Source organism: Okeania sp. (assembly GCF_035285525.1).
Classification (GTDB): domain Bacteria; phylum Cyanobacteriota; class Cyanobacteriia; order Cyanobacteriales; family Microcoleaceae; genus Trichodesmium.
The window spans coordinates 1-51524 of sequence record NZ_JAYKGW010000052.1; the positions used below are offsets into that span (position 1 = coordinate 1).

Sequence of the window (51524 nt, forward strand, 5' to 3'; positions counted from 1 at the left end):
AGAAATTTTAGAAGAGAAAAAACGATTAGATATTAAGCTGAGTTATGAAGTGCTGAAGTCTGCAGAAAAACAAAAAGAAACTCAAGGTAATCAGTTGAAATTTGATTTAGATATTTAGGGATTTTAAAATTAATCAAAAACAGGATTAAGAAGAGCAAAAATTAATCTTCAAGATAATCATTTTGACAATACAAAAGTAGGGGCAGGTTAATAACTTCCCCTATACAAATTTAATGCTTTGATAGGCGCACAATATTTCAACTATGCCATAACTATCCGTGGAGTTCGGGGCATTTTATCTATTTATTATAAAGCACAATAAAATAATTCAGTATATTTAAAAAAAAATAATACTTAATCTACAAAGTCTTTATCTTCCCGATCGTGGTAAATTTCTGAATATGAAGTTGCGATCGCTAACTCCAGAACCAAATTTTTATACTAAAAAATCAGGCGATCGCTCTATTAAACTTTAACAACAGAAGTTAATTTAGATTAAAAATTAATAACTACTAATGTGCAATTTTTTGACATTATTGAAGTTCCAGAAGATTCAATTTTAGAAACTGAACAACTTGGAACTAAAGATAAATTTTGGTATTGCCAGGATAAACTTAATTATTTATATAAAAAAGCTAGACTTAATACTGGGGAAGCTTGGTCAGAAAAAATAGCATCAGAATTATGTGAGTTACTAAACCTACCTCATGCACATTATGAACTAGCAATTTGGAAAGGATATTTAGGCACAATTTCTCCTTCTTTTGTACCAGAAAATAACACTCTTATTCTTGGTAAGCAAATTTTAGTAAAAATAGATGAAAGTTATCTTGAATCTAGAGATAAGAAATATAGAGTTTCTGAACATACTCTTGATATTGTAGTTGAGGCGATCGCCAATAATTCTATTAAATTACCTTTAAACTGGAAACCTCCTGAAGGTATTGAAACAAAAATAGAAACTTTTGTTGGTTACTTATTATTAGATGCTTGGATAAGTAACCAAGATAGGCATGACGAAAATTGGGGATTTATTATGAATAATTCAATATATTTAGCACCAACATTCGACCACGCATCTAGTCTCGGTAGAGAATTTCAAGACTACCAAAAACAGAATAAAATAAATAATAAAGTTGTTAAAAATTATGTAGATAAATCAACGTCAGCAATGTATGACAAAATGGTAGATAAAAAATCTATGTTAACACTAGATTTATTTGAAAAAGCAGCACAAAAATATCCCAAAGCTGCTCTGATTTGGCTCCAAAATTTAGCCAATATATCAGCAGAGGATACTTTATCTTTATTTAAACGTATACCTAAAAATTATATCTCGGAAATTTCTATTGAATTTGCTCAAGAAATTTTGACAATTAACCAAAATAGACTTCTAAAAATAAGAGAAAATTTGCAATTAAAAAATTATTCTTAGCTTGGCAAGATTCCAATAGTCATGCTTGGTTTCCTGTAGGTTCTTTAACTTATAAAAATAATTGGTATGAATTTATTTATCTTAGAGGTGCAGAAGAAGCAAAAAAATTCGGCTTTTCTGGTGTTTGGTCTTTAAATGACTTTGATAAAATTTATCGCTCCCAGGAATTATTGCCTATATTTTCTCATAGAATTATGAAAAGAAGCAGACCAGATTATCCAGATTTTATTAGTTGGCAAAATCTCTCAGAAACAGAAGATAATCCTATGGTTTTGTTGTCTCGTAGCAGCGGTAAAAAAGTAACAGATAATTATGAAATTTTTCCTTATCCAGAACAAGATGAAAATGGTGTTTATCATCTATATTTTTTTATTCATGGTTTCCGATATATGGCGTCTGAAACTATTGAAAAAATCAAAAAATTAGAGGTAGGAGAAACTTTGTATTTAATGCACGATGCACAAAACGACTTTGACTCAAATGCTTTAATGCTACGCACTAAAGATTTTTACCTTTTAGGTTTTTGTCCGCGATATTTATTAAGTGATATTTTTCCCTTAGTAAAAGAGTATCGTAATTCAGTTCAAATAACATTAGATAAAGTCAATTTACCACCAGCACCATTACAAATGAGATTGCTTTGTCATTTAACAATAAAACATGATAATTTTCAACCTTTTTCTAGCGAAATGTATGAATCTTTAGCTGTACCAATTTTTAGTTAAATAGGATTTACGCAGAAACCGGGTTTCTTGGTGGCTTTGCTTACAGTGCTTTTCCCGAAGTAGGGACGTTGCATGCAACGTCCCTACTAGATATGGTGGTTATGCGTAAGTCCTGTTTGATATTCGATAAAATAAATAAAAAGAATTTAACCTGAAATAGGAGTAATAAGAATATGTCTGTATATATAAATCACCTTGAAGCTAAAGGAATTTATGGAATTTTTGATATAAATTTAGATTTTCATCAAGGAGTTAATATTTTATTTGCTAAAAATGGCAAAGGAAAAACTACTTTGCTACATATTATTGCTAATTTACTTAATGAAGACTATGAAAAATTTGCCTTTATTGATTTTGATTATATTAATATGACGATGAGTAATGAAAGTCAAATTGAGTTAAAAAATAATATAAATGATGAGGAAATTATATTATTTTTAGATGGAGTAGAAGCAACAAAAATTCCTGTAAAGGAAATTATCAAAAATCGCTATATTAGAAATCAATTATTCCGTCCAATTATCGAGCGGGTGTCACAAGAAGTTCCAGAACCAGTTCAAAAAATAATTGGATATAATTTTATTTCAGAGTTAAAAAAGGCAAATTTAACCATAAACATTGAAACCTCAGAATCATCAGATCAAAAATTGAAAGCTGCTTATTTTCCAGCTTTTAGAAGTATGATAGAAGCTTGGGCATCAACAGAGGAAAAAAGTGGCAAACTAAGAGACGCTTCTGATGAAGAAAAGCAGCGACAAAAAACAAATTTTGCACGTCAAATTTTTGGGAATTTTGTTCCGTTAATTAACTATCCATCTCTTCTAGAAATAGAACAAGTATTAAACCAAAAAATTTCTCAGGCTTTTTATGAAGTTAAACAAGCAGAGCAAAAATATTTAGGTGGTATCCTATCTCAGATATTTAATACTCTTTCCAAAAATTCAAATACAATTCTAGAAGAAAATTCAAATACAATTCTAGAAGAAATCAAACAACTGAGTAACGATCTAAAGCTTCAAATGCCTGAAGACCTCCGCACTGCTGTTGAATCATTTCAAGCTAATGAAAAATCGAAAGATGCTGCTGTCAGGATTTTAATTACCTACAGAGAAGCACTGCAAAAAATATCTAATGAACAGAAAACTTATTTTCAGAATATTGAGAAATATCTAGCTGCTGTTAATTCATTTTTAGATAGTAAAGAGATAGAAATTATCTTCAAAAATTTACCAACTTTAGGCATAAATTTCCAGAATGGTATGCCTCCTATCCCTGGAATAAGTAAAGCATTATCATCAGGAGAACGTCAAATTTTAACCATGATATATGCTGCCTCTCAAATGAGCGAACAAGAAATAGTTTTAATTGATGAACCTGAAATTTCTCTTCATGTTGATTGGCAACGTAAATTATTAGAAAAAATCTCTCAACAGTTGGGTGAAAAACAAATTATTGCTTGTACTCATTCTCCAGTAGTAGGAGCTGACTATGAGGACGAAATAATAATACTTGAACCTCAAAAAATCAAAATTATTAAATAGTTTATACAGCGAAAGTATATGAGTAAAATTAGAATAAAAAGGAAGATAAATAATAGTAATAATGCCAAAATGCACTCCCAAATTTACTCCAAAAGAGTACCGAATTTACTTGATGAATAGTAATCAAAAACATATTTTAGTTGAAGGTAAAAATGATAAATATTTTATCGAAAGAATGTTGTCTTATCTAGCAAATGAAATAGATAAACCAGAACTCAATGAACAAGTTGTTGTAGATTCAGCAGAATTTTTAATTAAAGCTGATTCAGGAACAGGTAATAATAAGGAAAAAGTTGAGGAAATTGCAAATAGCGTAGTTGATAAACCTTACAGTCAAAGATTTATTGCTTTCATAGACCGGGAATTATATTTATTTAATTGGGATTATGAACAAACTCAAATATTGCAAGACAATTTTCCCGCACATAATATAGAAAAACGAATTATCAGAACACGAGGGCATTCATTAGAAAACTATTTATTTGAACTAGACATAGTTAGTAATTTTTTTAATATAAATACAATAATACCTAATCCCCAAATAGCGACAAATTTATTTAGACAAATTTTTAAATCAGTAATATATTCAGCTTGTACTATTGGTTTAGCTGCTACTAAAACTAAGCTGTTACAAAAAATAGAATCAGGTATTCTCTGGAGAAATTTTATTGAGTTAACCTCTGGAGAAATAAATTTTTTGTTAGAAGATTGGTTAGATTTTTTGACAGATAAACGTAGTGTACCGGATAGCAAAATTTTAGAAATCAAGCAAAATTATGAAATTTATATTCAACTTATTAATCAAACATCTTTTGAAATTGTGAGATGGCTATCTCATGGTCATATTGGTTATGATTTTTTGAGAGAAGCATATATTAAATGTGTTATGGAAGTTAGCAAAGAAGACATTAGTAATGTTGATTGGATAGCAAAAGATAAGAGGGTGAATCTGTTGACTAACTATTGGATTGAAGAAATATTAAGTAATAACAGGATGTATTTTAAAGAAATATTTGAAATGTTAGATTTATCATAGCAATTTCTACAGTTATAGCAAATTACAAGTATATGAAGCACAAATTTAATAATTAAATCTTCATAAGTAGCGATTTTTCGGGAACCGTGCATCTTGCTCGCTTAAGTGTACCTCATAAAGGTGGAATCTCTTGTATAATCTCCCTATATCTTCCTTGGAAAAAGATACTTTTTGTTGAGTCCCCCCTTTCCATCTACCGTAAACAAAATTTAGTATAACTATTTTCAACTTTTTATTATTAATAACATGAAACTACCAACAGTTCAACAATTATTTATTCATCCAGTCAAGGGATTAACGCCTCAAACTTGTCAGAATATTTTCCTAAATGCAGGTCATGGTATTAAAGGCGATCGCGCATTTGCTTTAATGTTTATTGACTCTAAAAATGAAACTCAACCTAAAGAAATACCTTGGATGAGTAAAAAACATTTTGCTGTCCAGAATGATTGGCCTGCTTTAGCTGCTTTAGATTGTGATTTTGACCCAGAAACAGAGATTTTAACTGTGCGAAAGCAAGGAGTCGAGTTGCTTAAAGAAAATACAAATCTATCTGAAAGTCGCGATCGCCTTAGTGCTTTTTTTACAGATTATTTGACTACCCTAGAACCCAATAAAGGAGCGCGACATCCTCAAAAAGCACCTTTGCAGTTAGTGGGGGATGGGAAAAATAGTCGTTATCCAGACAGGGAACCCGTACATATTTCTCTCATTAGTCAGGCAACCATGAATGATTTGGAAGCCAAGACTGGACGAGTATTAGATGTGCGGAGATTTCGTCCTAATGTAGTTCTGGCAGCAATGGAACCTTGGTCAGAATTTGATTTAGTGGGGAAAACGTTGCGTTTGGGTGATGCTCAGATTACTGTTACTGCTAAGATTGGACGGTGTATGAATATTGAAGTTGACCCCAAAACAGGCGATCGCGATGTTCCCTTATTATCCGTGCTGAAAGAAAAATATGGTCACGTTGACACGGGAGTATTGGCAACTGTTGATCATGATGGAGCAGTAGCAGTTGGAGATATTTTGGAGATTTTGTCTTAAACAGGACTTACCCAGATGAACCCAGAAACCCGGTTTCTTGTAGACTTCTATTGCTCAAAACAACCATTTATCCTAGAAACCGGGTTTCTTTGCGTAAGTCTTCTCCCCCCTTTCAAAGGGGGGCAGGGGGGATTCTTTCTCTTCCTAAATCTTAACCAACATTCACCTTCACAACCTTATTTTTCTCAGCTTCAGCTTTCGGTAAATGCAAATGTAAAATACCATCCTTATAGTCAGCTTTCACCCGATCATTTTGAACTCTAACAGGTAAAGAAATTATTCGTTGGAAAGTACCATAACGAAATTCCGAACGAGTCAAACCTTGTTTTTCTGTCTTATTTTCTTGACGACGTTCTCCTTTGATTGCCACCGCTTCCGCAGTAACTTGTACATCTAAATCTTTAGGTTCCAAACCAGGAATTTCTAATTTTAAATCAATTGCTTCATGGTTTTCCTGCATTTCCGCTGCTGGTTTAAAAGCAACTTCTGGCTCTTCACCAGCAAAAGTATCAAATAAACGATTCATTTCCTTTTGCAAAGAATCAATTTCACGCCAGGGAGAAAAACGAACAATAGCCATATTTATTACCTCCTAAAATTATGTTTTATCTGTGATTTAATTTGTTATTTATGTTTCTACCTTAGAGTAGATTTAGTATTAAGTAAGTGTGGTGAATGGGAAATATGAAATCGCAATTACCGTACTAGAGTTTTTTGATAGCCAAGTATCCAAAATTTCCCAATTCTTTTCCACCGAAACTTTACTTAAATCTAAGTTGAAATCAATTAATTTTCTTCAACTTGTCTTGATTGTAATCAAGGTCAAAAAAATATTTAATTCGGTTTGTTCATCCGATGCGATCGCAATTTCCGTACAAATATTAATTTTTATAAAAAGAGCTAAAGAGGGTTCTCAAAGGTGATTTTCATTAGCTAAAATCGTTTAAGGCAACTCCAGGAAAAGATTCTAATTTGGAGAAGTCTATATTCAGTAACTATATAATCTAGGAGTGTGAAAAAAAATGGCCAGATTTACTTTAACCAATAAAGCAGACCTATTTCCTGATATAGATGATAATGGCGTATTTCAAGACAATACAGGAAATGACAATATTAAAGCCAAAGATGGTAACGATGATGTAGATGGCGGCAGAGGAAATGATACAATTGACGGAGGTAATGGCAATGATTTCCTTTGGAGCTTTTTTGGCAATAACAGTATCTCAGGTGGCAAGGGTCGTGACACTATTACAACTGGTAAGGGTGATGATAATCTTGATGGTGGTAATGGAACGGACTACCTAGAAGCGGGTGGTGGTAATGACACTCTTAATGGGGGTAATGGACATGATAATCTCAATGGCGGTAATGGCAATGATAGTCTGAATGGCGACGATGGGGATGATTACCTAGATGGAGGTAATGGTAATGATAACCTGAATGGCGGTAGTGGGTTTGATTTCCTAGACGGAGGTAATGGTAATGATAATCTGAATGGCGGTAGTGGTTCTGATTTCCTAGATGGTGGTAGTGGTGAGGATACCATGACTGGAGAGAAGGGAAACGATACCTATTATGTTGACAGTGAAAATGACAAGGTAATAGAAAAGAATAATCAAGGGAAGAATGATTTAGTTATATCTTATTTAGATTCCTACACACTACCCAATAATGTAGAAAATTTACTACTGGAGCAAGACTTTTTCACAGGTAACTATCGTATGGAAGGAACTGGCAATGGACTGAATAATATTATTCAGGGTAATGTTGCAGCGAATGTCATTACTGGTGGTGATGGAGACGACACAATTGAAGGTGGAGCAGGTAACGATATTCTGACTGGTGGTAATGGCAAAGATAGTTTTCTTTTCCGTAGTCAAGATAGTTTTTACTACTACGATCCTTATTATTATGATCCTTTTTTAGACCCCTATTATGATCCTTCTTTAGACCCCTATTATGATCCTTATTACCCTTATGGTTATGCCATGTTTGATCGTCGAGATTTTGGAGTTGATAGAATTACTGATTTTGATCCGAATGAAGACAAAATACTCTTGGATAAACAAATATTTGTCGATGAAAAGATAGCTAGTAATTTTGAAGTTGTCAATAATGCTAAGGCAGCTCGTAACAGTGATGCTGCCATAGTCTATAATCAGAATAATGGTGTTGTCTACTATAACGAAAATGCGGAAAGTCCAGGTTTTGGTAATGGTGGTGCATTTATTGTCTTACAAGATGCTCCTAAAATTAGCGCGGATAACTTTGAATTAATTGACTCATTCGAGATTCCCGACTTTCGTTTCGGCGGTGTCATTCCTTTCTAATGATATTCCCCATCTTCGTCCTTTGACATAACAAAAATCTACGCAAACAATACCAACTTAATTTAACCAGTAGAGACGTTCAACCTAACGTCTCTATTTATTTGATTTTTTGTAAATCATACAACTTCAAGCATGAGTGGTGCGTTAATGAAATGTAACGCACTACACGCAAAGAAACCCGGTTTCTCTGAGAAACCGGGTTTCTGGGTTGCTGAAACGCACCCTGCTGCATTGTTTCACCTTAAATAGTGCAATAGCTGTAGGTTGGGTTGAGGTACAAAACAAGGGCAGAAATCTTTTCTCCCCGACTCCCCGACTCCCCGACTCCCCCACTACCCCACTCCCTACTCCCCTACTCCCCTACTCCCTACTCCCTACTCCCTAATTATTCAATTAAACCGAGAATTTTGACAAAACACATAAGTATCAAACATCGCTCCTACCAAACTACAAGTAATAGCAATTACCAAACATCCTTGCCAGGGATGGCCACTACCAAAAGTTGCTAAGAATTGCCAAATTTGGGTAACACCAAATTGACCAATTCCCTGTACAATTGGAAGATGACTAATTAAAGCAAAGCTCATCCAACTAACCCCAATTACAATCATTGGAGTAATAAAGCTAAAAATACTTGTCAGTAATAAAGAACGTAGCAAATCAATTAAAATATTCATAATAATAAGTCCAGCTATATTGCCACCTCAGCAGCAAGTTAACTAAATAAGCTAACTTATTACTAAGATAGATAGCGATCGCTCAAAATCAGTCAACCTGTCAGAAAACTTCAATTTTGGTTTAAAAATCTTGTTGAAGATTGGTAAATTTTTCTCATTCTGTGACTTATTACACATCTTCATAAAAGAGGGAATAGATAACAGGAAACAGGAAATAGTGAGGAGTAATTGACAATTTATGGATAATAATTGATTATCTTTTTAATTTTTGAAGATATTTATGATTCTCATTTATTAACTTCTATTGAGTAACATTACTTTTTAATTAACTTTTGGTATGTGGGGACAACGGATATTAGCTGCGACCTATTTAGCTGGCCAAGTAGTGGTTCATTTGCTACAAGGTAAAATTAATCGTCGGAATACTATTGAGCAAATGGCAATAGTTGGTCCCGAATCTTTATTAATTGTCTTATTGACATCTACCTTTGTGGGAATGGTATTTACGATTCAGGTGGCCAGAGAACTTGTGGCTTTTGGGACAGCTAATATGGTTGGGGGGATGTTAGCTCTAACTTTAACCAGAGAACTAGGTCCAGTTTTAACAGCAGTTGTGGTTGCAGGGCGAGTAGGTTCAGCATTTGCAGCAGAAATAGGGACGATGAAAGTGACGGAGCAAATAGATGCTCTGTATATCCTAAAAACTGACCCAGTAGATTATTTGGTTATTCCCAGAGTTATTGCTTGTGGTGTAATGATGCCAATCTTAACTTTGTTATGTTTAATTACTGCTATACTTGGTGGACTAATTATTGCGGTTAATTTATATGATATTCCCCAAGGTGTATATTTAGATTCTGTCCAAAGTTTTCTAACTCTTTGGGATATGTGTAGTGGGTTAACAAAATCAATTGTATTTGGGGTTTTAATCGCTGTCATTGGTACAAGTTGGGGTTTAACTACTACTGGTGGAGCTAAGGGTGTAGGAAAATCTACTACTACGGCTGTTGTAACGTCTTTAATATCTATTTTTATTTTTAATTTCTTTCTATCTTGGGCAATGTTCCAAGGTATGGGTGGAGCGATGAAGCAGAATTTTTAAATTAAGGAATTTTTTAGACTATGGTTGGGTTGAGGTACGAAACCCAACCTACTGGTGCTATTATGGTTGGGTTTCGTCCGCTAAGGCAAACAACCTAACCTACTGGTTGACTATTCCCTACTCCCTCTTTGACTATATAAAACTATGACTACTATTTCTACTTCAGAAGCAAAAGAAACTATTGAGCTTGCTCCTAATTATAAAATACCTTTAGTGCTAATAATTGGTGCATTACCTTTAGCATTTCTAGAAAAGTGGGTAAGTTTAGCGATCGCTATTTTCGGAGTTTTTCTATTAGTTCAAACCCTAACTATTCGTCTAAAATTTACTGAGACTTCTTTAGAAGTATATCGTTCAGAAAGACTCATCCGAAATTTTCCTTACCAAGATTGGCTGAACTGGGAAATATATTGGTTTCCTGTACCTATTTTGTTCTATTTTAGAGAAGTTCAAAGCATTCACTTTCTCCCAATTATTTTCGATCCTAAAATGTTAAAAACTTGCCTAGAAAAATACATTCCTTTAAATAATAATTCAATTGAAAAGTAGAGGGAAAAAGTAACCTAAAATTGGTGATAATAAATATTTTACTATAGGGGTTTGGTCTCCAAACCAAATCAATAAATTTTCAACAGGAAATGCTCAATGCTAATAGCTGTTTGCGCAGCATTAAAATTATTAAAATTAGATAGAGCGATCAGGAACTATGCAAAGAAACCGGGTTTCTAGCTTTTCGGAGATGCTTACATATTTTTTCCTCTAAATTCTAAATTAATAGAGTAACCCCAAATTAGTTATAATAGATATTGTATCGTAGGGGTTTGGTCTCCAAACCCTAACAAAAATGGGATTTGGAAACCAAACCCCTAAAGTTTTTTTTCATAAATCTTTTATATTTCTTCCTATCATGCACTCAGACGAAATACAACGACAAGAACAAAAAGAACAACCTAATAACATCAATGAAATAACTACTTCACCTTCGGACTTAGAGAAAAAAATAGAAACTGAAACTCCTAAAAACCAACAAGTTGCTGAATCATTTACACCTGATATAAATCAATCAGTTGAAAATATTTCTACAGATACTACTAATCTGATGGAAGAACAAACAATTCCAACAGTTAATAAAATCGAAAAAAAAATAACATTAGAAGTTCCTAACTTCCAAGAACAAAAACAAAACTTAGAATCAGAAATAGCTACCCTACAAGAAACTAAGACTAAATTACAACAAGAAATAATCTCCCAAACTCAAGCCATAAGCAATTTAGTACCAGAAGCTTTAAGTCATTTAGAACAACGGAAACAAACATTACAAATAGAAGTAGAAAAACTAGAGAAACGTAAAGAACGTATTCAAAAAGAAATGCGGACTACTTTTGCTGGTGCTTCTCAAGATTTAGCAATTAGGATTCAAGGATTTAAAGATTATTTAGTAGGAAGTTTGCAGGATTTAGCTGTTGCTGCTGAACAATTAGAATTAGTTCCACAACCAGAAGAATATTCTACTTCTGTAACAGAAGATACTCCCAAATCTCCAAAAAAATTAGACAATCCCAAATTTGCCGAAATGGGTTTTGAGGAACAAACCAGAGAAATTAGGGAGATTCTGGATGAATATCGGAATATGCCTGATTATTATGGTCCACCTTGGAGATTAAGACGTACATTTGAGCCAGTTCATTCACAACGGGTATCTAATTGGTTTTTTTCTCAGGGTGGCCGTGGTGCCCTCCGAACTCTGGGTAGTCGTCTGCAAAATATTTTGGTTGCTTCTGCGATTATTTCTGTACTTAGAGATTTATATGATACCAGGGTACGCGCTCTGGTACTAGCTAATTCTCCTGAACATATGGGAGAATGGCGTCGTGGTTTACAAGATTGTCTGGGGATAGATCGCCGTGACTTTAGTCCAGAAAGGGGTGTGGCTTTATTTGACGATGCGGAGATTTTGGCCCAAAAAGCAGATCGATTAGTAAAGCAGGGTAAGTTACCAATTATTGTAATTGATGATACGGAAGATAGAATTAGTCTTTCTATGTTACAGTTTCCTTTATGGTTGGCCTTTGCCCCTGAACCTAATTCTCAAAATAACTAATAATTAATAATTAATAATTAATAATGGATAATTAATCTTTAAAGGTTTTTACCAATTAATAATTCAACCTATCCAGTGCAGGCCGAAAAGTCGGCGTGAGTGTACCTGATTGTGGTAATTGCTATAGTTTTCATTATTCATTATTCATTATGTACTTACTGCTTTTTTTAAAGGAAAAAATCAATGATTAATTGGTTACTATTAAATGGATTAATATTAATAATTGCCTATTTATTGGGTGCTACTCCTACTGGCTATTGGCTAAGTTCTTGGTTCTACGGTATAGATATTCGCGAACAAGGTTCTGGTTCCACAGGTGCGACTAATGTATTAAGAACTTTGGGTAAGTTACCGGCTTTAATTGTGTTAGTTATTGATATTTTAAAGGGAGTTTTCGCGATCGCTCTAGTTCGTTATCTTTATTCCCTTATTTTTGTACAAAACCTAACTATTGATGCTGCAATACCTGATAGTTATTTAGTCAAAGAATGGATGGTTATTTTAGCAGGATTAATAGCAATAGTAGGTCATACTAAATCTATTTGGATTGGTTTTAAAGGTGGAAAATCTGTTGCTTCTAGTCTAGGTATTTTATTAGCAATGTCTTGGATTGTTGGCTTAGAAACGCTTGGGATATTTGTTCTGGTTATTAGTATTAGCCGTATTGTTTCTTTGAGTTCTATGATTGCTGCTGTTGCCGTTTCTGGTTTAATGTTTGTGACAGGGCAACCACTTCCTTATATTATATTTGCTATTGTGGGTGGAATATATGTGATTTGGCGACACAGCAGCAATATTGAACGACTCTTAGCTGGTACAGAACCTCGTGTTGGGCAAAAGTTATCAACAGAATCTTAGTTTTAATGTAAGCATTCAGGTCTTGGGGTTGCATTATTCTTGATTTTGTGCATAGTCAGTTACAAGGTATTTAGGATTGCTATATTAGACATCTCCAAAAATAAAAAGTAAAATCAACTCTTCTTCCCTGTTCCCTGTTCTTAGTTAAGGGTTCCCTCTTTTCTGGAGATGTCTATTGTAAAAATCACAGGGCTATTATGCTTCAGATGTTGGAGATGAACCTGGTATTGGTTTCATGAAATTAGGGAATAGCAGAATCAGGACTGACGCAAAGGGAACCCCTACGGTTTTAAATTTTACCGATACTACCGGACATAATATCAAACAATTTTTTCGCCCTAATGTTAGACTAATGCACCACCACAACTAGAACCACAACCTGCGGTACAACCATAACAATAATTTGCTGTTTGTACTTGTTCAATAATGTCTAAACTATTAGCTTCTAATAACTTCGCGACTGTAATTTTTTCACCTTTTTTTGTCTGAGCGGAAATATTTTCCATTTGATTAAAGTCACAGTCATAAACATTACCTAAATAATCAACTGATAACTCATTTCGACACATTAAGTTTCCTACAGTTTCCCTATTAAAATTAGACTCTAAAAATTCTAGATAAGGTTGATATATCTTGTAGTTTTCTAGGAAAATTTTAGTTCTACCTATGGGTAAATTAGTAATCGTAAACAGTTGATTAAATTCAATGTTAAAATATTCTCTTAAATAACTCTTATAATCTTTTTCTAATTTTTTTTGATTGGGAGGAAGTATAAATTTATCTCCACTAGGAATTGGAGGATTATAAACTAAATCTAAGACTAAACTTGGATTTTTGGCGTACCCTAATACATTCAACCATTGCAATGCCAAAATAGATTTATTGTAAACACCATTACCACGCATTTTATCTACATTATCTTCTAAATAACAAGGCAAAGATGCAATAATTCTGACTTTATTTTCCGCACAATATTGTGGAATATATTCATATCCTGGCAGAAGATAAATTGTCAAATTAGAACGAACAATTACTTCTTTATTTTTAGCTCGTGCAGCTTCAACTAATTGCTTAAAACCATAATTCATTTCTGGCGCTCCCCCAGTTAAATCAATTGTTTCAATTTGGGGAAATTTTTGAATTAATTCAATTAATTGTTCACAAATTTCTGGAGTAAGTTCTTCTGTTCTTTTGGGGCTAGCTTCTACATGACAATGACTACAAGCTAGGTTACAACGTTTACCAAGATTAATCTGTAAAACAGTGATTTTTTTCTTGGTTAAAGTTGTGTCTAGTTTGGTTGAGAAAGGTTTAAAAGCTGTTTGAATCATTGTAATAAGTTTTAATTAAAGAGTTGAAGAAAAGAATCTAAACATTTATAGCAATCCTAAATAGATTGTCAGATTTTATGGTAAGAGTTTGGTTTCTAAACCCTAAACGCAAAGACATATATATTCTCAGATTTTATAGTAAGAGTTTGGTTTCTAAACCCTAAACGCAAAGGGATTTGGAAACCAAACCCCTACTGTTTTTTCTCACAAATGATTTCTTATGGCTATACCTCTGAACTATCAGTTATTAATTCATTGCTTTTTCGTAAGAAGTGTAAGTTAAAAATTTAGTATAATTTAAGCTAACTTCATATTAAAAAAAAAGCTGAGAGCTGACCCCTAAATCCTTACCTAACACTTATCATTAAAACTAGGCAAACTGAATCTAACCTGAGAAACAACTAAAAAACAAATAATAATTAAATATTTCCTAGATTTATTGAATAGATAACTCTATAATTAGAAATTAGAGCGTGTTGAAAAAGTCTTTTTATCAAGGCAGAGAGTAGGGAGCATTTCCAAGTCAAAACCAACAATTTAATATCATTTATTCTGACTCTTAACTCCTCCCCTAAAGGAATAAATATGTTGATTAAATTTTATTTTCTTAATTCTATTTGCTGTTGATTTGGAGGAGTTGTCAATCCAGTTTTTTCCAGAACATAGACAACTCCAACTGATAAAATTGCTCCCACTAATAATCCAACTGCTATTAATATTAAAACAAACTTTTCTAGCGCTACTTTAGTTTCAGGATTATAGGCTTCTATTACTTCCATTTTGTCATTTTCTTCTGAGTTAATTGTATCATTATCAAAAGGTTCGGAATGAGAATTAGGGATTCTATTCATTGGTATTTAATATTTAACTATAGTGTGTTTATTTGAGATACAAAAATACTAAGAATTAAGCTATTAGCAGTCAGCATTCAGTAATAAGCATTAATAGTAATCTGCTTCTCAGGCTATGCTCTACAAACATCTTTTTCCCTTTTGAAGTTCCACTAAAAACAATAGCTGACCGCTAAATTCTGACTGCTGAATGCTTATACTCAGATTCATTATAATCTATACAAGTAATTTTTGAGCCTCAATGGCAATATTAAATAGGGTTTGTTTATAGAAAGTATTTTTGTTGAGGTAGGGAGTAGAGAGTAGGGAGTAGTTAATAATTAGGAACAAAGGGGAATTATCAAAGAGGTAGTCATTTATAATAACCACTTAATTTTTCAGTTTTATCAACTAAAAAGCTGGTACTTTTTCCAGACCCAAAGTTTTCCAAACCATGATTAATGTAAATACTTTTCGATTTAATCACAAACCCTAAATAATATTTAATAATAGGGGTTTGGAGACCAAACCCCTACAGTTTTTTCACGAATAAATAATTTCAGATACAGCATATTCTAGATATATGAAATAAAGATATTCAGAATTAAATTTCTCTAGACAAAAATACCTCACCAAAGTGTAATCCGCCTTATTAATTTTCACCTTTCAACAAAATAAATACCCCACCCTTTTTTTCAAGGAAGAGGTTTTCATCAATATAGATTTTTACTCAAAAACAAATTCCAAGTACATAGAAGTACAGACATTAATAATTAGGGCTTGCTGAATCAGTCTTTTAGTTAAGAATAGAAGTCAGAATCCAGAAATCAGGGGAATTATAAAGGAGGTAGTCAGAATAATTCTCCCTTGACTTTCTGCCCCTTTCTTGCCCAAAATGCACTCCTTTTTGACCATAAAGAAAGAGCTGAAAACTAGGTACTTTTTTCAGACATAAAAAGGCTAAAACCTTTATATATCAATTTTTTAGATTTAATCAGCAAACCCTAATTAAATCTTATCAGTGTGAGCCGGAAAGCTCCCGTAGGTTTACCTCACCAAAATTGAATCCTCTGTATCTAAAACCAAAAGCAATAACTGATAGCTAAATCCTTACTTAACAACAATCAGAAGGAGTACAACAATCACTATTATTTTTAATATTTGTTGCTTGATAATCTAAGCCTTTAGTTTCTCTAGGATGACGAATTTTATTATCTCTACAATCAAAGTTTTCTGCCAAATCTAAAGGAATATTTGTATAAGGTTCAATCGCCAAAAAATCCTGATAGTAAGGACCGTTTTTATCTGTATAAATCTGGAAAGTTTTATCACAAACAGCCATTCTTTTTCCTCTATCTAAAATATGACCATCATCATCAACTACCTGTTTCCACGGACCTTGGTAAATCACAGCTTGATTCCGGTCTAAACATTCTCCTTCCTTCCCTTTAAAAGCACGAACTGTCATAGAACGAAACTCTATCCCATCAATGACTTGCCAAGGTTTTTCCTCGCGTTTCAGAATTTCAATCCCATAAAAACCAGCTTCTTCAAACATTTCTAAAAAAACATCTTCTCGAAATGCTCCAGCAATACAACCACTCCATAATTCCGGGTCATTCATAATTTTTGGAGTCGGAATTTCATCACAGACAATATCCGAAATAACTGCTCGACCGCCTCGATTTAAAACTCTATAAATTTCCTGAAATAACTTTTGTTTATCTTCAGGACGAACCAAGTTCAACACACAATTAGAAATCACAACATCTACACTATTATCTGCAATTAAAGGTTGTTCTTGGCGCAAAGCATTACATTCATATTCAAAAGCAGCTAAAGCATCAATAGATGTAATTGGATTAGCAGTTAACCAGTTTTGCACCAAGTCTAAATCTAAAGCTAAATCTTGAATTTTTCCCTTGACAAACTTAGTATTTTGATATCCAATTTTGGCAGCAATTTCAGTTTGATATTTCCTAGCTAATGCCAACATATCATCATTAAAATCTACTCCAATAACTTGCCCTTGGGCACCAACTTTTTGAGCAATCATATAACAATTTTTTCCAGCACCAGAACCTAAATCTACAACTGTTTCTCCAGCAGATATGTAGCGAGTAGGGTCTCCACAACCATAATCTTTTTCAATAATTTCTAGAGGTAAAATATCAAGATAATTTCCTTGATAATCAGTTGGACAACATAAGCTAGGTTGTACCTGTTGAGCGCCTGCTTGATAACGTTCTAAAACTGCACTTTCTATGTTATAGTTAGCAGTCGATTGTTCATTTGTAGTTGTATCGTTCATTGATAAATTTTCTTCAAAGTTTTCCCAATTCATTATGTCTACCAAATAATTAAACTAAATAGGCAAATATTAAGCAAAAGTTTAGATTAGACTGTATAAACTTTGTTTCATTTGCTGAAATTATATTGCTTGTCAGCATTTTCTGGGGAATGCTTACTATTGATTTATAATTCTATTTAAAACATTAATAAATGAGTATTTCCTGAGAAAAGTTCAAAAATTAGATAAGATTAAAATAAATATAAGCATTTTTGCGGGAATAGGTAGGTTGGCAATGGGCAATGGGTCATTTGAGTTATCAGTATAGAGTGAACCTTCGACTAAAGTCGGAGGCTTGAAGTACTGAGTTAAATATTTTTCATACCCTTAAAAGGGGAGGCTTTATAACTCATTTTTTGGTAAGAGTTTTAGAATTTATTTCTAGTTTTTGAATTGTTCTAACCTATTTAGGATTACTATATATATAATCAGTTAAATATTGAATTATAATATACAGCAGATTCTACCTTGGTGAGATATAATCGCGGGAGCAAGATGCCCGCACTAAAAATATTTAATTGATTAATATCTTTACTTCATATACTTGGAATCTGCTGTATAATACTCTTTTATTATTAATTATTAATTATTCCTTACTTATAAATTTCGTAAAACATAACCCACTCCTCGGACAGTTTGAATTAAACGTTTTTCCTGATTAGCTTCTAACTTCAAACGTAAATAACGAACATAAACTTCAATAATATTTGAATCTCCCATAAAATCATAACCCCAGACAGTTTCTAAAATTCTATCTCTGGTCAAAACTTGCCGAGGATGAGCCATTAAATACTCTAATAAATCAAACTCTTTTGCAGTTAATTCTATTTCCCTATTATTCCGATAAACTTCTCTTGTACTTCTGTTTAAACTGAGGTCTTCAAACATTAATAAATCAGGATTAGGTTCTTGAGTTCTGCGGAGATGTGCCCTAACTCTAGCTAATAACTCTTCCACACTAAAAGGCTTTAAAACATAATCATCAGCTCCAGCATCTAAACCAGCCACGCGATCGCTCACATCATCCTTAGCTGTTAATAAAATAACTGGTACTTTATCCCCAGTAGTTCGGAGACGACGACATAATTCTAACCCCGATAAACCAGGTAACATCCAGTCAAGAATTATCAAATCTGGCTTAATTTCCCGTGCCGTTGTTAATCCAGTAAATCCATCATTAGTTACAGTTACTTGATAACCTTCATATTTAAGTTCTAGTTCTATAAATTGAGCTAATTTTACTTCATCTTCAACTATTAAAATTTGAGAAGTCATAGTCGATGCCTAAGCTAGTATAAAATCTTCGATTGAGATATATTTGCTAAGAAAACATAACAAATTTTATAATATCATAGTTTTATATCTATATGTATTTATATTTATTTATGCAAAAATATAAGTTTGATGTGATTATTTTTTTGTATTGACGAAAAAATCAAACTAGGTTAAACTTAACTTTAGGTACAGTTATGTCCACCATATAAGCTCAATTAATCTCTCTAGATGTCCAGTCAAAGCCGATTTCTTCGCTCAAAACGCCTACGAGCAGCCCTTTGGTATGCTGCTAATGGTAAGTGCCAGAAATGTGGATGCGATCTACCTAGAAATTGGCACGCAGATCATATAGAGCGGTGGGCCGAGACTTCCACTAGCACACCAAAGCACTGTAGTAATATTTTTATTCCAGTAGGGTGCGTTAGCGGTAGCGTAACGCACCAATACTATATATAGAGTACTGGTGCGTTGTGCGTTGTGCGCTTTTCATGTCGCCCAGCGTTTCGGCGCTTGAGCCGACATATAAAGCGTAGCTTTGCGGAACGCAAAACCTACCCTACCAATAGCGTTCATGGCTTTAGTCCTATAGAAAAAAACCTACTTCTTGACTCAGCTATATTTGCAGCTTTGTCAAGAAATGGTACAAGACCTATCAACCTAATGTCGCAACATTTTATCAAACAGGACTTACCCATGCGAAACTAGGTTTCTAGGGTAAATCATTGTTTTTGACAATAAACATCTAGGAGAAACCGGGTTTCTGGGTTCCCATGGCTTTAGTCCTGTCAAATTGCTATTATTCAACTTCCGGTGCAAAAATTGGAAACTTTTCTCCTTTTAAATAAGCATCAAAATTTTGTTGAAAATAAACCCAAGAAGTCATATTATCCTGCTCCAAAATAGACATAGCAGCATTCTTAAATAAAGGAACACGAGTATTAATTTCATTTTGAATTAATAAAGGTAATTCTGTCACATTATTCACCTTTCCACCCCAAGCACTATAAATAAGATGACCAGAGCGATCGCCCATTTTCATCCAGGGCAACCACGGACCAACTCTATCCCATGCCAACATAATTTTAGAAACAGAAGTAGTCTCAGGATTTTGCAAATCTGCCGTTGATACTGTCAACTTAAACAGTTCGGTCGCTTGATAGAGAGGTTGAGGACTATATTCTGCAAACTGCGGGTCATCCACCAGAGGGTTAGGATAGTTAGAAAATAGGTCAAACTTAAAAGTAGTTAACTCCTCATTCACTAATGCTGGCATTGGCCTTTTAAATAATCCCTGTACGGGATTATTGGCCACATGAACCACAGGCAAAGTTTCATCAGTCCAGGGATTTTTCCAAATATCCAACTTTTTGCCTGTTTCAGGGTCAAGATAAAAGGTCAGTTCCCTAGAAGTAAAGTCCCAACCTCCCTCAGACTTAGGAATACATCTGGCCACACTCATTCCTACAATATCAAACAAATGCTGTTTTGCTTCTCCTGGAATAAAGGCAAAAACTGAACCATACCAAGTTAGAAAAGATTGTTGAGCATCTGTACTCGCACGGACTTTTACCCAGTCTTTTGCCTCAAGTAGTTTTTTTGTGAGATTGACCATTCCTTTGCTTTGGTTATTTTTCTATTATTTAATGATACAGGAATTATTTTTCAGAATACTTAATATCATCTCCGGATAATCAGTCGCGCCAGGAAACAGGGAACAGGAGACTATCACATTTGGACAATTATTATATCCGAGTCATTGCGACGCTCACTTCGTCTAATAGGAAGCAATGACGATTATTCAAGTAGATTTTGAAGTTCAGTCTAATATATTAGGACTTACCCATGGACCCTATCTGTAGAGATACGCTTTTCATGTCGCGTAGCGAAACGCACCCTACAGATAGCTACAACCTTCCGAATATTTAGCTAAAACCTTCAGGATATCTTGTTGCCCTGATGCATCTTGCCCTGCTTGCTGCCAAACTCCCGTGAAATAATAGCTCCCATTTTGGAATAGTTCGTTTTGGGCAATGATGGCATCCACATCGGCAACCTTAAAAACAGGTTCCCTTGGTTTTCCTTCCTCGAAGGTTTCCTCGTTGTAGCGACCGACAAGTAAAAATCCCAATAGTTGTACTAGGTAGGGTTGTCCGAATGTGAGGTCATAAATGCGATCCATTGCTTCTGCTTCGTAGATGAGCAGGAACTCTGGCTTGGGGTTAGCAAGGAGTTGTCTGGTTGTTGCTCTATTCAAAAAACCGACGCGGATGGGAATGACGCTGGCAAAAAATGGCTGAAAGTAATCTTCTGTCATTTCTTCAAGAGTGTGCAACCCGGCAAAGGCAAAAGCAATTTTCGGACTCATCTGCACGAACCCCCGCAATACTGCCATGAAGTTAACTGGGAGTTGTTAGATATTAATTAGTTTTTCAATTTCTTCAAATTCATCCAGGGCAATAATTAAGCGTTTGTTTTCTAATTTTTCAATTGCCTGTTGTAAGTAGAGTTTAAAAGTTTGTTGGGGAAGTTTCAGGAGTTCGTCTGTGTCTGGTGGGGGAAGGTGAATAGCATCTGAAATTTCATCAGCGATCGCTAAAAATAGCTCACCGATTCCCTGGGAAATAGCTCCTAAAGGTTGGAGGTTCACATAAACAACTTGTGTATCTGCACCGGAAGATTTGGCAACATTCCGTAGAATTGATGTTTTTCCCATTGAATATTTTGTAAATCTATATATATTGGTTTTCGAGCTTCATTGAGATATTAACTGGCTTTTTGAGCGATCGCTTTCAACAGAGAAGATTTTCCCACTCCACTCTTGCCAATAATAGCAATACTACCGCCACTATTAAGTACCTCAAAAATTTTGGTAATTTCTTTTTCCCTATTAAAAAATAACTTTGGATTATCTATAATTCCATTTAAGGGAATAAAAGGATTAGGAAATTTTTCTGAAGATTCAGTTGGAATATTGGAATTTTGTTTTTCCGTATAGCGATTCTTATATTCTGTTTTTAACCATTATAATAAGATCGGAAACTTATTATTTCCAGTATTATTTATCTCTTTTTTAAATTTACGATATACTTGCGATTTTCATTTTTTATAAGTAGCTTCCTCATTCTTCAAATTTTCATTACTCACTACAAGAGGAATAATTTCATTATCATCTTTCTCCCAATTTCCTTTTTCAAACCTCGCGAAAAAGAACTTTTGTTCCTTTCGCTCCAATTCATATTCGCGAGAAATTTTATGCAGAAAATTACTCCATTCCAATTTGCCATAACCTCAACTTCTAGCCGTATTTAGTATAGTTGAAAATCTGCTTTATCACAAAAGGGGGAAATAATATTCCCCTAATTCCACTTAGTTAAATTCTTTAGGTGTAAGTTTTTGGTTCTTACAGAATCAAGAAATATTTCATATTCTGAAATTGTAGATTGATTGAGGATAAAAAATCATGGATAGACAAAATTAATGTTAATAATATGGCTGTTTATTGGTGCGATATAAGAATAATAAAAACTATTATATTTGTCTTCAATGCAGTCGAAAATATTTGACAAACCAACCCAAAAATAAATGGGATAAATTATTCCAAATACGAACAGCAATTATAATTACCCTATTAACTTATTTTGCCCCTCTAAATCAAGAAACATTAGATACCCAGAAACAAACTATCCAACTTATCAAAAATTCCGTAATTATAACTAGACTAATTGTAAGATTTTACAGGAAATCAATAAACTAACAATCAATCATAATGAGTTGAAAAATAACTCCCAATTCTCTGGTATACCACTACGCAAATAGGTTAGGACGTTTATAAATTCTCAAACTCAGTCAGAGATTATTTTTGAATGCATGAATTGCGTGTAGCGCTATATGTCGCAAACTTTTTTCTAATTGGTATTGACATAAAGAATACTTTTACCAAAAAATTAAGGTCTAAAGACTCCCCTTTCAATACGGGACATGAAAAACTGATAACTGATAACTGATAAGTGGGATTAACGGATGAAATAGTTAAAAAAGCTCCCAATTAAGTTAAAATAAAATTATACACAATTAACTTTGGTCAGTTCCAATTTTTGGCATTGGTCCTGAGTTAATTGCCAAGTTGTACTTATGTGCATTTAAAAGTGCTAGGTTGCCAGATCAGACTTAGGGAGAATAATTGTGGCCAAAAAAGACAACATAAAAAAGTCTAATCTTCTCTACCAAAGACTAAAAGAAGCATTAGAAAATGGCAGTAAAGTCCGCATTGAAGCTGAGGAGAGTTATTACGGTTTCCCTATTACTTTAACAAAAGATTTTGTAGAAATTATGGTCTTAGTGCCACCAGACGAATATGACGAAGAAGATGATTCTTTTAAACAAGTGACATGGTTAATTCGACTTTCGTCTATCTTTGCGATCGCCTACCCTACAGAATACTGGTCAACGGCAAGATTGGAAAAATTATTGGAAATAGGTTCAAATGTAAGTAGGGAGTAAAAAGTAGGGAATAGGAAACAGAACTTCCTATTCCCTATTTTTTTGAAAAGTGAAAAATACTAAGATGACGCTATTGTGTGGATGTTTCCGGAGCCGGAGGTAACTGATATTGATTAGGATCGACTGTTTTTGCAGGAGTAGGTCGTTGGTTTGACTCGGAGGGAGTAACCGACTTCTCAGAAGTATTCCCAGTTTCAGTAGTTGTTGTGGGAGTAGGTTGTGGGTCAGACTCAGAGGGAGTAACCGACTTCTCAGAAGTATTCCCAGTTCGAGTTTGAGGTGAACTAGGTAAAGTTGCTAGAGCTACACGATCACCTCCCACCTCTCGTAATAAATCTAAAACTTGTACAACATCATTGTATTTTGCTTCTTTCGGAGCATATAAAACAACAATTCCTGTAGGATTAAATTTATTATATCTACGGACAAACTTTTCCAGTTCCACTGCATTTACTTCTTGTTGTTCAATAAAAGTTTTTCCCACATCATTGACACTTACAAGTAGCATGTCTTGTGATTGAGCTTTACCTGTGCTAGCTTTAGGTAAATTGACATTAATTGCTTGTTGACGGGTTAACTGTAAAGCAGCTAAAAGAAAGAAAGTTAGAATACAAAAAATTACGTCAATTAGAGGTATTAGTTCAATTCTAACTTCTTCACTAGCCAATTCTTGATTAAGTTTCATAATTTTTTAGTTGTGAGAAATGGAAATTATGCCAAGCATGATAAATGTTTGTTACAAATGGTAGAGGTTATTTCAGTTATCGGTTATCAGTTACAGTAGATTCCCAGCATCAGAAGTACAGATATTAATAATTAATTAAATGTTTTTAGCATCTTGCCCGCGCGGACGTACATCACCCTTGCTGGAATTTGCTGTATCAGTACCTCTCAGCTTAAACCAGAGGCTTTAAATACTGAATTGAAACTTTTTCATGTCCTTGAAAGGGGAGGCTTTAGACCTTATTTTTTAGTCAGGAAGAAGGAAGAAACCTTTAACAAAACAAAAAAGGATAAATGAATGATAGATATAACTATCTAAATTAATTCTAGCAGCTATTTTTAAGCATTTCCAATCAGCATCTAGCTTTTGACAACATTCTTTTTTCAAAATGGCATTACTGATAAATGATAACTAAAAATGACTAATTATTAATTCTCTAATAACAACAGATTTTTATCTGACTTCCAACTTACAAATCATCTAATTGCTAGATTTTTATTCAGTTATTATTGAGCTATTCTGAAGATTTATCAACATCAGTTTTCGGAGCAAAATCTGTATTTTCTTTCTCTGGTTTAAGAGTGTTAGAAACATGCTGAGAATTATTTGTATTTTCGGGAGACTTATCAACATCAATTTTCGGAGAAAAATCTGTATTCTTTGGCTCCTGTTCTAATTTTTTATCAACAGAATTTTGATAATTATGCATTTTTTCTGGAGGTTTTTCTACATCAATTTTCGGAGCAAAATCTGTAGTCTTTTTATCCGGTTCTAATTGATCAGAATGTTGCTGAGAAATTGGCACTAATGCAGAAAAATAAGGATTGTTTTTTGGTGTATTGTATTGATTTAAAGATACCTGTTGCCAATGTTGTCGGTAGAGCAATTCTAACTCATTACCCGCTTTCCGAAAAACCTTCATTTGATTAAATAACAAACTTTGAAATAATCGATAAAATACCAAACTAAAAATAGCCACTATCAAACCAGCAGCCGTACTAATTAAAGCTTCTCCAATACCTACTGTTACTCCTGCTGTCGAAGAAGTACCCAAATCACCCAAGCGAATAGAACCCAGGGAACCAATCAGACCCAAAACCGTCCCTAATAATCCTAGCATAGGAGCTAAAGCAATTACTCCTTCTAGTAACTTATCTCCCTTGCGCATGGAGGCCAACTCATCCTCAGCAGCAGACTCCAGTGCCAATTTAAACACTTCTGGCTCTGGTTTTTGTAATCTCAAAGGTGAATAGAGAAAACGACCAATAGGTTGTTTAATGGCACGTCTTGCCATTTCCGTTGCTATACTCCAGTCACGGCGTGCCGCTTCTAATACTCGGTTAACCGTTCGTTTTTCCCTAATTAACAGGTTTGTCCAGAACCATAGTCGATCGATTATGGTACTTAGGGATAAAATTGATAAAACTAACAGAGGCCACATAGCAGGGCCTCCTTTTTGAATCAACTCTTCAAAAGTCACAATATGTTCACTCCAGCACTTTCTAACTGATTATTTACTTGATACTTGTCTATTGTCTATTTAGGGTTTGGTGAATTATTTATCAAAGTGTTTATGGGCATTGGTTTCAGCATTTACAAAGACTAATAAAGTACCAGCTTTTAGGTAATTCCAGTACGGTTCCCAAAAAATCATGCATTCTATTCTAGGATTTTGGGCAAGATATGAGTAGAAAATCAAGGTAAGGTTCTTCTAGCGACCTCTTCTATGATTCTCATTCCCATACTGATTCTGGATTCTGTTTGGGTTTGTGTAGCATCCCGTAGGGAAGCATGACAAACGGAAATTCTGGCTTATACCCTGACAAAAAGACTTTCCATATGCAAACCCTATTTACTTTTTACTAAGTTCCTCATAACTATAGCGTTTCTCCAGCTCTTGAGGTAGATTATCTGTTTTTCTCTTTTTGTTCCCTGCTTCCTGTTCCCTCAAACCTAAATTTTTTCACAACTAAGCTGAAGACGTATTTAAAATGTGTCTTAGGACGTCAGATCAGGAAGCCCTGAGATTAGTGACATACATGAAGTAATAAGGGTTGTTCTTGACTAGACACACAAAAAATATGTGGTTTAAATGTTTAACAGCTTATGGAAATTGCTATATTAAAATCTAATATACTATAAAGAATATACATTGACTAAATTCATGTTAAATGATAGGATAAAACGTTAAAAAATATTAGTATTTTTATATGTTCTTTTTAGGCTTAATCTTTGTGTAAAGTTTCACCATACTTTTACCATTAACTTCAAAGACTGGTCTAAAAAAGAATCAAACGATCAGGTGCAGACTATTACATTAACTAAGTTTCAGACCCTTATGATTAATTAAGGAAGTCTATGTTTCAATTTATATATTGCTTGTTAATAATGACCTCCCTAATTAATATTTAAAATGATTAGCTGCAAAATGTGGGGATTAACATTAATTTAAAAAATATTTTGGGAATAGAGGTCGGTATGACCAAGAAGTTATATTTCTCTCACCAAAGGAAATCTCCAAAATTTCATTATTTGGGACAAAAGCCCACATTGACAATTTTTAGTAAACACCATCATAGTAACTGCAAGATGTTTATTCCCTCCATCAGTCAAGCTATTGATTATCATCCCCTTACCACTTTACCTGAAACTCCTGTAGAAGATGTAATTGTCTCTATGAGTAGTACAGGTTCAAGTTGTGCACTTATTATAGAAAAATCTGATTCTGCTGATGCTATAAAGACAGCAGAATCAGCCAATAATAGTACGGAACCCTCAGACCTCAAGCCAAGTGATAATTTTAACTGTTCCGATAGAAAAGCAAAATCTATAGGGCCAGTCATTGGTATATTTACTGAGCGAGATTTGGTACAGTTAGCCTCTATTGGCGCTCCTCTGAGTGGATTCCCAATTTCTAAAATTATGATTCGCTCCATCATAACAGCTCGACTATCGGAAATTCAAGATATTTTTGCTCTCTTTGCACTATTGGAAAAACATCAAATTAGCCATTTACCAATTGTTAATGACTCAGAGGAACTAATTGGTCTAGTTACTGGTCATAGTTTTATTCTCAATCAGCTTGAGATAAATAACAAAACTAAAAAATCAATAACTAAAAATGAAAAAAGACCACATCTTGACCAGAATGGTATCGTAAATCAAGAATTGGAAACTGAGAAAAAAATCTTAAAAGATCAGAATAATTCACCATTATATTTAAAAACAAGTTTCAACTCATCTTTACAATTACCAGGGAGCTTAATCCAAATTAGTCAGCTTGAACAAAGCTATAAATCTCAAGTTGTTCAAGCTACATCATCTGCTTCAATTAGGCACATTACTCAATTAATGTTTGCCCATAATGTTAATTATATTTTGATTACAGAAAACAAGTCTAGAATTCAGACAGATAGTCATCCCAAAAAACCAAATTCACAGCCTCAAAAATCCAGCAAACTTATAGGTACAATTAGTACCAAAGATATAGTACAATTACAGGCATTAAATATAGACTTTAATATAACTAAAGCGGAAGTAGTTTGTAATAATTTACCAGTTTTAATACGCTCCCAGGCAAGTATAGAAGTAGCTTTAGGATTAATGCAAAAAAGATATTTCCTAGTACCTCTAATTGTGCAAGGTTCTACAGGAAAAATAGTTGATTTGATAACTCCTGGGAAAATTATTCAAAAAATATTTTTAAGTAAATCATTATATCAATCATTAATTCGCTTACATAATTATATAGAACAAGTATCTATTCAATTACATCAAGCCGATGAAAAACTTAAGCAATCTGCTATTCAACGGAAAAAATTACAAGAAACTTACTCAAAAATACAAGATATTTCAGCTCTAGCTATTGAAGGAAATCAAGATGGAATTTGGGATTGGAACATCAAAACTAATGAAATATTTTACTCTTCTCAGTGGAAAAAAATGTTGGGTTATGAAGAGGATGAAATTTCCCATAATATTGATGAATGGTTGAATAGAGTTCATCCAGAGGATATAGAAAAAGTTAGTGCTGCTATTCAAGAACATTTATCTAAAAAAAATCCTGCTTATCGAATAGAATATCGAATTAAATGCAAAGATAATAATTTTATCTGGGTTCTTGACAGGGGAAAAGCATTATGGAAATTAGGAGGCCCTGTGAGAATGGTGGGTACTTTTGTTAATATTACTAAGGTAAAAGAAAGAGAAATACAACAACGGTTGCAAACAAAAAATCATAGGGAAGTAATTAATAATTTTCCGGAAATAGTGTGGCAAACCGATGGGCAAGGGAAGTTGATTTTTTTAAATGATAAATGGGAAAAAATTACAGGTTTTACAACTGAAAATAGCTTAGGGAAAAGTTTTTTAGATTATATTCATCCAGAAGATATATATAAGTTAAGTTATCCAACAGAAGATCATGTAGAAAATACAGGTTCAAACAAATTAGTTGCAGGTTGCTATCAATTAAAATTGTTAACCAAAAATGGCGAATATTGTCCAATAGAAATGAAAAGTACATTGGTGATTGATAGCGAAAATAATATTAATGGTATGATCAGTACCCTAACTGATATTTCTGCAAATATTGCTAGTAAAGAACTTTTGCAATCAAGTGAAAAAGCAATCAGAGAACTTTATGAAGTTACTTCAGTTGGAGATAGTTCTTTTGAAGGTCGAATAGTTGCATTATTAGAAATGGGATGCCGTCGGTTTGATATGGAAATAGGTTTATTAGGGCAAGTTCTAGGAGAACGTTATGAAGTTATTGCAGCTCATTTACCAGACAACTTCTTATTTGGGATAGCTAAGGGAGATGCTTTCACCTTAGAACAAATCTTTGATCGAGAAGTATTGCGACACAATGATCCACTCGTGATTGAATCAGCTAAAGACTCTCAGTGGCGACATCATCCAGCTTATACGGTGCGTCGCGTGGCATCTTATATGGGTACAAAAGTTTTTGTCTCAGGAAGAGTTTATGGGACTCTCAGTTTTACCAGTCGCGTTGCCAAGAAGAAATGGAATTCAACGGATATAGAGGTTTTAAAACTAATGGCAACTTATATTGGTAGTGAGTTGTTGCGACAAGATGAGACAGAAGCATTGAGAACAAAATATCAGCACTTCTTATTACTGAAACAAATTACCCAAGAAATTCGTTCTAAGTTAGATACTAAAGAGATTGTTCAGACTACTGCTATCCAAATTGGACGAGTATTTGGAGTTAATCGTTGTTCTATTCATGGTTATGTTACTGATCCCTACCCACACCTTCCTTGTGTGGCAGAATATTTGGAAGCAAATTATGAATCAACACTGGATTTAGATATTGCTGTTACTTACAATTCTCATACGGAAAAATTATTAGCAGAAGATAAAGCGATCGCTTCTCCAGATGTATTTTCAGACTTGCTTTTAAAGTCATCTGCACCAATGTATCGGAGGTTAAAAGTTAGGTCGATGTTGGCAGTTCGGACCTCTTATCAAGGACAACCAAATGGCATTATTAATCTTCATCAATGTGATTATATGCGTCAGTGGAAACAGGATGAAATAGACTTGTTAGAAGAGGTGGCATCCCAGGTAGGATTAACATTAGCTCAAGCCCAAATTTTAGAGTCAGAAGTTAATCATAAACAAGAATTAGAAGCTCATAATAAAGCTTTAGAACAAGCTCGACAAGCAGCAGAAGTAGCTAACCGTGCTAAAAGCGAATTTTTGGCAATGATGAGTCACGAAATTAGAACTCCAATGAATGGTGTAATTGGGATGACAAGTTTGTTATTAGATATGGATTTAACTATTGAACAACGAGATTTTGTGGAGACTATTCGCACCAGTGGAGATGCACTATTAACTATTATTAATGACATTCTTGACTTTACTAAAATTGAGTCTGGAAAACTGGAATTAGAACAAAATCCTTTAGATATTAGAAACTGTGTTGAAGAAGCTCTAGAATTATTAGCACCAAGGGCAGCACATAAAAAATTAGAACTGGCTTGTTTGATTGATGATGCAGTGCCAGAAATGATTGTAGGAGATGTGACTAGGCTACGACAAGTGTTGGTAAACTTACTAGGAAATGCTGTTAAATTCACAGAAACAGGAGAAGTAGTTGTTTATGTTAGTGCTAGAAAAATGAGTGATATTTATCAAGAAAACAATGTAGAAATAAATTACGAAGAAATATCTAACTTTATTGCTCCTGGTAAAATCACAGGTAATTATGAAATAGAATTTGCAGTTAAGGATACAGGTATTGGTATTCCTAGAGACCGAATGGATAGATTGTTTAAAGCTTTTTCTCAAGTAGATGCTTCTACAACTAGACAATATGGTGGTACAGGTTTAGGATTAGCAATTAGTCAAAGATTGAGTGAGATGATGGATGGTCAAATGTGGGTGGTTTCTCAATCAGTAGAAATAAACAATTTGCTAGGACAGAAAAAACCCAACTCACTGTTAAAAGTTAATCATAAAAATGGCAATGGCAACACTAATGGCAGAATAAATCAAGAGACTGGCGAGCATATTGAGACTAATGATTTTATGGTGAATATTGCTGGAAATCCACCATCTCATTTTGTTAAACCAAAACCAGGAAAGAAAGGTTCAACCTTTTATTTTACTATTAAAGCTAAAGCAATTACAATGCCAGTCCATGAAGAAAATGATAGTTTCTTAAAAGGTAAGGAGATATTAATTGTAGAAAATCATCCGGTTAATCAAGAGGTAATAAAACAACAGGTTCAGTCATGGGAAATGACACCTGTAGTTGCTAGTTCTGCTATTCAAGCTTTAGGTTGGTTGGAACAAGGAAAAACTTTTGATATTGGGATTATTGCGATGAATCTTCCAGATATGGATGGGTTGACATTAGCTAGAAAAATTCGGAAATTGGAAACTAAACAAAATTCAAAACAAAGTAGCAATTCTGAGGCATTTTTACCGTTAATAATGTTCACCTATATTGACAAAGCAGAAGTTTTACGAGAATTGCAGGATGCCACAGTGAGTCTAGTTGGATTTGTGAATAAACCAGTCAAACAATCTCAGTTTTATAATGTTTTACTGCAAGTATTTGGAACTACAGAAACAGGAGAAGTTGATGCCAAAACTCCCAGTGCAGGTGTGAAATATTTCCAAGACTTGAGCGATAAAAGTAGCGATCGCGGTAATATCCGTATATTGTTAGCAGAAGACAATGTTGTCAATCAAAAAGTAGCAGTTCATTTACTAGAAAGAATAGGTTATCGTGCAGATGTGGTGGCGAATGGAATAGAAGTCTTGGATGCTCTCAAACGAGTCCCCTACGATGTGGTATTGATGGATGTGCAAATGCCTAATATGGATGGAATAGAAGCAACTCAAAAAATATGTGAGATTTACTCTGAAGAAAAACGTCCTTGGATTATTGCGATGACAGCTAATGCGATGCAGGGCGATCGCGAGAAATGTCTAAATGCTGGTATGGATGATTATGTGACTAAACCTATTCATCGCGAAAAATTAGCACAAGCATTAAGCAGGTTCAAACCAAAACGAAACAAAACATCCCAATCTACCACTGATTCAACAAATGGAGTCGGTAGTGATTCATCATTTGCAAGTTCGACATTAGTGAAGATAGCTCCTCCCTCTCCTCAAAGGGGAGACGCTCCGAGGGGGAGAGGCGGAGAGAGGGAAAATCAAAAAACAATTCCTCAAAAAGAGGAACCTACTAATGGTAAAGTCAAGTCAACGGCTCCATTGGAGAAAATAATATCGGCAAAAAGTGCATTACCTGTTCTTGTACCTAAGAATACAGAAAAAGATTCACAGAAATTAGTAGAAGTTGATAATTTAATTGATGTGGATGCAAAGGATATGCAACTTACTGAAGAAACTACAGCGTTAAATTTAGATTTCTTAGACAAGATTTTAGAATCAAACGATGATCAAAAATCAGCACTCGATCCCAAAGTTATAGAAGACTTTCGCTCTCTTTATGATGATGAACCAGATACTCTAGCTATTTTAATACAAGACTATCTTCTTGACGGGGAGAAACATATAAGTACAATTAGGAAGTCTATCAAAAAACATGATTATAAAGCACTAAAAGGAGCTGCTCATACATTTAAGTCTAGTAGTTCTTTATTAGGAGCAATTAATTTTTCTAAATTCTGTGAAGAGTTAGAATACATGGCTCGTGAGGTGATTGAGTTGGGAGCAGATTTTAATATGGAAAAAGCTATGAAAATCTTGTCAGAAAGTGAAAATGAATGGGAAAAAGTTCAAGAAGAGTTAAGTCAGGAGATGGGGTGATGGGGTGATGGGGTGATGGCTTGCCAAGGAATTTATTCCTTGGCTCAAAGCTAAAGTCCCTGGGACTAATCTCACCTTCCACAAACCCGGTTTCTTCAAGAAACCGGGTTTGTTCCCAGGAAGGAGCCTCACTGTTTCGCTGGGCTGTTCATATTGCACAGCTCCGACCCAGGAGCCTAACGCTAATAACTGATAACTGATAACTGATAACTGAAAAAGCTATGTTAAAACATCCTATATATCTTGACTACAATGCTACTACCCCCGTTGATGAACGAGTATTAAAAACAATGTTGCCTTACTTCACCGAACATTTTGGCAACCCTGCTAGTATCACTCATCAATATGGTTGGGAAGCAGAAGCAGCAGTGAAAAAAGCTAGAGAAATTTTAGCTTCAGCTATTAATGCTACTCCTGAAGAAATTATCTTTACCAGTGGTGCAACCGAAGCTAATAATTTAGCTATTAAAGGAATAGCTGAAGCTTACTTCAATAAAGGCAAACATATTATTACTATTGTCACCGAACATAATGCTGTTCTCGACCCTTGTCAATACTTACAAAATTTGGGATTTGAAGTTAGTTATTTGCCTGTAAATACAGATGGAATTATTGATTTGAATGTTCTCCAAACAGCTTTGCGAAAAGATACAATTATTGTATCTGTTATGGCAGCAAATAATGAAATTGGTGTCTTACAACCTTTGGCAAAAATAGGAGAAATATGCAAAGAAAATTCCATAATTTTTCATACTGATGCTGCCCAAGCTATTGGTAAAATTCCTTTAGATGTGCAGGCAATGAATATTGATTTAATGTCATTAACTGCCCATAAAATTTATGGACCAAAAGGTATTGGTGCTATCTATGTACGTCGTCGTTCTCCGAGAGTAAAATTAGCCTCTCAAATACATGGGGGAGGACATGAACGGGGGATGCGTTCTGGTACTTTGTGTACGCCTCAAATAGTCGGGTTTGGGAAAGCGGTGGCAGTCGCATTAGCAGAAATGGACTCCGAAGCAAAACGGTTAACCATTTTGCGACAAAGATTATGGAATAAGTTGCAAATATTAGAAAATATTTTTCTTAACGGACATCCGACTCAGCGTTTGCCAGGAAATTTTAATATTAGTGTGGAGGGTGTCGATGGACAAGCGTTATTATTGGGATTACGATCTGTAGTGGCGGTTTCTTCAGGTTCCGCTTGCTCTTCTGCTAAGGTTGCCCCTTCCCATGTATTGCAAGCTTTAGGCCGTTCAGAAAAGTTAGCTTATGCTTCTGTGCGTTTTGGTATTGGGCGGTTTAATACTGCGGAAGAGATAGATATAGTGGCCGAACAGGCGATCGCTACAATTACAGCATTACGCGGAAGTCAGAAGTAATCTTTGATATCAAATCCGGTAGTATCGGTATTTAAGGAAGAAGGAAGAAGCTTTAATATCAAATACCCGAAATATGCTGAAAACCGTAGGGGTTTGGTCTCCAAACCCTTCAGAACATGGTAGTTTTGGTGTTGGGTTGAGGCACGAAACCCAACCTACGCCAGCTACGCCAGCAGATTTAATATAACATACAGTTCCCAAAAAATCCGATTTATGGGGAATCGTAGCCAGTGGATTTGATATACTCGTAAACAAAATACTTTCTGCCTTCTGCCTTCTGCCTCCTGCCTTCTTCCTTCAAGAAGCGATCGCATAATCAATAAGTTGCCCTAGTCGCTGACGCAAAGTTTCTAAACCAAGCGCTTTCGCAGCAGAAATAAATACTGCCATTGGATATTCTTCGTGAGCAAGTCTTAAAGTCTCTCCATCTACTTCATCAATTTTATTAAAAGCAACTAAAGCAGGTCCTGGAGTTTCTGGCATTTCTGCCAAAATATTCATCACAGAACGTATTTGACTTTGCCAAGCAGGATGAGACAAATCAACCACATGAAGCAAAGCATCTGCATCTGTTACTTCTTCCAAAGTTGCTCGAAAAGCATCCATCAAAGTAGGAGGCAGTTCGTGAATGAACCCTACTGTGTCAGTAATCACAATTGTAGTTGGTTTACCTGTAACCGTATCAGGAACATTCAAACGACGAGTAATAGGATCGAGAGTAGCAAACAATTTGTCTGCTGCATAAACTTCTGAATTTGTCAATGTATTTAATAATGTAGACTTACCAGCATTCGTATATCCAACTATTGCTACTGTTGGTACTTCCTGACGCTGACGATGTTGCCGGAGACGGGAACGGTGCGCTTGTAACTGATTGACTTCTTTCTGTAACCGAGAAATTCTAGCATTAATTGCCCGACGTTCTGTTTCCAACTTAGTTTCACCAGGTCCCCTAGTTCCGATACCACCACCAAGACGAGACATCGCTTCACCTCTACCTGTGAGACGGGGAATAGTATATTCTAGTTGAGCAAGTTCCACTTGTAATTTTCCAGCACGAGACTGAGCCCGTTGGGCAAAAATATCCAGAATAACTTCGGTGCGGTCTACAACTCTCACACCAATTCTGGTTTCTAGGTTCCGTACCTGAGCAGGGGAAAGGTCGCGGTCAAATACAACCAGATTAGCTCCCACAGTTTGAACGCTCAGAGCAATTTCTTGAACTTTACCATCTCCAACAACAGTTTGGGGATGGGGATGCGATCGCTTCTGATGTACTGTGTTTAAGACTTGACCTCCAGCAGTATCTACTAATCTAGTTAATTCTAACAATCCATCTTCAAATTGCTGATTTGTCATTTTATCAGTTTTTATCCCCACCAGCAATACTAAGTCTTGGTCAGAATCAACTTCTTGAGCAATAAATTCCCGTTCAAATTCGGCTTCTAGTCCATCAATTAAGTCGATAAAATCTTGTTTGGCCACCATATCCAGACTGAGAGGAGGTGACACACTCCAAAAATTCATATCTTGAAGATTGGTATTTGCACGTTCGTTTGTGGGAATGGGTAACAGGTGAGCTAAATAAGCTTGTTTTATGTAACCTGTAGCTCCTCCACCGCGACGTTTAAATCCTTCACCAGTTAGAGTCAGCATTACTAGAGCATCTAGTCGTTGAATTACCATTGCTGTCAGAGCAACTTCCGAAGGTACTTCTGGTTTGAGGTTAGTCGCAATACAACGAATACCACTGAGACGACTTGCACCATAACGAGGTAATTCCAATGGTGGAATTTGGGTTTGGTGGGGTGTACCTATTCCCACCCGAATAATTTGTCCCCTGCGGTTAATGTATACGCAGACTGGTTGGCCAACTTCTGTGCTGATGGCAGCGACTCTTTGGGCAAATTCCGAAGTAGTTAGGCGATCGCCTGGTAGTCGCTGATGGTACAATTTTTGCAATTGTTTAAGTTGGTTAGATTTTAGACCTTGTAGATTTCCGTAAATAGTTTCGATAGGCATTCAGCCACATTTTCGTGGCCCCTCTGTATATTTTCTTTTTAATATTATAAATATATCGCAATCCTAAATAGGTTGTGAGGAGTTTGAGTGTGGGAGGTGTCGGGAGATTTGGTAATGGTTGAAAATAGAACATTTTTTTTCTTTTTTCTACGGAATTAAAGGGATCAGAATTGGTAAATTTACCTTTAATTCTCAATTTTACTAGACTGACACAAATAATTTTGTGTATGAGGTTGGGTTTATGTAAATCTTGGAGTCAGCATGAAAATTCTCAATGAAACCCGCCCCTACTTTTGTGTATGAGGTTGGGGTTTATGTAAATATTAGAGTCGGTTTCCATTCTCAGATTAGTTGTAGTTGAGACAGGAAACTCTAGATTCAGGAACTAACGCTTGAGTTTAGTAAGGAGCGCCATCAGGGAACAACAGACCTATCCGTTTTTCTCGCACCTGAGCTTCTTCAACACAAATTTCCTTGAGAGAATCCACAACTTCTTTTTCCAACCCTAGTTTTTCTGCTATTTGGTAAATTTTAGCCATTTCATCTGGGTGTAATTCTCCATCAGCGCTACAAGTCTTAATCGCCAGATAAATAACTGTACGACGACCAGCATTATTGACAGCATCTGCTTGACTTAAAACATCAATTACATCCTCATCCGCTTGGTAAGTTTGAGCTAATTCATATCCATTACTGCGGAGTGCAGCAGCACGACCAACAATCCAATTTCTTTCTTCTGGTGCTAGTACCCCATCTGCTTTAGAACAAATAAGAACTGATTTGATAATAGTTTCATGGTCTTTAGGTGATGGGACACTTTTGAAGCCATACATTTCATCAACCAACCACAACTTAGAATCTTGTTCTATATCAGACATAGTTTAATGTTCCATTTTTAATTTTTGACTGCCACTACCATCATACAATATGATAGAAAATGTTAATTTTTGAGAGTGTAAATAATTATTACGGTAGTAACGTTTTCCTCTTAAGACTTTAGCGCAACAGTTATTTCTCCAGGAAGACGCATAATACTTTTATTGCCATCAAATAATATGCGTCCGTGTTGTTGTAGAACTATTGCCTGAGTTTGTGCATCTAGAATTTTAGCGATCGCTCCCTCTAATTTCCTTGGCGATAAATACTCTCGATCAACTACTTCTGAAGAGATAAGATATTCAAAAGAAATCTTTCCTTCCACATTTTTGAATCCTGCATCCTGAAGAAACTGATAAAATTCTTGGCGCATCAAAAAATGTCGATTTGCAACAGCATCCATCGCTCCTATTAAACTATCCTTTACCCTAGTTATTTCTCGAAATTCATCCCTTTCTTGAATATCATCGAAAAGAAAACCAGGATTAATAAACATCCCACTAGGTTTAAGCGCTTGAAACAAATTAGTATATAGCTGATGCTGTTTTTGGGCAGAAATTTCGTGAGTTCCACTCTTAATAACAACACGATCAAAGCAATTTATTGGTAATTTCTCTCCAGACTGGATATCTCTCATGGAAAGTACATCTCCGTTGATGATATTAACTCCGTCTACATCAATATAAGAACGTGCTAAGTCAGTCTGTACAGAAGAATATTCAAGCAAAGTAATGCCAGGAAGATTGATATTCTGACGTAAACAGTAGTCAACCATGCGATGAGTCAAGTTTCCATTTCCACCCATTGCATCTAGTACATTCTCTGCATTTTCTAAATTTAGAAGCTTAACAAATGATTGTAGAAAGTCCTCATCAAAACCGTTAATCCGATCCTGGTTATATTTTCCCACAATATCGTATGTGGTTTGTTTGTTAGTAGTGCAAGTATTTTGTAGATTCATTACTAATAAGAGTAAATATTCCCAGCCATAAATTTTTTTTAGGACTTACACGGGAGGCACTATATATAGAGTTTTGGTCTGTTAGTCTACGGCTAACGCACCCTACCAATAGCGTTCATGCGTAAGTCCTGTTTTTGTTATTTTAACTTATAACTGGTGGAAAGATAGTGATCGCTCTTGATTATAAAGCTTTACAAATATCAAAATCCGTATTTTATGATAAAATTTAGACTGTGAAAGGCATTACTCATGGACCCAAAAGAGAAACCTGGTTTATTGACCTAATTATTATTCGTTCTCACGAAATTTAGTCAATCTACATGGTTTCTACATAAGTCTTATCTTTAATTAAAAGGATAGTAATAATTGGCAGAATTTGACCGACCTATTTCCCAAAAAATTCTAGATATTACTAATAAAAAAAGAAGTAATTTATTTACCTGGAGAGGTCAATTTTCTCCAGAGCTAATCGAGACTATTCTCAAAGTTTATTGTTTACCAAATTCAGTTGTTCTCGATCCTTTTGCTGGTAGTGGAACTGTTTTATTAGAAGCTGGCTCTTTTTCTCTAGAAGCTTATGGATGTGATATTAATCCTGTCGCTTGGATTTTTGGGAAAATTTATGAGTTGATTAATCAACCTCAGAAAAAAGAACTTTTAAGTCAAGTAAGAAAAATTTTAGATAAAGAGTTTCCCATAAGAATATTATTTGACCATGAAAAAGAGGTTGAATGTTTACCAGAAAAAGTTTCAAATGTTAGGGATAAATTAGATAAAAATGCCAAGGAAATATTTGATATTTTGATAATTTTAGTTGATGGAGAAAAATCTAATATTACTAATGAGTTAATTCAAAGTAAATTTTATGAATTAGTAAAACTGATTCAAAATTTACCAAACTCCAGTAAAACGATAAAAGCTTATTTATCTGATGCCAGATTACTCCCGATTTCAGATAATAAAATAGATTTTGTTGTAACTTCACCACCTTATATTAATGTGTTTAATTATCATCAAAATTATAGAAAAGCTGCGGAAATGTTAGGATGGGATTTGCTCAAAATTGCTAAATCAGAAATTGGTTCAAATAGGGCAAATAGAGGAAATCGTTTTTATACTGTGGTTCAATATTGTCTGGATATAGCAGAGACTTTAAAAGAGCTTTCAAGAGTATGCAAAAAAGATGCTCGTTTAGTTTTTGTTGTTGGGTATGAATCAAATGTATTAGGAGTTCCTTTTTATAATGCTGATATTATTGAGAGGATTGCTATTGAGTCTGGTTTGTATAGGAAAGTTTTAAGACAAAAGCGCAGTTTTAAAAATAAGTTTGGAAAAATTATTAGGGAAGATTTAATTAACTTCTACAATTTAAAACCAGAATTAACGATAGAGTTTATAGATAATGTAGCGAGAGAAGTTGCGATAGATGCTTTAAAAAATGCTATATCTGTAGTTTCAAGCCAAAATTATAAGTTGTTAGAAAATTCTATTGGAAAAGTTCCATATTTAGAAAGAACGCCGAAGTTAAATTTACAGCAGATTCCCACGATAAAATCTTTGTAATACAGGCATCTTGCCTGTGAGAGATGTACCTGAAAAGATCAAAAAAATTATTACCAAAAAAACAGTAAAAAATAAAATTATGCCTGAATTTACCCAACCACATTATTCAAAGTTAATAGCTTGTTTAAATAATCCTCGCTTACCTGATTCTGACCGAGATAGATTAGAAGAAGCTATCAGGAAATACCATCACTGGATAGATGAATTAAAATTGGTTAAAAGTGGTCAAACTAATACTGTCTAAAAATTAGTAGCAGCTACAAATAAATACAAACGTTTTATTGAACTAGATTTAATATTTGATAGCTCAGAAAATTTTCTTTACAGACAGAAAGGACAATTAAAATTAGATAATACAATTTTAGAAGAGTTTTTACCTCAACTTGTATTCCGAAGCTTGCAAGGAATAGATGATTCTTTTGAGTTAGGTCCGAGAAATACATTTTCTGGGCTGAGTTTTTGTCATCTTTAACTAATTCTGGTATAGGTGGTCAACCATCTATTAGGTCTAAAGATCAAGACTTTATTTTAGGCAAAAAATTATACTTAAAAACATCTTTAGACGCAAATTTTCAAGATTATAAACTAATCGAATCCCACCTTGGTTATATATGTGCAGAATGCAAAACTAATTTAGATAAAACCATGTTTCAAGAAGCAGTTGCTACTAGCAAAGATTTAAAAATAGCTGTTCCTGGTTCTCTATACTTTTTGATTTGTGAATTTCTAGATATGACACCAGTTTCTATTGTATCAACTCAGATTGATGATGTTTTAATAGTGCGTAAATCAAAGCGTCTTTCTGCTAATATTAGACAAGAACATAAAACACCGGAGGCAAGACATATTCATAGACAAGAATATGCAGAATTTTTAGATGCTTCAAAATATTATCCTGATGTTTTTCAAAGGATGATTGATAAAATTCAAGTATTAATTGATAATAGTAATCCATCTCTAAATAAAGTTTTAAATCAAGGGTATTTTTAAGTAAGTGTAATACCAATTTGTTAAAGCTTTATACTGAGTTTATCCCCCCAACCCCCCTTGGTAAGGAGGGCTTAAGAATTAAGATTTGTTTTTTTTATTAAAAAGGTATAATGTATCGTCAACCAACTATCTCATTCGATCGCGGCACTCTCATTCTCCATCCCCCACCCCAGGGAAAAGCTTGGATAGACTACGCTACCTGGGATGACAGAGTAGAAAAATTCCGAGTCCGAGCCATAGACTATCGCCCTTTAGTGGAACTCTTAAAAGCAGAAAACATCAATTTTGTTGACAAAGCTAAAGAGTTTGCACCCCTAGAACTTATTCCTAGTTTCGAGATGCCACCCTATCCTCATCAGGAAGCTGCTTTGAAAGCTTGGAAACAGTCGGGTAGAAATGGAGTTGTGGTTCTCCCCACTGCTTCTGGGAAAACATATTTGGCACAACTGGCAATGCAAGCGACTCCCCGCAGTACCCTGGTGGTTGTACCAACTCTCGACTTGATGCACCAATGGTATGCTCATTTAAACGCTGCTTTTCCTGACGTGGAGGTGGGGTTACTGGGAGGGGGTTCTAGGGATAAAACCCCCATTTTAGTCGCGACTTATGATAGTGCGACTATTCATGCGGAAGCGATCGGCAATAAATATGCTCTCTTAGTTTTCGATGAATGTCACCACTTACCTACTGATTTTTATCGGGTCATTGCTGAATATGCGATCGCTCCTTATCGTCTGGGTTTGACGGCAACTCCTAACCGTTCTGATGGTCGTCATTCGGACCTAGATCATTTAATCGGACCTACTGTTTTCAGCAAAACTCCGGAAGAGTTAGCGGGTGCTGCTTTAGCTGACCATAAAATTGTACAAATAATGGTTAAACTTTCGGAACAGGAACGGCAAGAATATAACAATTTAATGACAATTAGAAACGACTTTTTAAAACAGGCAAATATTAAATTAGGAGGGATGAATGGTTGGAAACATTTTGTTATAGCTAGTGCTCGTTCTGCTGCTGGTCGTCGAGCGATGTTAGCTCATCGTCAAGCTAAAGAAATTGCTCTTGGGACTGAGGGAAAGTTACGAACTCTTGCTAATTTATTGGCTCAACATTTCCCAGAACGGACTTTAATTTTTACAGCAGATAATGCTACGGTTTATCGAATTTCTCGTGACTTTTTAATTCCAGCAATTACTCATCAAACTCCTGTGAAAGAACGCCATGAAGTTTTAAGTAAATTTCGGACTGGGGAATATAAAACTATTGTTGCTTCTCATGTTTTAAATGAAGGTGTTGATGTGCCAGATGCGAGGGTAGCAATTATTTTGTCTGGTACGGGTAGCGAACGAGAATATATTCAAAGATTGGGTCGAGTTTTGCGTCGAGGTAGCGATAAAAATAAGTTAGCAATTTTGTATGAAGTTGTGACTGAAAATACCACGGAGGAGCAAACTTCTCGCAGACGGAGAGGTGGAATTAGGCGAAGAAAGTCGCCTCAAGCTGAAGATAAAAAACCGGAAAAATCGGCATTTCAGCAGTTAGAAATTGTGAGGCCGGAACCGGATTATGGAGTTAATAATCCGGCGGCTAAACTGGCTGCTGAACCAGGAGCAAAATACAGAAATGGGAAAACAAATAATGTCAAAAAATCTGTTAAATCTGAAGATAAAAAAACGGAAAAATCAGAAATTAAACAGTTAAAAATTATCAAACCAGAACTTAATTATGGAATTAATAATCCGGCTGCTAAACTGGCTGCCGAACCAGGAGCAAAATATGGAAATGAGAAAAAAAATAATGTAAATAGTAGGGAAAATCAGTCAGAAATCAAAGAAGATAAAAATTTAGAATCAGGATTTAACAATGATATTAATTTAGAAGAATTTTTCTAATTTGTAATAGTTTTCTGATCATCATTTTGTTGCCAGCATTCAGCCGTCAGCTAACAGTTAAAAGCTGAATGCTTACATTTTATTTAATTTTGGCAATACTTCTGATAAATATTGATGTAATTTCTGATAATATCTACAGCTCCTGGGCGCATATTTCTGTTTTCGGAACTAAACTCTTGTTCTACAGAATTAAAAGTTTGATAAACCTGACACCAACTATTCATACCACCACGAAAATACTTTTGCGCCACAACTAAGCTATTTATTACAGCAACGGCAAAATCTTTTTCGTTCTCAGTTAATGCTTTATCTGTTAAATTTAAGGCATTTATTTCTAGTTCTTTATCCCTGATTTGGAAATTTTCTTCAATGGCAAATCTTTGTCTAAATGCCAATAAATAACCTAATGATAATGCCTCTTCTGCTGTCAGAATAGAGGGAGTAATTTCTGTGTATTTAATTCCATATTTAATAGATAGGTAGCCCAAATAAATTTCCGTATAATAATTATTATGAAACCAACCATTTTTTTTCACAGATGTCATAATTAACTGATTAATAATTGCCACTCTAACATCATTAGAAAGATCGGGATCGCCTAAAGCGTTTATCGTTTTGATATCAAAGCCATCTTTAATAACGTGTTGCACAATTTCCACATCTTGATAAGCTTCACCAAAAAACGTAGAAGTTAATGGACTATCTGCTAATGCTGGGGAAGTAGTTAATAAAAGGTGGAAACAGGTGACAGTAGCTCCTGTAATTCCCACAAAACTTAGTTTCATCAAATTTTTGAGATTTAACATAAATTCCAATCCTGAATACTTCTAATTCATATTTTAACAAACTCTTTTTTTAGTTATCAGTTATCAGTAAGGAAGAAGGAGGTAGTATCGGTAGAATTGAAGACCGTAGGGGTTTGGTCTCCAAACCCGCCACCGTTGGCAATGACAAATAATCATGCACAGTTTGAGCTGTGTCAGTCCAGTAGGGATTTCCTAGTATTAGCTTAGAATATACCATACCCAAATTATTTTGGGTAGAAGCTCATTTTTCAGGAAATGCTTCTTTAGTAAAAACTTCTAAAACATTATAGTAAGTGGCAATAGCTATTTCTAAATTTTTAACAGGATTACCTTTGATGCGATCGCGATAAGTATTGGCTAAATTCATTTTAGTGTTCCCATAAAATTATGAGTAATTATGGGGAGTAAAAATTTGCCAAGCTCTTTGATAATATTCAATTGATTTTTCCAAGTTTTCTTGGTGATCGCCACGCAGTCTTTCAGAGTAAATAAACCCTAAAGTATTTTGACTTTTTGTCCACTCTTTCGGAAATTTTTCTTTTGTGAAAATTTCTAAAGAAACTTCTTTATTAACTCAAAAAACTCAATCAAGTCCTAGTTGTTGTCCCACCTCCTCCATAGAAATGGAATGAAACCTTCTGCTTCTTATTGGGCAAGCGATCGCTACACCAACATTTCTTCAATTTCTGGCAAAACCTCCACTAAAGCAGGAGCAAAAGAAGAAAAAAATCTGGTAGTGGCGCGTCCAGCTTGAAAATGTGAGGCGCAAAACCTAACCCCCCAACCCGCTTCCCAGAAGCGCTTTGGGGGAGAGGTCTTCACTTGTTGCTCGCTCCTAACCTACCATTCTAAGCTTGACACGCCACTACGTTTACAAAAACAACTTCTGCCTTCTCCTAGAAACCCAACCTGCGCAAAATAGGAATCACAATATAGTGACTCACACCCAGACAAAAACCACTAACACAACCTAACAAACTGAAAAAAGCGATACTCCCAAAAAACTGTAATAAATTAGGTTGATTTTGATTCAGAAAAATAAACCTTAAAAATAACTTGGGAAATATATCTAATTGTTCCAAACCAACAAAAATGATCGCTGTCAAACCAGTAACCAACAACCCATAAACCAAACGATCCTTCTTTAAACCCAAACCCAAAGTAGTAAAACCAGTTGCGATCCCCACAGACAACTTACCCATCACTTCTAAAATAATTAAATCCTCTGTTGTCGTGTAAACACTGCTAGCAGCTTGAGAAAATTGCCAACATAACCTACCCAAAACATAACCTGTCATTCCCATCAATGCAGCTGGCAAATAATGACGACGCTGACCAAAACTTCCCACATCAGTTAAACCAACTCCCATTCCCAAACCTGCTAAACCAAAAACTATGATTTCCCGACTAATGCTCAAAGGAACATCTGATACCACCAACCAATAATTAGTAAATATATCAGAAAAGCGATCGCCAACTCCAGACCAATAAGCTAAAATTAACCCAAATATCGCTCCCACACCGCCCCCAACTCCTCCCACGATCATTCCCCAAGTTGTATCAACAGAACCTGCAACTATTTGATTAACAACTTGGAAGAAAATGCGATAAAGTCTACCAATATTCTCCCCCAAAGTGAGCAACTGAGGCTGCAATAAATTTTGCACTTTTGCCCAAACAGCAGATATTCCCAGAGACCTCCTTTCCTGTCGATAAATTTTAGCCAAACGGACTTGAACTTCTGCTGCGGTAGCTGGTCGTTGGGCGGCATCTAAACGAACCATATCATCTAACAAGTCAGCCAAAGCTGGATTAACAGGTTTTAACTCTCGCCATTTCAGTTCACCAGTAGAGGGGTCTTCCAGTTCCGCTGGATATTGACCAGTTAATAAATGAATAAAAGTGCGACCTAAAGCATAAAAATCTGTAAAAGGACCTATTTCCTCTCCAGTAATTTGTTCTGGGGGACTATATCCAGGAGAAATTAACCGAGTTGTACTGCGTTGGGCCACAGTTTCTCTAGGTTGAATTTTATAATTATCTATTTGTTTGACTCCGCCAAAGTCAATAATTACTAATTGACCTTGATTTTTTCTTTGATGATGAAAAAAGCTCCGGGATAATTTTGTTAGGGAAGAAACTTCCACTCCTCGCAACATTAAATTAGATGGTTTAATATCTCTGTGGATAATTTTCCGGCGGTGCAGTTCCAATAAAATTTGTACAGCTTGAAAAAGCCAGTCAATGACAAAAATATCAGGACATCCTTGGGGGTGTTTTTCTACTATATCTTCTAGGGTACAACCATCTATTTTTTCCATAACCAGGCAGGGTAAAAATAGTTGGTTAGAATGGCCATTTGCTGAGTGACTATTTCGCCTGCGGAGGTAAAAATAGTTGTCTGGTTCTACTTTGGGAATACCTGAATGATTTAAGCTAGCTAACACTGAAGCTTCTTGGTCGAATAGTTCCAGAGCTTTAGGGGAAGTTTCGACTAATACTTTGAGAATACGCTCGGTTTGGTTTTTTTTGTCCCAAACAGTGTATATTTTAGCAAATCCACCTGTACTGATTCGTCGCAAGGGTATATAGCGATCGTTTAGTAGAAGCGGAGTTCCACAACTTTGACAAAATTTATTCCCCCATGCCTGGATTGGATTTGGACAATGGGGGTTTATACAACGGATTTTTGATGATAGGGACTGATGCACAACCATCTATAATTATTCATCGGATTTATTTTTTTCTTCTAACTCTTCTATTTCTTTTTCCAGAAAAAAGTTAAGAAAAGTACGGATCCCAGCAATAGCAGATAAATTACTAATATTATTCCAATTTGGGGATATGATTAATATACAACTTACGCAGGCGAACCCAGAAACCCGGTACGAGCGTGGATATTTATTGTCAAAAACAATGATTTACTGTAGAAACCTGGTTTCTTTGCATAACTCCTGTATTAATTAATAATTAATAATGGATAATTCATAATTATTGCTCTGCTGATTAAAGATAAGGGAACTCGGTTTTCGCATTTCAAATGAAAATACTAGGAATCATTGATCGTTAAGTAGGTAGATGCAAATAAACGTCACTATGTAACAAAATGTTAAGGCAGTTGAAAATCTACTCAAAGGTTTGGATTTACAAAAATTTGTTTATATACTATATTTAGAGTTTTGACACATAAGTAACTTCCTCGACAACCCTTTTATCAACAAAAAGTAGTTGATGGGTTCCGAGTAGATGAGAGTGGAAAATTGGAGTAATTGCATAATTACTGATACAATTTCCCAACTTACTAGAAAGTCATACAGAAATCTTAAGCGATTTACTAATAGGGATCAAAAAAATCCATAGTCATTGTATCACAACAATAGACTAGAGGAAAGTAAGAGGCCGGACTCAAAGGACGTGCCTCAAAATTATAGACCAAATATCCAGAATATAACTCAATCATATAGAAAAGTTATAAAATCATTATTTTTTGCTTTCTATACAAGTAGAATACTGTCAAATATTGATTAATGAATCCTGAAGGATATATCCCTAAGAAAAGCTAATTAACTAAACTAAATCGAAATCAAAATCAATCGAACCAACAAAAAAGGAAGTAAGACCATGAAAATCAAAACCAAACTACATACTGATGCCGTTAAGGAAGCATTGCTTTCTTTGTCTGATATAGAATTTTATAATATTATTGAAGACTGGCTTGATAGAATAGCTCAAGATTCTTGGGAAGGAGAATTATTAGATGAAATACAGTTTGCTTTAGGTTATGAATTAGAATCAAGAGAAACCCTAAAGTCTTATAAAAATTGGGATGAATTAATGTATGCTGAACCTGACTGTGAAAATGTATATTTAATTGCACCATCACCTTTAAAATTACGCAGACATTTAGATAGAATGGACTCACATTCTTTTTATCACAATGTAATCTATCTGGCTGGAAAAGCTTATGGTGATGGAGAGATAGGTAATCCACCAAATGCTTTTTGTGATGGTTATGAATTTATGGAAAATTTAGTTGCTAATCTGAGAAAAAATCAACCTGGTCCACAGAAAAGTTATTGTTTAGAAAGTTTACCATTTATAAATCAAATTCAGCCAAATGAACGGTTTTTTCAAATATCAGAACATTGGCGAAGCTATTGTGGAGGTAAGGTGACAGATTTTGTACTTTTAACTTCAAGTTAGGAAGCAAGAAGGAAGGAGGAAGAAAGAAAATACTCCCACTGTTTTGTTGGATAAAATATATGTAGGGGTTGGGTCTCCAAACCCTTTGAAAATACCCCTAAATCCCCCTTTGAAAGGGGGAGTTTTTTTTGAGATGTTTCTCTTTGGAAGGGGGGCTTTTTTTGAGATATTTTCCTTTGGGGCTTTTTTAAGAGTAAGGGAGCAAAATACTCCCACTGTTTTGTTGGATAAATAATTAAAAGTAAATATGTAGGGGTGGGGTTTCCCAACCCTTTATCCCCTTAAATCCCCCTTTGAAAGGGGGAGTTTTTTTTGAGATGTTTCCCTTTGGAAAGGGGGCTTTTTTTGAGATATTTTCCTTTGAAAAGAAGACTTTATTGTTAATTATCCCCCCTTTGAAAGGGGGGCAGGGGGGATAGAAAACTGAAACTCTTACCTGTTCCCTGTTCCCTAAAAATAACTAAATTTTTGACACAAATAAAATAGGATTGCTATATGATTGAAAATATTAGTAAATTGAAAAGTAAAGTCAAATCAAAATGAAACGATACTTACAAATATTAAAATTATTTTGGGGGCAGCGATCGCTGCTGAATTAGAATATCGCTTCAATTTTATTATTGCAGCTATTAGTAGTATTGGCAGTTTATTTGGTAGCTTATTTGGTTTATTTCTATTTTATAGAACTGGCTACAAATTTGAAGGTTGGAGTTGGGAAGAAGCTTTAATTATTCTCGCAATTTTTACTATTTTACAAGGTCTTTCCGCAACTTTTTTAATTCCTAATTTGAATCGAATAGTGGAACAGGTACAAGAAGGTACTCTAGATTTTGTTCTCCTTAAACCTATTAGTAGTCAATTTTGGCTTTCTACTCGAACAGTTTCTCCCTGGGGAATACCAGATATAATTTTTGGTACTTTTCTGTTAGGATATACTGGTAATAAACTAGGGTTAAGATTAAGCGATTATTTATTCAGTATAATGCCACTGTTCTGTGGAATAATTATTCTTTATAGTCTCTGGTTTATGTTGGGTTCTACCAGTATTTGGTTCGTCAAAATTTATAATGTAACAGAAGTCCTCAGAGGTTTATTAGAAGCAGGAAGATATCGAATGGGTGCTTACCCTAATGCTTATCGTTTCTTTTTTACTTTTCTTGTACCAGTGGCATTTTTAACTACTGTACCAGCTCAAGCTATATTAGGGAGGGTTGGAGGTAGTTGGATATTAGGTTCTTTTGTTTTAGCAGGTGGATTATTTTTTGCTTCTATTCAATTTTTGCGACTGGCTTTGCGCTATTATACAAGTGTTTCTAGTTAAAAAATAGGAAGTTTGGGGAGTGTGGGAAGTCTGGGAAAAAATCCGTCATTTTCTTGCCTCCTAATTCAGTAAAAATTAAGTAAAAGGTACTAAAAATTAATCGCTGATTATAGTGATATTAAATGATTTGTGACAGAAAAATTGTAGGGGTTTGGTCTCCCAACCCTAACATAAATGAGATTGGGAAACCCAACCCCGTTGGTTCAAATATTAAAAATTATTTAGGACTGGTATAGCTGTAAAAGATATGGAAAAAAATCAATTTTTAGATGAATTTGAAAAAAGTTTAGATTGGGAAGAATTACTAGGAAAAATCAAAGCAGAACTAGAAGAATAAATTTCTGAGAATTGATAAGTTATTATGATAATTATAAATAATTTGTGACAGAAAAATTGTAGGGGTTTGGTCTCCCAACCCTAACATAAATGAGATTGGGAAACCCAACCCCGTTGGAGCAAATGTTAGAACTTATTTAGGAATGGTATAGTTATAGAAAATACTGATAACTGATAATTGATTAGCTATGTAAAAAAATCAACTTTTAGATGAATTTGAAAAAAGTTTAGATTGGGAAGAATTACTAGGAAAAATCAAAGCAGTACCAGAAGAATAAATTTCTGAGAATTGATAAGTTATTATGATAATTATAAATAATTTGTGACAGAAAATTGTAGGGGTTTGGTCTCCCAACTCTAATATAAATCAGATTGGGATACCAAACCCCGTTGGATAAAATGTTAGAACTTATTTAGGAATGGTATAGTTATAGAAAATACTGATAATTGATAACTAATTAGCTATGGAAAAAAATCAATTTTTACATGAATTTGAAAAAAGTTTAGATTCGGAAGAATTACTAGAAAAAATCAAAGCAGAACAACAAGAAGAAGAAATTTATGAGGAAAAAATGTTTTCCCAGAAGCTCTTTATCATCTTGTTAACATCTATTTTAATGATAGAGGTAGGAATAGTTGTATATGCTCTACAAGCAAGTCAAAAAATAGTTATTGTTTCTCCAGAAGAAAAAGCTCTTTTAGAACAACAGCAAGCTGAAAAAGATATCAAAGAAGCAAAAAGACTATCTGCCACATCTAAAAGAACAATTAGATATCCTCCACTACCTTTAGCTACTTGGGAAGAAGCAGAAACAGACTTATTAGAATCAATTAAATTATTAGAAGAAATTCCTAAAGATACTACTGTCAAAAAAGAAGCTAATAAACTCTTGGCAATTTACCGTCAAGATTATCAGAATCTCCGCGAAAAACTAATTCTTGAAAAAACGGCAACTTCTAAATTATTTACTGCTAAAAAGTCAGCTATAGAAGCAAGTACAATTGTGCAAAATCCACCTCATCCTTTAGATGTTTGGCAAGAAGCTCAAACTAAATGGCAAGAGGCTATAAATTTACTTCAACAAATACCTCCAGATGCTTTTGTTGCTCCTGAAGCTTTAGAAAAATTAGACCTTTATCGAATTAACTATCGGGCAGTTACTACTCAATTGGAAAGAGGGAACAAGGAACAAGGAGCAGGGAATAAGCAATAGGCAATAGAGATAAGTCGTTGATTTTATTTTTGATTTTGGGAGTCGTCTAATAATCAGCATTAAAGTATCCTGTTTTATCCATAGATAATTGATAATTAGGGCTTACTAAAAAAGTCTTTTAGAAAGGGGGATAAGTCAGGATTAAACCCACCCATAACCCCTCCCAGGAGGGGAAGTCAGAAGTCATAATTTAGCTGGAGTGAGTGAGAAGTTAGTGGTCAGAATTATCCCTTGATTTTTTGGAAATAATTAGCTAAAAATCCTATAATTTTGAGAATTAAGACCTAAAAGCTTGCACTTTTTCCATACCTAAAAATGCTATAACTATTAGAATGTAAATACTTTCATCTTTAATCAGCAAACCCTAATTAGAGATGGTTTAATTATTCATTATTCATTATTCATTATTTTAGGAGACTTAAAAAATGTTAGCAGTACAAAACTTTTTAGTTATTATAGGAGAAATTGGTCTAATACTCTTGATTTTTGTGGCAGTTAATTGGTTAGTTAAACAAATTTTTGCACAACTAATTAAAGCTACTTCTAGCAAGAAAATTAAAATCACAATGCAGAAAATCCAAATGAGTACCCGAGCTGCATTAACTATAGGTAGTGCATTATTCGGTATACTCATATTAGGACTCAATAGTTGGCTCATATATCAGGGAGAAAACTTATTAGAATACACAAAGTCATTTATTAACAGTATACCTGAAGAATTTTGGGTGAATTTGGGTATGGGAGCAGGTAGAAGTTTGTTGTTGCTATTCTTATTAGCTGGAACTCAACCTTTGCTCCAACGTTTAATAGATAATCTCTGCGATCGCACCAAAAGATTTGAACATATTACAGCGAACGATGACAGTATAGAATCATTTTATGATTTTCTCAGTCTGAACTTAATTAACATTCTCTGGTTATCGAGTTTAGCTTTATGCACTCAATTTATCCAACTTCCAGAACTAATTACCCAGTATATGTTTATTGGTCTCAGAATATATGTCATTATTACAGTTGGCATACTTTTGGTTAAAGGTAATATTGTAATTATTGAGACCTTAAAAGCTCTAAGTGAAAAATACTCTGGTCCTAGCAGACTACTAAATTTATATAATAGCTTGAGTCATCTCATCCCTTTGTCAAAGCGTTGTCTAGAGTATGTAATATACCTGTCGATGGCAAGTCTAGTATTTCAGCAACTGGAGTTCATTTCCTACTTAGCCAAAATTGGTCCTAAAATCATACAAATTGTGGCTATATTTTATACCAGTCGTGTCATTGAGGAGGTAGGGAAACTTTTAGCGAGAAAACTGTTACTCAGTGATGACGAAGAGTCAGACGAAACTAGCAGGAAGAGAAGAGAGACTCTTTTGCCATTGTTTGATAGCACCCTCAAATATATAGTCTATCTTGGTGCAATGATTGGTATTCTTGGTGTCGTCGGGATCGATCCTACTCCTGTACTTGCAGGTGCTGGTATTCTGGGTTTGGGTGTGAGTATGGGAGCGCAAAGTATTGTTGAAGATGTGGTAGCTGGTTTATTTAATTTGTTTGAAGGTTACTACTTAGTTGGTGATTTTGTGGAGCTTGATGATATCAAAGGTTATGTTACTGCTATTGAGTTGAAAACTACTCGTATTAGTTTTGAGGATAAGGACTATATTATTCGTAATGGTGAAATTGGTAGCATTATTAACTATTCTAGATATAGTGAAGCAGTTGTCAGTGTTAATGTTAATTATGATGCTAATCTCAATCATGTTTACCAAGTTATAGAAGC

Annotated in this window: 39 protein-coding genes and 2 pseudogenes; 22 read left to right on the forward strand and 19 right to left on the reverse strand. The window is 34.7% G+C overall.

Annotation, left to right across the window (positions count from 1 at the left end):
* Window positions 1-517 precede the first annotated feature (517 nt).
* From VKJ25_RS05550 to VKJ25_RS05570, 5 genes are all read left to right on the forward strand, one after another.
* Complete coding sequence (locus VKJ25_RS05550) at window positions 518-1435, forward strand: HipA domain-containing protein (RefSeq protein ID WP_324235630.1); 918 nt, start codon at window positions 518-520, stop codon at window positions 1433-1435.
* A 194-nt stretch (window positions 1436-1629) separates the two neighbouring features.
* Window positions 1630-2160 (forward strand): HIRAN domain-containing protein, encoded by a 531-nt coding sequence (locus VKJ25_RS05555; RefSeq protein ID WP_324235631.1) that lies wholly within the window; start codon window positions 1630-1632, stop codon window positions 2158-2160.
* 173 nt (window positions 2161-2333) lie between these two features.
* Window positions 2334-3701, forward strand: coding sequence for an AAA family ATPase (locus tag VKJ25_RS05560; protein ID WP_324235632.1), 1368 nt, complete (start codon window positions 2334-2336; stop codon window positions 3699-3701).
* Between the two features lie 61 nt (window positions 3702-3762).
* Window positions 3763-4737: a DUF4435 domain-containing protein gene (locus tag VKJ25_RS05565; RefSeq protein WP_324235633.1), complete on the forward strand. Its 975-nt coding sequence runs from the start codon at window positions 3763-3765 to the stop codon at window positions 4735-4737.
* A 246-nt stretch (window positions 4738-4983) separates the two neighbouring features.
* On the forward strand, window positions 4984-5784 hold the full coding sequence (locus VKJ25_RS05570; RefSeq protein ID WP_324235634.1) for an MOSC domain-containing protein: 801 nt from the start codon (window positions 4984-4986) through the stop codon (window positions 5782-5784).
* Between the two features lie 151 nt (window positions 5785-5935).
* Here the strand turns inward: VKJ25_RS05570 and VKJ25_RS05575 are convergent, their stop codons facing one another.
* Window positions 5936-6364, reverse strand: a complete 429-nt coding sequence (locus VKJ25_RS05575) for an Hsp20/alpha crystallin family protein (protein WP_324235635.1) — start codon at window positions 6362-6364, stop codon at window positions 5936-5938.
* A 442-nt stretch (window positions 6365-6806) separates the two neighbouring features.
* On the opposite strand from VKJ25_RS05575, the gene VKJ25_RS05580 reads away from it, so the two are divergent.
* A complete protein-coding gene (locus VKJ25_RS05580) occupies window positions 6807-8114 on the forward strand; it encodes a calcium-binding protein (protein WP_324235636.1) in 1308 nt (435 codons plus the stop codon).
* Window positions 8115-8503: 389 nt separating this feature from the next.
* Here the strand turns inward: VKJ25_RS05580 and VKJ25_RS05585 are convergent, their stop codons facing one another.
* The gene (locus VKJ25_RS05585) at window positions 8504-8791 is read right to left on the reverse strand and encodes a hypothetical protein (protein ID WP_324235637.1); all 288 of its coding nucleotides are present in this window, start codon (window positions 8789-8791) and stop codon (window positions 8504-8506) included.
* A gap of 337 nt (window positions 8792-9128) precedes the next feature.
* Here VKJ25_RS05585 and VKJ25_RS05590 point away from each other — a divergent pair, with 337 nt between their 5' ends.
* From VKJ25_RS05590 to plsY, 4 genes are all read left to right on the forward strand, one after another.
* Window positions 9129-9893 (forward strand): MlaE family lipid ABC transporter permease subunit, encoded by a 765-nt coding sequence (locus VKJ25_RS05590; protein ID WP_324235638.1) that lies wholly within the window; start codon window positions 9129-9131, stop codon window positions 9891-9893.
* 144 nt (window positions 9894-10037) lie between these two features.
* Window positions 10038-10442, forward strand: coding sequence for a DUF3119 family protein (locus VKJ25_RS05595; RefSeq protein ID WP_324235639.1), 405 nt, complete (start codon window positions 10038-10040; stop codon window positions 10440-10442).
* Window positions 10443-10800: 358 nt separating this feature from the next.
* Window positions 10801-11994, forward strand: coding sequence for a DUF3086 domain-containing protein (locus VKJ25_RS05600; protein WP_324235640.1), 1194 nt, complete (start codon window positions 10801-10803; stop codon window positions 11992-11994).
* Between the two features lie 183 nt (window positions 11995-12177).
* Complete coding sequence (gene plsY, locus VKJ25_RS05605; RefSeq protein WP_324235641.1) at window positions 12178-12852, forward strand: glycerol-3-phosphate 1-O-acyltransferase PlsY; 675 nt, start codon at window positions 12178-12180, stop codon at window positions 12850-12852.
* 344 nt (window positions 12853-13196) lie between these two features.
* Here plsY and arsS read toward each other — a convergent pair whose 3' ends face one another.
* The 8 genes from arsS to VKJ25_RS05645 all read right to left on the reverse strand — a co-directional run bounded on the left by arsS (window position 13197) and on the right by VKJ25_RS05645 (window position 21608).
* Window positions 13197-14183, reverse strand: coding sequence for an arsenosugar biosynthesis radical SAM (seleno)protein ArsS (arsS, locus tag VKJ25_RS05610; RefSeq protein WP_324235642.1), 987 nt, complete (start codon window positions 14181-14183; stop codon window positions 13197-13199).
* 599 nt (window positions 14184-14782) lie between these two features.
* Window positions 14783-15034 carry a hypothetical protein gene (locus tag VKJ25_RS05615; protein ID WP_324235643.1) on the reverse strand — a complete coding sequence of 84 codons (252 nt, stop codon included), beginning with the start codon at window positions 15032-15034 and terminating at the stop codon, window positions 14783-14785.
* Window positions 15035-16127: 1093 nt separating this feature from the next.
* Window positions 16128-17357 carry a methyltransferase domain-containing protein gene (locus tag VKJ25_RS05620; RefSeq protein ID WP_324235644.1) on the reverse strand — a complete coding sequence of 410 codons (1230 nt, stop codon included), beginning with the start codon at window positions 17355-17357 and terminating at the stop codon, window positions 16128-16130.
* Between the two features lie 603 nt (window positions 17358-17960).
* Window positions 17961-18638, reverse strand: a complete 678-nt coding sequence (locus VKJ25_RS05625) for a response regulator transcription factor (protein WP_324235645.1) — start codon at window positions 18636-18638, stop codon at window positions 17961-17963.
* 796 nt (window positions 18639-19434) lie between these two features.
* Window positions 19435-20250 carry a DUF1838 domain-containing protein gene (locus VKJ25_RS05630; protein WP_324235646.1) on the reverse strand — a complete coding sequence of 272 codons (816 nt, stop codon included), beginning with the start codon at window positions 20248-20250 and terminating at the stop codon, window positions 19435-19437.
* A 282-nt stretch (window positions 20251-20532) separates the two neighbouring features.
* Window positions 20533-21030: a hypothetical protein gene (locus VKJ25_RS05635; RefSeq protein ID WP_324235647.1), complete on the reverse strand. Its 498-nt coding sequence runs from the start codon at window positions 21028-21030 to the stop codon at window positions 20533-20535.
* An 18-nt stretch (window positions 21031-21048) separates the two neighbouring features.
* Window positions 21049-21351: a hypothetical protein gene (locus VKJ25_RS05640; RefSeq protein ID WP_324235648.1), complete on the reverse strand. Its 303-nt coding sequence runs from the start codon at window positions 21349-21351 to the stop codon at window positions 21049-21051.
* Between the two features lie 50 nt (window positions 21352-21401).
* Window positions 21402-21608 carry an nSTAND1 domain-containing NTPase gene (locus VKJ25_RS05645; RefSeq protein WP_324235667.1) on the reverse strand — a complete coding sequence of 69 codons (207 nt, stop codon included), beginning with the start codon at window positions 21606-21608 and terminating at the stop codon, window positions 21402-21404.
* Window positions 21609-22820: 1212 nt separating this feature from the next.
* Between VKJ25_RS05645 and VKJ25_RS05650 the strand changes: the two genes are divergently transcribed.
* On the forward strand, window positions 22821-23138 hold the full coding sequence (locus VKJ25_RS05650) for a hypothetical protein (RefSeq protein WP_324235649.1): 318 nt from the start codon (window positions 22821-22823) through the stop codon (window positions 23136-23138).
* Between the two features lie 70 nt (window positions 23139-23208).
* Here VKJ25_RS05650 and VKJ25_RS05655 read toward each other — a convergent pair whose 3' ends face one another.
* Entirely contained in the window at window positions 23209-23823 is a 615-nt protein-coding gene (locus VKJ25_RS05655; RefSeq protein ID WP_324235650.1) for an ExbD/TolR family protein, read from the reverse strand.
* 553 nt (window positions 23824-24376) lie between these two features.
* The gene (locus VKJ25_RS24840; protein ID WP_483143733.1) at window positions 24377-25303 is read right to left on the reverse strand and encodes a MotA/TolQ/ExbB proton channel family protein; all 927 of its coding nucleotides are present in this window, start codon (window positions 25301-25303) and stop codon (window positions 24377-24379) included.
* Window positions 25304-26412: 1109 nt separating this feature from the next.
* Between VKJ25_RS24840 and VKJ25_RS05665 the strand changes: the two genes are divergently transcribed.
* Entirely contained in the window at window positions 26413-32178 is a 5766-nt protein-coding gene (locus VKJ25_RS05665; protein ID WP_324235652.1) for a response regulator, read from the forward strand.
* 221 nt (window positions 32179-32399) lie between these two features.
* On the forward strand, window positions 32400-33560 hold the full coding sequence (locus tag VKJ25_RS05670; RefSeq protein WP_324235653.1) for an IscS subfamily cysteine desulfurase: 1161 nt from the start codon (window positions 32400-32402) through the stop codon (window positions 33558-33560).
* A 297-nt stretch (window positions 33561-33857) separates the two neighbouring features.
* Here VKJ25_RS05670 and hflX read toward each other — a convergent pair whose 3' ends face one another.
* From hflX to VKJ25_RS05685, 3 genes are all read right to left on the reverse strand, one after another.
* Complete coding sequence (gene hflX / locus VKJ25_RS05675) at window positions 33858-35582, reverse strand: GTPase HflX (RefSeq protein ID WP_324235654.1); 1725 nt, start codon at window positions 35580-35582, stop codon at window positions 33858-33860.
* Window positions 35583-35980: 398 nt separating this feature from the next.
* A complete protein-coding gene (locus tag VKJ25_RS05680) occupies window positions 35981-36460 on the reverse strand; it encodes a TerB family tellurite resistance protein (protein ID WP_324235655.1) in 480 nt (159 codons plus the stop codon).
* A 110-nt stretch (window positions 36461-36570) separates the two neighbouring features.
* On the reverse strand, window positions 36571-37419 hold the full coding sequence (locus tag VKJ25_RS05685; RefSeq protein ID WP_324235656.1) for a hypothetical protein: 849 nt from the start codon (window positions 37417-37419) through the stop codon (window positions 36571-36573).
* Window positions 37420-37785: 366 nt separating this feature from the next.
* On the opposite strand from VKJ25_RS05685, the gene VKJ25_RS05690 reads away from it, so the two are divergent.
* The 4 genes and pseudogenes from VKJ25_RS05690 (at window position 37786) to VKJ25_RS05705 (ending at window position 41864) form a co-directional block, all read left to right on the forward strand.
* Window positions 37786-38982 carry a DNA methyltransferase gene (locus VKJ25_RS05690; protein ID WP_324235657.1) on the forward strand — a complete coding sequence of 399 codons (1197 nt, stop codon included), beginning with the start codon at window positions 37786-37788 and terminating at the stop codon, window positions 38980-38982.
* A 79-nt stretch (window positions 38983-39061) separates the two neighbouring features.
* Entirely contained in the window at window positions 39062-39226 is a 165-nt protein-coding gene (locus tag VKJ25_RS05695; RefSeq protein WP_324235658.1) for a hypothetical protein, read from the forward strand.
* A 153-nt stretch (window positions 39227-39379) separates the two neighbouring features.
* Window positions 39380-39972 (forward strand): annotated as a pseudogene (locus VKJ25_RS05700) (Bpu10I family restriction endonuclease).
* A gap of 110 nt (window positions 39973-40082) precedes the next feature.
* Window positions 40083-41864: a DEAD/DEAH box helicase gene (locus VKJ25_RS05705; protein ID WP_324235659.1), complete on the forward strand. Its 1782-nt coding sequence runs from the start codon at window positions 40083-40085 to the stop codon at window positions 41862-41864.
* Window positions 41865-41947: 83 nt separating this feature from the next.
* On the opposite strand, the gene VKJ25_RS05710 is transcribed toward VKJ25_RS05705, so the two are convergent.
* Together VKJ25_RS05710 and VKJ25_RS05715 are read right to left on the reverse strand one after the other, a co-directional pair.
* A complete protein-coding gene (locus VKJ25_RS05710; protein ID WP_324235660.1) occupies window positions 41948-42670 on the reverse strand; it encodes a hypothetical protein in 723 nt (240 codons plus the stop codon).
* Window positions 42671-42911: 241 nt separating this feature from the next.
* Window positions 42912-43037, reverse strand: a complete 126-nt coding sequence (locus VKJ25_RS05715; RefSeq protein ID WP_324235661.1) for a hypothetical protein — start codon at window positions 43035-43037, stop codon at window positions 42912-42914.
* Window positions 43038-43298: 261 nt separating this feature from the next.
* On the opposite strand from VKJ25_RS05715, the gene VKJ25_RS05720 reads away from it, so the two are divergent.
* Entirely contained in the window at window positions 43299-43424 is a 126-nt protein-coding gene (locus VKJ25_RS05720; protein WP_324235662.1) for a hypothetical protein, read from the forward strand.
* A 142-nt stretch (window positions 43425-43566) separates the two neighbouring features.
* Here the strand turns inward: VKJ25_RS05720 and VKJ25_RS05725 are convergent, their stop codons facing one another.
* Together VKJ25_RS05725 and VKJ25_RS24460 are read right to left on the reverse strand one after the other, a co-directional pair.
* Window positions 43567-45387, reverse strand: a complete 1821-nt coding sequence (locus tag VKJ25_RS05725; RefSeq protein WP_375340302.1) for a protein kinase domain-containing protein — start codon at window positions 45385-45387, stop codon at window positions 43567-43569.
* Between the two features lie 6 nt (window positions 45388-45393).
* Window positions 45394-45591, reverse strand: coding sequence for a DUF1622 domain-containing protein (locus VKJ25_RS24460; protein WP_375340303.1), 198 nt, complete (start codon window positions 45589-45591; stop codon window positions 45394-45396).
* Between the two features lie 700 nt (window positions 45592-46291).
* Here VKJ25_RS24460 and VKJ25_RS05730 point away from each other — a divergent pair.
* The 4 genes and pseudogenes from VKJ25_RS05730 to VKJ25_RS05745 all read left to right on the forward strand — a co-directional run.
* A complete protein-coding gene (locus VKJ25_RS05730; protein ID WP_324235664.1) occupies window positions 46292-46873 on the forward strand; it encodes a hypothetical protein in 582 nt (193 codons plus the stop codon).
* Window positions 46874-47412: 539 nt separating this feature from the next.
* Window positions 47413-48194 (forward strand): annotated as a pseudogene (locus tag VKJ25_RS05735) (ABC transporter permease).
* A gap of 800 nt (window positions 48195-48994) precedes the next feature.
* Window positions 48995-49744 carry a hypothetical protein gene (locus VKJ25_RS05740; protein ID WP_324235665.1) on the forward strand — a complete coding sequence of 250 codons (750 nt, stop codon included), beginning with the start codon at window positions 48995-48997 and terminating at the stop codon, window positions 49742-49744.
* Window positions 49745-50169: 425 nt separating this feature from the next.
* Window positions 50170-51524, forward strand: a 1355-nt coding sequence (locus VKJ25_RS05745) for a mechanosensitive ion channel family protein (protein ID WP_324235666.1), incomplete at its 3' end; no start/stop codon positions are given.

Coding starts and splice junctions, on each gene's coding strand:
- VKJ25_RS05555 (WP_324235631.1), top strand. CDS start 1,630: ATGAAAAGAAGCAGACCAGATTATCCAGATTTTATTAGTTGGCAAAAT.
- VKJ25_RS05560 (WP_324235632.1), top strand. CDS start 2,334: ATGTCTGTATATATAAATCACCTTGAAGCTAAAGGAATTTATGGAATT.
- VKJ25_RS05565 (WP_324235633.1), top strand. CDS start 3,763: ATGCCAAAATGCACTCCCAAATTTACTCCAAAAGAGTACCGAATTTAC.
- VKJ25_RS05570 (WP_324235634.1), top strand. CDS start 4,984: ATGAAACTACCAACAGTTCAACAATTATTTATTCATCCAGTCAAGGGA.
- VKJ25_RS05575 (WP_324235635.1), bottom strand. CDS start 6,364: ATGGCTATTGTTCGTTTTTCTCCCTGGCGTGAAATTGATTCTTTGCAA.
- VKJ25_RS05580 (WP_324235636.1), top strand. CDS start 6,807: ATGGCCAGATTTACTTTAACCAATAAAGCAGACCTATTTCCTGATATA.
- VKJ25_RS05585 (WP_324235637.1), bottom strand. CDS start 8,791: ATGAATATTTTAATTGATTTGCTACGTTCTTTATTACTGACAAGTATT.
- VKJ25_RS05590 (WP_324235638.1), top strand. CDS start 9,129: ATGTGGGGACAACGGATATTAGCTGCGACCTATTTAGCTGGCCAAGTA.
- VKJ25_RS05595 (WP_324235639.1), top strand. CDS start 10,038: ATGACTACTATTTCTACTTCAGAAGCAAAAGAAACTATTGAGCTTGCT.
- VKJ25_RS05600 (WP_324235640.1), top strand. CDS start 10,801: ATGCACTCAGACGAAATACAACGACAAGAACAAAAAGAACAACCTAAT.
- plsY (WP_324235641.1), top strand. CDS start 12,178: ATGATTAATTGGTTACTATTAAATGGATTAATATTAATAATTGCCTAT.
- arsS (WP_324235642.1), bottom strand. CDS start 14,183: ATGATTCAAACAGCTTTTAAACCTTTCTCAACCAAACTAGACACAACT.
- VKJ25_RS05615 (WP_324235643.1), bottom strand. CDS start 15,034: ATGAATAGAATCCCTAATTCTCATTCCGAACCTTTTGATAATGATACA.
- VKJ25_RS05620 (WP_324235644.1), bottom strand. CDS start 17,357: ATGAATTGGGAAAACTTTGAAGAAAATTTATCAATGAACGATACAACT.
- VKJ25_RS05625 (WP_324235645.1), bottom strand. CDS start 18,638: ATGACTTCTCAAATTTTAATAGTTGAAGATGAAGTAAAATTAGCTCAA.
- VKJ25_RS05630 (WP_324235646.1), bottom strand. CDS start 20,250: ATGGTCAATCTCACAAAAAAACTACTTGAGGCAAAAGACTGGGTAAAA.
- VKJ25_RS05635 (WP_324235647.1), bottom strand. CDS start 21,030: ATGGCAGTATTGCGGGGGTTCGTGCAGATGAGTCCGAAAATTGCTTTT.
- VKJ25_RS05640 (WP_324235648.1), bottom strand. CDS start 21,351: ATGGGAAAAACATCAATTCTACGGAATGTTGCCAAATCTTCCGGTGCA.
- VKJ25_RS05655 (WP_324235650.1), bottom strand. CDS start 23,823: ATGAAACTTAATCAAGAATTGGCTAGTGAAGAAGTTAGAATTGAACTA.
- VKJ25_RS24840 (WP_483143733.1), bottom strand. CDS start 25,303: ATGTGGCCTCTGTTAGTTTTATCAATTTTATCCCTAAGTACCATAATC.
- VKJ25_RS05670 (WP_324235653.1), top strand. CDS start 32,400: ATGTTAAAACATCCTATATATCTTGACTACAATGCTACTACCCCCGTT.
- hflX (WP_324235654.1), bottom strand. CDS start 35,582: ATGCCTATCGAAACTATTTACGGAAATCTACAAGGTCTAAAATCTAAC.
- VKJ25_RS05680 (WP_324235655.1), bottom strand. CDS start 36,460: ATGTCTGATATAGAACAAGATTCTAAGTTGTGGTTGGTTGATGAAATG.
- VKJ25_RS05685 (WP_324235656.1), bottom strand. CDS start 37,419: ATGAATCTACAAAATACTTGCACTACTAACAAACAAACCACATACGAT.
- VKJ25_RS05695 (WP_324235658.1), top strand. CDS start 39,062: ATGCCTGAATTTACCCAACCACATTATTCAAAGTTAATAGCTTGTTTA.
- VKJ25_RS05705 (WP_324235659.1), top strand. CDS start 40,083: ATGTATCGTCAACCAACTATCTCATTCGATCGCGGCACTCTCATTCTC.
- VKJ25_RS05710 (WP_324235660.1), bottom strand. CDS start 42,670: ATGTTAAATCTCAAAAATTTGATGAAACTAAGTTTTGTGGGAATTACA.
- VKJ25_RS05715 (WP_324235661.1), bottom strand. CDS start 43,037: ATGAATTTAGCCAATACTTATCGCGATCGCATCAAAGGTAATCCTGTT.
- VKJ25_RS05720 (WP_324235662.1), top strand. CDS start 43,299: ATGAAACCTTCTGCTTCTTATTGGGCAAGCGATCGCTACACCAACATT.
- VKJ25_RS05725 (WP_375340302.1), bottom strand. CDS start 45,387: ATGGTTGTGCATCAGTCCCTATCATCAAAAATCCGTTGTATAAACCCC.
- VKJ25_RS05730 (WP_324235664.1), top strand. CDS start 46,292: ATGAAAATCAAAACCAAACTACATACTGATGCCGTTAAGGAAGCATTG.
- VKJ25_RS05740 (WP_324235665.1), top strand. CDS start 48,995: ATGGAAAAAAATCAATTTTTACATGAATTTGAAAAAAGTTTAGATTCG.